Genomic DNA, 51733 nt, shown 5'->3' with positions numbered 1-51733 from the left:
CGCGCGGCGGATCACGCTGATCCTCGACAACGCCAGCTACAACCGCGCCAAGGTGGTCCGCAAGTGGCTCGCCAAGCCGGAGCGCCGATTGCGCGTGGTCTATCTGCCGCCCTACGCACCCAATCTCAATCTGATCGAAGGGCTGTGGTGGTTCTTCAAGAAGAAGACGCTCTGGAACAGGCACTACCCGAGCTTCGCCGAGTTCCGCGAGGCCATCCGCGGCTTCTTCGCCAGGCTCGGACAATGGCAGGCCGAACTCGCCTCCCTGCTGACCAGCCGCTTCCACCTGATAGAACCCAGAACAGCACAGGTTTCAGCGGTGTAGGGGTTTATCAAGGCGCCGGCGAAGCGGCCGCCTCCCCGAACTCCTCGACCACGGCCCGGGCGAGCTGCGCGGCGGCGCGGGAGGTCGGCCTCTCCTGCGGCAGGCCCAGATAGAGCGTCCGCAGGATGGTCGGATCCTCGATCGGGGCGGCGCAGAGCCGGCCCTCTGCCAGCTCCCGCCGCACCGCCTCTCGCGAGGCGAGCATCTGCGCCACGCCCTCCAGCGCCAGGGCCTTCTGGGGCGCCAGCGCCTCCGCCTCGAACCGCACCGAGAGGGGAAGGCCGCGCTCCGCCGCCAGGGCCTCGATCCTCCGGCGGAAGGGGTTGCGCGGGCCGGGCAGCACGAGCGGCGCGTCCGCGACGCGCGCGAAGGGCACGGGCCGGTCCAGCCGGTAGCCGGCGGCGGGGGCGGCGGCGAGCAGCATCCTCTCGGTGAACAGCGGCGAGAGCGCGAGCGCGGCCGAGGGCGCAGGATCGAACATCAGGGCGAGGTCGGCCTCGCCGCGCAGCAGCGCCTCGCGCAGATGGTCTGCGAAGCCGCCGATGAAGCGGATGGTCACCGCCGGGTGCCGGCGGATGAAGCCGCGCGCCAGGGCCGCGCTCAGCCGCTCCAGCAGCACCCAGGGCACGCCGATGGCCACCTGGCCCGAAATCTCGCCGCGCTGCGAGAGCATGTCGGTGCGCAGCTGCGCGAGGCCCGAGACCAGCGGCAGCAGCCGGTCGCGGAAGGCCCGGCCCTCGGCCGTGAGCGCGAGGCCGCGGCCGTGCCGGCGGAACAGAGCGACGCCGAACTCCTGCTCCAGCAGGCGGACTTGGCGGCTGAGCGCCGTCTCCGCGACCCTGAGACGCGCCGAGGCGGCGCGCAGGCTCCCCTGCTCGGCCACCTCGAGGAAGGTGGAAATCTGGCGAAGGTCCATCGGCGCACCCCGCTCGCCGGATCGGGCGAGGACATCGCAGGGCGAGGTTGCGCACAGCGCGCAACCTGACTGCTCCCGTTTATCATGGATGCGGGATCGGGCCGCGCCTAGCCTCGCGATGACAGCGAGAGCAGGGACCGCGCCATGACACTCTCCCGAAGGCTCCTTCTCGCGGCGGCCGCGACGGGGGCCGCTGCCGCCGCCCAGGCGCAGACGGCCTTCCCCTCGCGCCCCGTCACCATCATCGTGCCCTTCGCCGCGGGCGGCATCACCGACATCCTGGCGCGGCTGATGGCCGAACGCCTCTCGCCGCGGCTGGGCGTGCCGGTGGTGGTCGAGAACCGCAGCGGCGCGGGCGGGCTGATCGCCGCCCAGGCTGTGGCGCGCGCGCCGGCGGATGGCCACACGCTGCTGATGCACAGCAGCGGCATCCTCTTCGCCGCGGCCAATGCGCCGGAGCAGAACTTCGACCCGAACGCGAGCCTCGCGCCCGTGGCCTTCGTGGCCGGGCTGCCGAGCGTGCTGGTGGTGCACCCTTCCGTGCCCGCGCGCAACGTGGCGGAGCTGCTGCGCCACATCCGCGAGAATCCCGGCCGCCTCAACTGCGGCGTGCTGGGCGAGGGCACATCCGACCACCTCTCCTGCCAGGCGGTGGCGCGCGCCGCGGGCGGGACCATGGAGTATCCGGTCTATCGCGGGCTGCCGCCGCTGAACCTGGACCTGCTGGCGGGCGCGATCCAGCTCAACATCGGCTCCGTCCCGGTGCAGATGCCGCTGGCCCGCGAGGGCAAGCTGCGCGCGCTGGCGGTGGCCACCGGCGAGCGGCTGGCGGATCTCCCCGAACTGCCGACGTTGCGGGAGTCCGGCGTGGACTGGGATTTCCTCGCCATCAACGCGCTCTTCGCGCCGGCCGCCACGCCGCCCGCCATTCTCGCCCGGCTGAACGCCGAGGCCGCGGCGATTCTGGCCGACCCCGCGGTGCGCGCGCGCATCACGGCGACAGGGGCGATCCTCGGCCCGCCCGACGCCGCCTCGCTGGGCGCGACCTTCGCGCGCGACTGGCAGCGCGCCCTCGCCGCGCGCCAGCGCTGAGGGGAGGCGGCGCAGATGACCTACTCCATCGTGGCCCGCTGCCCCGAGACCGGCGAATGCGGCGTCGCCGTCGCCACCTATTCGCCCAATGTGGGCGCGACGGCGCCCGGCGCGCTCTCCGGGCGCGGCGCGCTGGCCTACCAGTGCGTGAGCTCGCCGATCCATCGCGCCATGGCCATGGGCCTGCTGGCCGAGGGCGCCTCCGCCGCCGGGGTCATCGCCACGCTGGCCGCGCGGGATCCCTTCTGGCCCTCGCGGCAGGTGATCGTGGTGGACATGTTCGGCGGCGTGGCCGGCCACACCGGAGAGACGGCGCCGCCCCATGCCGGGCACCGTCTGGGCGAGGGCTTCGCCGTCGCCGGCAATGTGCTGACCGAGACCTGCCTGGAGGATGCCTGGCAGGGCTTCCAGGCGACGGCCGGCAGCGGCCTGCCGCTTTCGGAGCGGCTGATGCGCGCGCTGGAGGCGGGCGCGCGCTCGGGCGGTCAGCCGGAGGGGCTCACCTCCGCGGCCCTGCTGGTGCATGGCGCGGCGCCCTTCCCGCTGCTCGACCTGCGCGTGGATCTGCACGACCAGCCGGTGATCGAACTGCGCCGCGTGCTGGAGTTCATGCGCCCGCTGCAGGCCTTCTACGTGCAGCGCAAGACCGACCCCACCGGCCTGCCGCGCTGGTGGCAGAAGCGCATGGAGGCGGTGCCGGGCTGGCGGCCCAACCATCTGCAGCGCGTGATCCCCCAGCAGTGAGCACACCGCCCATGAGCGACGCCGAGACCGCGCTGCTGCGCGCCTTCGCCGAGGCCTGGAACCGCCACGACCTCGAGGGGCTGCTGGCGCTCTGCACCGAGGATTGCGTGTTCGAGACCGCCGCCGGCCCTCTCGCCTGCGGCGCGCGCCACGTCGGCAAGCAGGCGCTGCGCGAGGCCTTCCCCGCCGCCTGGCGGCGCTGGCCCGACGCCCGCTGGGAGGAGGCGACGCATGTGGTGGCCCCCGGCGGCCGCGCCTTCAGCGAATGGACCTTCCGCGGCACGGACGCCCAAGGGGTCGTCACGGAGCTGCGCGGCGTGGACCTGTTCGAGATCCGCGACGGGCTGATCGCGCGCAAGGACACCTACCGCAAGCAGCGGGTGGCCTGAGATGGCCGCGCCGGTCACGGGCTTCGGCCTGAAGCGCCGCCGGGCGCCCGAGGGCGCGCCGGACATGGTGCTGCTCGGCGGCAAGGTGGTGACGCTCGATGGCGCGGACAGCATCGCCGAGGCCGTCGCGGTGCGCGAGGGGATCATCCAGCAGGTCGGCGCCACCGAGCAGATCAAGGCGCTGGCGGGGCCCGCGACGGCGATCCTCGACCTGCGCGGGCGCACCGTGGTTCCCGGGCTGATCGACAGCCACTGCCACCTCGGCTCCTCGGCGCGCAGCGCCGCGCGCTACGTGGATGCGCGCGTGCCGCCGAACCGCTCCATCCGCGACGTGCTGCGCAACATCGCCGAGCGCGCGCGCATCACCCCCCCGGGCGAGTGGATCATCGCCCATGGCTGCCAGTTCGGCGCGCGGAAATTCGTCGAGCAGCGCTACCCGACGCGCGAGGAGCTGGATGCCGTCACCCGCGATCATCCGGTGCTGGTGCTGGATGCGCGGCATGTCTATCGCCTGAACAGCCTGGGCTGCGAGCGGCTGGGCATGAGGCGCGGCGTGCCCTGGGACGAGGCGAACGGCCACGCCGAGTTCGACGAGGAGACGGGCGAGCCGCTCGGCGTCCTGCACGAGGGCATGACGGTGTTCCCCGACCGCGTCGTGCCCTACGCGGACGTGAAGCATTACATGCGCGAGGTGATCGGCCCGCTCTGGGTGGGCCGGGGCTTCACCTCGGCCTGTTCCTACGCCACCCCCAACGAGCTGCGCGCCTGCGCCGAGCTGGCGCGCGAGGGCGCGCTGCCGCTGCGCATCACCTCGCACATCCACATCGGCGCCACGCGCACCGCGGGCATCGAGGCGGCGGTGGCGTTGGGCGTGATCAGCGGCTTCGGCGACGAATGGATGCGCATCGGCGGCGCCAAGGTGTTCCTGGACGGCGTGCTGATGTCGCTCAGCTCGGCCATGCGCGAGCCCTATTTCGAGAAGGGCGACGGCACGGATCGAGGCCTGCTGCTGGCGACGCCCGAACGGGCCAGGGAGCTGGCGCGGCTGATGCACGACCACGGCATCCAGATCTCCTTCCACGCCACGGGCGACCGGGCGCAGGAGATCGCGCTGGACGCCATCGAGCACGCGCTGACCCTGAACCCGCGCGAGAACCACCGCCACCGCATCGAGCATTTCGGCTGCGACGCCGGCGCGCCCGATCTGCGCGCGCGCGCCAAGGCCCTCGGCGTCGTGCCGAACATGACGGCGGGCTGGCTCTACACCTACGGCGATTACGTCGCGCCGCACCTCGGCCCCGCGCGCGCGCGGGAGTTCATGGCGCTGCGCTCCATCCACGACGCCGGGCTCAGGCCCTGCAACTCCTCCGACCAGACGGGCACGGACTGGCTGACGCTCGACCCCTTCTTCAGCATGTGGTGCTGCGTGACGCGGCAGACCTTCGAGGGGCGGCAGTTCCACCCCGAGGAGGCGATCACGGTGAAGGAGGCGCTGCGGATGTGGACCGTCAACGCCGCCTGGGCCAATTTCGAGGAGGAGATCAAAGGCAGCATCGAGCCGGGCAAGCTCGCGGACTTCACCGTCTGCTCGGCCGACATCCTCACCATCCCCGAACACGCGCTGCGCGAGGTGAAGGCGGAGATGACCATCATCGGCGGCAGGGTCGCGCATGGGGGCTGATACGGGCGGCATGACATGCCGCGCGTGCGGTGTCCGGCATGACAAGCGCGGCGCTCACCCCGCCCGCATCACCCCGCGACCGCGCGCAGCAGCAGAAGCAGCGAGGCCGCGCCCAGCACCCCGAAGGTCAGGCCCATGCCGGCCTGGCGCAGCCGCATGTCCTCCGGGATGCGGGCGATGCCCACCCCGTGCAGCAGCCGCCCGGCCAGCAGCGCCGCGCCGAGCGCGTGCAGCAGCCACGACCCGGTCCCGGAGGCTTCCAGCAGGGCGAGCAGCAGCAGCGCCAGCGGCGCATACTCGACGAAATTGCCCTGGGCGCGGCTGGCGCGCAGCAGCGCCTCGGCCTCGCCATGGCCGAGGGCAACCTGGGCGCGCCCCCGCTCGCGGATCACCCTGAGCGAGAGCCAGAGCAGCACAAGGCCGGCCAGCGCGGCGTAGAGGCTGGCGACGGGGAACGGGGTCATCCTGCACCTCCGCAGAACTCCTGCACCAGCGCCAGGAACTCGTTCGGCTTCTCGGCATGCACCCAGTGGCCCGCCTCCTCGATGACGGCGAAGCGGGCGGCGGGGAACAGTCGCCGGAAGAGGGGGCGGTGCTCCCCGCGGATGTAGTCGCTGCGCCCGCCCGCGATCACCAGCGTTGCGCCGTCGTAACGGCCATCCTCGCGGAAATCCTCGATCTCGGGCATGGCGGCGTGGATTTCGGCGAGCCCGAGCCGCCAGCGCGGCGGGCTCGCCTCCAGGTCGAGGGATTGCAGCAGGAAGGCGCGGATGGTCGCGTCGGGCACGGAGGCGGCGAGCGCCGCATCGGCCTCGCGCCGCGTCAGCCCCTCCTTCAGCGGCAGCGCGCGCATGGCGGCGACATGGCCGCGCAGCGCGGGCGGGTAGCGCACGGGCGCGATGTCGGCCACCACCAGCCCGGCGAGGAAGCCCGGGTGGTGCAGCGCCAGCGCCATCGCCACCTTGCCGCCCAGCGAATGGCCCACCACCACGGCGCGGGAGACGCCCCGCGCGTGCAGCGTCTCCGCCACGTCGCGGGCCGTGGCGGCATGCGCCATGCCCTCGGCATGAGGGCTTTCGCCGTGGTTGCGCAGGTCCATCGCCAGCACGCGGTGCCGCGCGGCCAGGCGCTTCTGCAGCGCGCCCCAGTTGCGCGCCGCGCCGAACAGCCCGTGGAGCAGCACCAGCGGCGGGCCCTCGCCCATCTCGACGGTGTTGAGGATCATCTCACCTCCGTGTCGCCAGCAGCACGCTGAGCACGATGAGCGCGCCGCCCGTCAGGATATCCCAGCCCAGCGGCTCGCCGAACCAGAGCGTCGCCAGCGCCACGCCGAACAGCGGCACGAGCAGCACGCCGAGCGAGGCGAGGACGGCGTTGAGGTGGCGCGTGCCCTCGCTGATCGCCCAGGTGCCGATGGGCGCGGCGACCAGGCCGATGAACAGCGCGAAGGGCCAGGCGCCGGGGCCGAGCCCGCCCGCGGGCTCCAGCATCCAGGCCACGAGAGCGAGCAGCGCCGCGCCGATGGCGAAGGCGAAGGGCAGCAGCTCCATCAGCGGCGCGGCGGGCGGGCGCCTGCGCAGCACGATGATGGCGATGCTCCAGCCCAGCGAGGCGCAGAGCAGCCACAGATGCCCGCGCAGCACGCCCGGCGCCGTCCAGTCGATCGCCCAGGGGCCCATCATCACCGCCACGCCGAGCAGCCCGATGGCGGCCGCCAGCCACTTCAAGGGCGCGACGCGCTCGGCCAGCAGCCAGACAGAGAGCGGCACCAGCCAGAAGATCGTGACATTGCCGAGAATGGCCGTGCGGCCCGCCGGGATCAGCGCGATGGCAGCATGGGTGAAGGCGAAGAAGCCGCCGATCTGCAGCAGGCCGAGGGCGAGCACGGCCGGCCAGTCGCCCCGCGCGGGGAAGCGCAGCCGGCCGAGCAGCCCGAGCACAAGCGTCGCCGACACCACCGCCAGCGCGGCGCGCCAGAAGCCGAACCACATCGCCGTGCCGTCGGCCAGCGCATGCTTGGTCAGCGGCCAGACGCCGCCGAACAGCACCACCGCCACGAGAAGCAGCCGGAGCGCGCGCCCCTGCGTCACGCGGGGGGCGGCCTCATACCAGCGGCCGCTGGTATGTGTTTGTTTTGGCGCGCAGCCGCCACACCAACCCTGCGCGCGATACGGGCGGCATGCGATGCCGCCCGTATCACTCGGCCACCTTCAGCATGATCTTGCCGACATGCTGGCTGCTTTCCATCAGCGCATGGGCGCGCGCGGCCTCGGTCAGCGGGAAGACGGCGTGGATGTGCGGCAGGCAGCGCCCGGCTTCCAGCAGGGGCCAGACCTTCTCGCGCAGCGCCGCCGCGATCTCGCCCTTCTGCGCGGTGCTGCGCGGGCGCATGGTGGAGCCGGTGACGGTGAGGCGCTTCACCATGATGGGCCGCAGATCCACCTTCTCGGCCGTCTCGCCGCCGAGGAAGGCGATCAGCACCAGCCGCCCGTCCATCCGCAGGCAGCGCAGGTTGCGCGCGAAATAGGGCGCGCCGACCATGCACAGCACCACGTCGAGCAGCCTGCCCTCGGTCAGCCGCTTCACCTCCTCGACGAAATCCTGGGTGCGGTAGTTGATCGCGTGGTCGGCGCCGAAGCGCAGCGCCTCGGCGCATTTCGCCTCGCTGCCGACGGTGGTGAACACCCGCGCGCCGAAGGCCTTGGCGAGCTGGATGGCGGTGACGCCGATGCCCGATGTGCCGCCATGGATCAGCACCGATTCGCCGGGCGCGAGCCGCCCGCCCGCGGCGTGCGCGGTGCCGAAGAGGTTGGCCCAGACGGTAAAATAGGTCTCCGGAATGGCGGCCGCCTGCAGCGCGTCGAAGCCGCGCGGCCAGGGCAGGGTCTGCGCCTCGGGGGCCACGCAGTATTCGGCATAGGCGCCGCCATTGGTCAGCGCGCAGACCTTGTCGCCGGGGCGGTAGCGCGTCACGGCGGGGCCGGCGGCCACCACTTCGCCCGCGCATTCGAGGCCGATGATGGGCGAGGCGCCGGGCGGCGGCGGGTAGCTGCCCGCGCGCTGCGCGACGTCGGGCCGGTTCACCCCCACGGCCATGACGCGGATCAGCACCTCGTCGGGCGCGGGGGTCGGCACGGGGCCGGTGGCGGGGACCAGCACCTCGGGGCCGCCGCCCGCGCCATGGGCGATGTAGGTCATGCTGCTGGGCATGGGGTGCTCCGTCACGTCGTGCCGGACACTTCCCGCATGGGGCCGGGGCGTCAAGCCGCGTGCGGCGATTGCGGCGCGGCGCGCGGCGCGGGAGAGTATGGGCGATGCGCCGTCGCCTCGCCTTCGCCGCGCTGCCCCTTCTCGCCGCGCCGCGCGCGCTTCGCGCGCAGGCCGCGCAGGAGTGGCGCGTGGGCGCGGTGCTTCCCCTCTCCGGCGCGCAGGCCCCGCTCGGCGACGAGGCGCTGCGCGGCCTGGAGATGGCGGTGGAGGAGCGCAACGCGGCCGGCGGCCGCCCCGTTCGCCTGCTGCGGGCGGACGCCACCGAGCCGGGCGCCGCGCTGGCCGAGGCCCGCCGGCTGATCCAGCAGGAGCGCTGCACCGTGCTGTTCGGCAGCGTCTCCGCTCCGGTCGGGCTGGCGGCGATGCAGGCGGCGGAGGCGCTGGAGACGCCCTATGTCGAGCTCGCCTCCCCCGCCGAGGTTCTGGGCGAGCGGGGCGGTCGCTTCTTCGTGCGCAGCGCCCCGCGCGCGAGCGCGTTCGGCGCGCAGGCGCGGCGGGCGATGACTGGGCTGCTGCCCGGCCTGCTCTCGCTGCCGCTCGACGCCATGCGCGTGGCCTTGCTGCACGAGACGGGGGTGACCTCCGAGAGTCTCGCGGGGGCCGTGGAGGGGGCACTGCGCGAGGCGGGCGCGGTGATCGCCGAGCGTCTCTCCCACCCGCCGCGCAGCCCCGAATGGCCGGCGCTGGCGCAGCGCCTGCGCGCGGCCGGCGTCTCCGTCGTGATCCATGCGGCGGGGGAGGCGGATGCGGCGGCGCTGCTGCGTGCGCTGGCCGATGCGGCCTGGCGGCCGCGCGCGGTGATCGGCCTCGGGGCGGGCTGGGGGCTCGCGGAATTCGGGCGCGCCCTGGGCGCCGCGGCGGAGGCGGTCTTCGCGCTCGACGTGCCGCCCATCGAGAGTTCGCCGGCCTGGGCGCAGGGCGCGCGGCGTTTCGCCGAGGCCTATCAGCGCCGCTGGGGCGGCCCGCCGCGCTCGGCGCTCTCGCTTGCGGTCTTCGCGGGCGCGCGGGTCGTGCTGGGGTTGCCGGCGCTGGAGCGGGCCGCGGTGCGGCCGGCCCTCGTCGCGCTCGACCAGCCGGCGGGCGCGCTGCCCAATGGCTGGGGCTGGCGGCTGGATGAGCGGGGGCAGAACCTCCGCGCCGCACCGGTGCTGCTGCAATGGCAGGCGGGACGGCCGGTGGCGGTGTTTCCGCCCGAGGCGGCAGCGGCGGCGCCGGTGTGACGCGGCTGCGCAGGGGCTGGCGCGACGCCGCAAGGGGCGCTAAGCAGCCGCGCCGCTGTCCCGTTCGTCTAGAGGCCTAGGACACCAGCCTTTCACGTTGGCAGCACGGGTTCGAATCCCGTACGGGACGCCACCTCTATGCGCCGCGAATCGTCTCCCCGCCTGCCAGCCGCGCCGTGAGGCGCAGGTTTTCTGCGGTTCTCGCGCATAGGCTGGCGCCGAGCGGTCCTCGAACGCCTCCCGAAACCCTCTCTCGCAGGCCGGATTTCTCTGAACCTGGCGACTTCCCCGATTATGCCGCCAGCCCGAACGCTCGCCTCTTCAAGGGCTTGACAGGCAGCACCCGACCGCGAGTTGGTGAACCCGACGCCCCACCAAAGGTTCCCCGACGCCGAATCTATCGCGGATCGGCACCAGCCCCCGGCTCCTCCCCCTTCCGCAGCCCCTCCCAAAGCGCTCCCGGACCGAGCAGCACTGCCAGCAGCCCGGCCTGAACCGCCTCCGAGTTCAGCGCCTGACGGCTCATGCTGCCGTGTGCCTCCATCGTCGCGATGATCGCGTTCAGCAGCTCCTCCCGCAGGTTCGGCGAGTTGCCGAACTGCTCGCGCGTGTTCGCCGCCGCCTGGGCGCGCAGGGTGGCGCTTTCCATCATCTTGGACCGGATGCTCTCGGCGAAGGCGACCCGGTCGCCGTCCGTCAACTCACCCTCGAAGAGATCGTTCAGCGCCCGGATGATTTCCCCGAGCCGCTGCTTCTGCCGGTCCTGCACCTGGCCGGAGCCGACATCGGTCGGCGGCTTCAGCCCCTCGGCGGGCTCGCCGCCGGCAAGGTTCAGCCGCTGCTGGCCGAGGTCGCGCATCCGGTGGTGCGTCAGCCGCAGCGCCGAGAGGTCCACCCCATCCCGCTCCCGCCCGTAGTCCAGCAGCGGCAGCAGCAGCTTGCCGAACAGGTAGAGCTTCTCGAACTCGGTGTTCCCGTAGTCGAACATCTGCCCGAGGAACTCGTACAGCCGGACATAGCTGCCGAGGTCGCGCTTGAAGAGCAGCAGCACATCCATCTCGGCCTTTGCCGCCTCGCGCGCCTTCGTCCCGTCCGCCCCGGCCCGCCAGGCCTGCTGCGCCTGCCGGAAGCGCGTCAGCAGCCGGTTGCTCACCGGACCGATGGCGGCGTCCAGATCCCCCTGCGTCGCCTTCGGGTTCACCGCCACCTTGGCCACGCGCTCGACCTCGAAGCGGTCGTAGAGGCCCATCGCGTCCAGCTTGCTGCGCAGATCCAGCACCACATTGGGGTCGCTGACATCGGCGAGCTCGGCGGTGGTGTGATACTGCTTGAAGGCCGCCAGGATCTCCTCGGGCTCGTTCACGAAGTCCACCACATAGGTGGCGTCCTTCCCCGGATAGGCGCGGTTGAGGCGCGAGAGCGTCTGCACCGCCTGGATGCCGGAAAGGCGCTTGTCCACATACATGGCGCAGAGCAGCGGTTGATCGAAGCCGGTCTGGAACTTGTTCGCCACCAGCAGCAGGCTGAACTCGGGCGTGGCGAAGGCCTCGCGGATGTCGCGCCCGCGCAGGGCGGGGTTCATGGTCGCCTCGGTGAAGGGCTCGGGGCCCGTCTCCGGGTCGCTGACTTCGCCGGAGAAGGCGACCAGCACGCCGAGCGGGTAGCGGCGCTGCCGGATGTAGGCCTCCATCGCCGTCTTCCAGCGCACCGCCTCCTTGCGGCTCGCCGTCACCACCATCGCCTTCGCCCGGCCGCCGAGCAGATGCGCCACGTTCTGCCGGAAATGCTCGACCACGATCCGCACGCGCGCGGCGATGTTGTGCGGATGCAGCCGCACCCAGCCGAGGATGCCCTTCTTCGCCTCGCTGGCATCCACCTCCCGCTCGTCCAGCTCGCGCCCCTCATGCGTCAGGCGGAAGGCCATGCGCCAGGAGGTGTAGTTGCGCAGCACGTCGAGGATGAAGCCCTCCTCGATCGCCTGGCGCATGGAATAGATGTGGAAGGGCGCGGGCAGGTTGTCCTTGCCCGCGGGGCGCGAGGGGTCGGGCCGGCGGCCGAACAGCTCCAGCGTCTTCGCCTTCGGCGTGGCGGTGAAGGCGACGTAGCTGATGCCCACCTCCTGCGCCGCACGGGCCTTCATCTCGGCCGCGAGCAGGTCCTCCATATCGACCTCGCCGCCATCCTCGAGGGCTGCGATCTCCTCGGCCGTCAGCGTCGCCTTCAGCTTCGCCGCGGCCTGGCCGGCCTGGGAGGAATGCGCCTCGTCGGCGATCACCGCGAAGCGCTTGCCCTGGGTCGCCGCAAGCCGCCGCACCTCCTGCAGCGCGAAGGGGAAGGTCTGGATGGTGCAGACGACGATCTTCTTGCCCGCCGCCAGCGCCTCGGCCAGTTCGCGGCTCTTGCTCGCCCCCTCCCCGGTGATGGTGGCGACCACCCCCTGCGTGCGCTCGAAGCCCTCCACCGCCTCGCGCAACTGCCGATCCAGCACCGTGCGGTCGGAGACCACCAGCACCGTGTCGAACAGCTTGCGGTTCGCCGCATCGTGCAGGTCGGCCAGGAAATGCGCCGTCCAGGCGATGGAGTTGGTCTTGCCCGACCCTGCCGAGTGCTGGATCAGGTAGCGCCCGCCGGGACCCTCCCGCAGCACCGCCGCCAGCAGCTTCCGCGTGGCGTCGAGCTGGTGGAAGCGCGGGAAGATCCAGCCCTGGAGGCGCTTCTTCTCGTCCTTCACCGGCACCAGGTAGCGGCCGAGGATGTCGAGCCAGGAATGGCGCTCCCACACCTCCTCCCACAGATAGGCGGTGGGGGCGCCGCGCGGGTTGGGCGGATTGCCGCCGCCCCCGTCATGGCCGCGGTTGAAGGGCAGGAAGCGGCTGTCCGGCCCTTCGAGGCGTGTGCACATCCGCACCTCGCTGTTGGAGACGGCGAAATGCACCAGCGCTCCGCCGGGGAAGGCGAGGATCGGCTCCGGCGTGTTCCGCCCCGGCAGCCTCGGCAGGCGGTCGTGCCGGTACTGGTCCACCGCATCCTCGACCCGTTGCGTGTAGTCCGACTTGAGCTCGGCGGTGGCGACGGGGATGCCGTTGAGGAACAGCACCAGGTCGAGGCTGTTCTCGTGATGCGGCGAGTTGCGGAGCTGGCGCACCACGCGCAGGCGGTTGGCGGCATAGCGGGCGGCGAGCGCCTCGTTCATCGCCAGCGCCGGGCGGAACTGGGCAAGCTGAATGGGCCGGCGCAGCCCCACCATGTCGAGGCCGTGGCGCAGCACATCGAGCGTGCCCTGCCGGTCGAGCGCGGCGCGCAGCCGGTCGGCGAGCGCCGTCGCCGCCGCCGGGCCGTGCGCCTTGGTGAGCGCCTCCCAGGCCTCGGGCTGGGTCTGCTGCACCCAGGCGAGAAGGTCTTCGGGGAAGAGGCCGCGGGCGCGGTCGTGGCGGGCGGCGGCGCCGGGGTCATACAGCCAGCCATGGGCGGCGAGATGGGTGCAGATCGCCTCTTCCAGCCGGGCTTCGCGGTAGAGGTCGGTCATGGCGCGCGGCGGGGTGGGCGGGGCGGGCTCATGCGGCCTTCGCCTCCTCGGCCGGCACAAGGCCGCGCACGTCGATCCGGCCGGTGACGGCGGCGGAGATCAGCGCGGCGCGGCGTTCCTTGAGGAGGGCGATGGCGCGCTCGGCTTCGGTGGTGAGGGTGTCGAGTTTCGTCGTCTCCGCCGAGACAGCTTCCAGGATCGCTGATCGCTCCGGCTGCGGAGGAATGCACAGCGGAAGCTCTACAAGATTCGAAGATGATATAGAAGCCAGATTCGTGCTTTGCTTGGACCGGGACATGAAGAAAAACCGACCACAGTCCGCACTGGTGATCAGTGCCAACCATTCGGGCTCAATGCTGTGTGGCCGAACCGAGAAGACATGGTTCTGATGGATACAAGGCGAGATCGCGCCATGCCAGACGTGCCCCCGTCCGAGCTTATCGAAGTCGCCACCTTCGTTCATCAGAACGTCGCCCGGCTGCAGTCCATAGCGATCCAACTCATCGCGCGCAATCTGGATGGTGGCCACGTCTTCAAGGTCGAGATATCCATCCTGCACATTGGCAACGCGGAGATATGGGACCTCAATCACGTCGGTTCCGGATAGGTCGCGACCTTTGGCGACGCCGGTCTGCACACGAGCCAAGAACTTCAACCGCTTCACCTCCCAATGCGCCGGCACCTGCCCCAGCCACGCCACGCCGGAGTCCTTCATCGGCGCGGTGGGGTCGAGGCCCTTGGTGACGGCGTGGGAGATGACGGCCTGGCGCTTCTCCTTCAGCAGCGCGATCAGCCGCTCCTGCTCCGCCACCAGCGCATCGATCTTGCCGCATTCGCGGTCGAGGAAGGCGGCAATGGCGCGCTGTTCGGCGGGGGGTGGGAGGGGGAGCAGCACATCACCGATGGCCGCGCTGGAAAGACCGAAGCGTGTGATCCCCTGTGCCCGCACGGAGCATTGCGCCTGCGTTCCCGGCGCTTTGAAGGCCCAGAACAGGAACGCGCCGCCAACCCCGCCGGGCAACGGACGCAGCAGAGCAAGATGATAGCCGCACACCACGCCCGCCGCGCTGGGTTCGACGAGTGCCGCTGCCGCGATATCGTTCGGCGTCTCGCTGTCTTTGGTGATCAGCACGTCCCCGGGGCGCAGCGAGAAGCGTTCGATCTCGGCGGGCGTTGCCGTCGCCTCCAGGAAGGCGAGCGCCTCGGTAATCCGGTCGTTCTTGTAGACATCGACGTAGTTGCAGAGTCGCACCGGCAACTCGCCTTCGAGGCTATGCTTGTCCACGCCACTCGGGCGGATTTCGGCAAGGAAGCGAAGCCGCCGCACGGCCCAATGCCCCGGCACCTCGGCCAGCCACGGCACGCCGCTGTCGCGATAGGCCGGATAGGCAGGAAAGCTCATGCCGTCGGTGCCGAGAGCCAGCCCTGCCCGCGCAGACGGTCCAGGGCCAAGCGTATCTGCCGCTCCGAGAAGCCGTGCTTGCGCCGCCCCCAGCCATGCACCCCGGCGACCACCGCCGCTTCGTCCCAGCCCTCCACCTTCGCCACCCAATGCACCGTCGCCAGCAGCTCCAGGCCGAAAGGCGTCTCGAACCCCTCGACCAGCGCAGCCACACGCGCGAAGCGCTCGCGCGTCCCGTCCGCGGCGGCCAGGGCAGCCTCGGCATCCTCCACCGCGCCGGGCAGGATCGCGATCTCCTTCTCCGGCGAGTCCCCGCCGTCACGGTAGCCGGACAGGTAATGCCCCTCGACGGCGCGCAGCACGGGGCCGAGATTCTCGGCGAAGGGGCCGGCCGGCGCCTTGGCGAAGCGCAGGCGCAGCGGCTCGCCCGCCTCCTGCAGGAAGTACACGAGCTTGTGCACCTCGAGCAGGGTGACGAAGGGCTCGCCGACCCCAGCGAGATAGCGGCGCATCAGCCCGATCAGCGCCGCCCGCCCGGGCGTCATGTGCGACGCCGCTGCCGCCATCATCCCGCGGCCCGCTGCGGGCGCGCCGGCAGGGGCGAACACGGTCACCGACACCTCGGGCAGCGCTGCCAGTGCCGCCTCGATGCGAGGCCGCACCTGCCCCCAATCGAGCCCGCCGAGCCCACAGCCGAGCGGGGGGATGGCGACTGACCGGATGTTGCGGGCGCGGATCTCCTCGACCAGCGCGACGAGCCCCGCCTCGATGTCCTCGATCCGGCTTCTGCCACGCCAATGCCGCTTGGTGGGAAAGTTGATGATCCAGCGCGGCGCATCGAGGGCCTGGCGTTCGAAGACGAACATTTGCCCTGGCCGCACTTCGCCGCGCGCGCAGGCGGCTTCGTAGGCGCGGAAATTGTCGGGGAAGGCATTGCGGAACTGCAGCGCGACCCCACGGCCCATGACGCCGACACAATTGACGGTGTTCACCAGAGCTTCGGCGGGCTCGGCGAGGATATCGCCCGTCTTGAGGGTGATCATGCCTTCTGCTCCTCGCTCCCGGCCCTAATAGTACCAGTCCGGCTCGAGGGCGACAGGCGGGGTGTGCCCTGCCCCCGCCAAGCAGTCCACCACCTTCTGTCGTGTGGTCGTGTTCTGGACGCCGATCCGCGCCACGAGCCGCCAGGGGAAGCGGCGGTGGAACAGGAACTCGGCCTGCTTGGCCTCTTTCACCTCCGGCGAGCGGAAGTCGCGTGCCATGATCGCCGTCCAGTCGAGCTCCTGCAGCGCCGGGAGCTCTGCCCGGAAGGTGGCATACGCCGCCCCGGCGTTGGACAGGCTGAAGGCCCAGGGGATCCCGGCACCGTCCGCGTGGGCGACCACCTCGTGAAGGTCGGCTTCCAGTGTCACGATCGGCCTCTGCCCGCCGCGGTAGGCAAGCTCAGGGTGGTTCGCGCGCCAGATGACATAGAGCATCACGGAGCGCGGGCAGAAGTAGAAAGGGACGTAGTCGCCGACGCAGGTTCCTGGGCGGCATTCCACCGGGAGTTCCCGGCGGCGCGCCTTGATCCTGCTCATGCCGATGGTGGTGCCGCAGCCTTGCCGGCCCTGCATCTGCGCATCGCTGAACAGGAAGCCGTCGGCGAGCACAGAGGGCAGACGGTCGACATGCAGGATGTGATAGATCTTGGGATGAACGGGACACGTCCCGCTCATGCCGCAAGCCCGTCCAGCATCGCCTTGATGCGCGCCGTCACCTCCCGCAGCTCGGCATCGATCGCCTCCAGCGGCCGGGGGGCTTCGAACACGTAGAAGAAGCGGTTGAAGGGGATCTCGTAGCCGATCTTCGTCTTCTCCTCGTCCACCCAGGCATCGGGGGCATGCGGCAGCACCTCGCGCGCCAGGTAGTCGGCGGTGTCCTGATCGAGGGGGACGTTCTCGGTGTCGCGCAGCGCCGGGTCGGGCAGCGGCTTGCCCCTCTGTTTGCCCTTGGTGCCGAGCACGATGCGTCCCGCCTCGTCGCGCAAGGGGCGCTCAACCGTGATCTGCCGGTAGCCGAACACCTCGTTGCGGATCAGGCGCGAGAGCGGGGCGACCTTGACGCGCCCGCCTTCCGGCGCGGCCGGCGGCGCCTCGCCCGCGCGCAGAATGACGCGGGTCGTTTTGCCGGTGGCATCGGTGATGGTGGCGAGATCGGCCTCCGCCGCCTCGCCGAACAGGCGGGTGACGGCGGCGATGTCTTCCTCGACCATCTCCTTGCGCTTGGAACCGAGGCTCTTGCGCATCTTCTGCCACAGCGACGAGGCGTCGATGAGCTGCACCAGGCCGCGCCGATGTGCTGGCTTGCGGTTGGTCAGGATCCAGACATAGGTGGCGATGCCGGTGTTGAAGAACATGTCAGTGGGCAGCGCGATGATCGTCTCCACCAGGTCGTTCTCCAGCACATGGCGGCGGATCTCGCTCTCGCCCGAGCCGGCGCCGCCGGTGAACAGCGGCGAGCCGTTGAGCACGATGCCGATCCGGCTGCCGCCCTCCTGCGCCGGGCGCATCTTCGAGAGCAGATGCAGCAGGAACAAGAGCGAGCCGTCCGAGATGCGAGGCAGACCGGGGCCGAAGCGCCCCGCGTGGCCCAGCTGCTCGTGCTCGCGCCGGACCTCCTTCTCGACCTTCTTCCACTCCACGCCGAAGGGCGGGTTGGAGAGCATGTAGTCGAACTTCTGCGTCGGGTGTCCGTCGTCCGAGAGCGTGTTGCCGGGGACGATGTTGCGCACGTCCTGGCCCTTGATGAGCATGTCCGCCTTGCAGATGGCGTAGCTCTCGTCGTTCAGCTCCTGGCCGAACATGGTCAGCCGCGCGGCAGGGTTGTGCGCCAGCAGATGCTCGCCTGCGACGGAGAGCATGCCGCCGGTGCCGGCGGTGGGGTCATAGATGGTGCGCACCGCCGGGTTGCCGGGGGTGAGGATGTCGTTGTCTTCGATGAACAGCAGGTTGACCATCAGCTTGATGACGTCGCGCGGCGTGAAGTGCTCACCGGCGGTCTCGTTGGAGATCTCGGCGAACTTACGGATCAGCTCCTCGAAGGCGAGGCCCATGTCGTGGTTGCTGACGGCGGCGGGGCTGAGGTCGAAGCCGACGAAACGCTCCGTGACCTGGTAGAGCAGGCCCGCCTTCTGCAGCCGGTCGGTCTGCTCGGCGAAGCGGAAGCGCTCGAAGATGTCGCGCACGGGGGCAGAGAAGCCCTGGATGTAGGCGGCGAGGTTCGGGCCGATATGGTCCGGATCGCCCATCAGGCGGGCGAGATCGAGGGAGGAGGTATTGGCGAAGGGCACGCCGGTGAGGCGCGTGAGGAAGGGTTCCGGGTTGAGGCCCCGCTTCTCGCATTCCGCCTTCTTCGCCAGCACCTCGGCCTTGGTGGGCGCCAGCACGCAGTCGAGGCGGCGTAGCACGGTGAATGGCAGGATGACCCGGCCGTATTCGGAGGGCTTGTAGTCGCCGCGCAGCAGATCGGCGACGGACCAGATCAGGGACGAGAGGCCAGCATAGCTCATGCGGTAGGCTCTATGGAGGCTCCGGACAGACCGAGACGGGCGCGGGAGCGGTTCGACGGTCCATTACTGTGCCCGGGCATTGCCGCCCTGTCATCCGCGCCCCAGGGGCCCGCGGCCGACCTGCGCCGCGGTGCCGGCGCCGACCAGCGTAGCCCACTGGGCCTCCCAGGCGTCCGGGAGGCCGCGACGGAAGGATGCGACGGAGAGGGCGACCGGCTCGCGACCGTCGAGGACGGCTTCCACGATGTCGGGCGCGAGCAGGGTGAGGCCGAGGGCACGGGCGACGGACGTGCGCTCCATCTGTTCCGCGGCGGCGAGTTCGCGAATCGACCCATACCGCCCCTCCTCCAGCATGCGCCGCCACCGGAACGCCCGCGCCAGCGCCTTCACCAGCGCCGGGTCGCCGCGCGTTTCGGCTGCCCCCGGCACGTCGTCGCCAGTGCGGATCGGCGCCCCGTCCGGCCCGATGATCCGCTTCCGCCCGCCGCGGCGCCGGATGGTCATCGGCACCACCACCGTCACGCTGGTCATGCCGCCATGCGCTCCCGCGGCTGCTTCGCCGCCCACTCGCGGGCGAGCCCGGCGAGCCCTTCCAGGTTCAGCCGGATCTCCGCCCCGCCCTCGGTGACGGTCACGCGCTCGACCAGCAGCCGCACGATCCGCTCCTGCTCGCCGGGGAACAGCTCGTCCCAGAGCGGATCGAGCCGCCCGAGCGCCTCGCGCACCTCCGCCTCGGTGAGGTCCGGCGCCTCCGCCCGCGCCGCCCGCCAGGTGCCGACGACGACCTCCGGCTGGCGCAGCAGGGCGCGGACCTGCGCCATCACCAGCCCCTCGATCTCCCCGGCCGGCAGGCGGCGGTGCGGCGCGTCGTTCGCCCCGCCCTGCAGCACCGCCTGGCTGACGTAGTAGCGGTAGAGCCGGCCCTTCTTCCGGGTGTGGGTCGGCGACATCGCCCGCCCGTCCGGCCCGAACAGCAGGCCGCGCAGCAGCGCCGGCGCCTGGGCGCGGTTCTTCGCCGCGCGGGCGCGCGGGCTCTCGGCCAGGATGGCGTGCACCCGGTCCCAGAGGTCCCGGGGGATGATGGCGGCGTGCTCGCCGGGGTAGGATTTCCCCTTGTGCACCGCCTCGCCGAGATAGGTCCGGTTCACCAGCAGCTTGTAGACCGCCCCCTTGTCGAAGGGCCGTCCGGTCCTGGTGACGAGGCCCTCCGCCCGGAGGGCCGGCAGCAGCCGGGTGGCGGAGCCCAGCTCGGCGAACCTCTCGAACACGCGGCGGACCGTCGCCGCCCCCGCCTCGTCCACCACCAGCTTGCGGTTCTCGACCCGGTAGCCGAGCGGCACGGGGCCGCCCATCCACATGCCCCGCGCGCGGGAGGCGGCGATCTTGTCGCGCACCCGCTCGCCGATCACCTCGCGCTCGAACTGCGCGAAGCTGAGCAGGATGTTCAGCGTGAGGCGCCCCATGCTGGTCGTGGTGTTGAAGGACTGCGTCACCGAGACGAAGGTGACCTCGTGCGCGTCGAAGGTCTGCACCAGCCTGGCGAAGTCCATCAGCGAGCGGGACAGGCGGTCGATCTTGTAGACCACCACCACATCGACCAGCCCGGCCTCGATGTCGGCCAGCAGGCGCTTCAGCGCGGGGCGATCGAGGGTACCGCCCGAGACGCCGCCATCGTCGTAGCGGTCATGCACCAGCACCCAGCCCTCGGAGCGCTGCGAGGCGATGAAGGCCTCGCAGGCTTCGCGCTGCGCGTCGAGGGAGTTGAACGCCTGCTCCAGCCCCTCCTCGGTGGACTTCCGGGTGTAGACGGCGCAGCGGAGCTTCCGGACCTTCGCCGGCAGGGCGGCGTCGCGGCGGGTCATGTGCCGGGCTTCCGCAGGCCGAAGAACACCCAGCCGTTCCAGCGCGTGCCGGTGATGGCGCGGGCGATGGCGGAGAGCGACCGGTAGGGGCGGCCCTGCCACTCGTAGCCGTCGCGGGTGACGGTGACGACATGCTCGACGCCCTGGTACTCGCGGATCAGCCGCGTGCCGGCGATCGGGCGCTGCTCGTGGCGGATGCGGCGGAGGGTGATGTTCCTACCGTCGAACTGCTCGCCGAGCGCCTCGAGGCGCTCCAGCGTCTCGCGCCTGAGGCCGCCATAGGCCAGCTCCTGGATGCGGTAGGCGAGCCGGCTTTCCAGGAAGCGCCGGTTGTAGGGCGGCGGCTCGGTGCCGAACAGGCGGCGCCACTCGGCCTTCAGCTCGCCGATCGGCAGGCCGGGCAGCGCGGCGAGGCGCGCCGGCACGTCCGGCTTCGGGATGGCGGGGATGGTGGGCGGCGTGGCGGGCGCCGCCAGCTTCGGCTTCTTCGCGCGGATCATGCGGTCTCCCTCGTCCTGGGGTTCGCATGACGGCGCTGGGTAGGGACGAAGTGTAGGCGAGTGTCTCCCGCCGCCGCGTCTTCGCGCGCGGCTTCCTCGGCAGCGCGGCTCCTCAGCCGCAACAGGCCGCGGGCGAGGAGGTCGCAGACCTCGCGGAGATGGGGTGGGAGCGACTGGTTGAGATGGAGCCGCATGGCCAGGAGGGCGTAACGCAGCCAAGCGTCCCTTTGGTAGCCAAATCAAACGCTTAGCGCATTCCGCCGTGCAAAAAAGCATCTCCGCGAAACCGCGCGAATGCCGCCTTACAAGGGAGGGTGTGCGGAGCGACTTCTCGCCATGCTACCCGGCGCCCCCCTTCTCTACTCCCGATTGCGAAACAGTCATCCGTTCGCCATGCTTGCAATGCGGCCCGGTGCCGCGATCCGGCGTTCATGGAGCTGGCTTGGGTGCTTCCGGGAGCCTCCGGGCGTAGGGTAAGACGTTGGCCAGCTGGTCGGCTGGACGCTGCGCGGTGAATCATGGGCCACCAGCGTCTTGGGACTCTTCCGGCCCATCGCAAGCTTCCGGAAATCGTCCGGTTTCTTCTCGATGGCGGGCTGCCCACCGCCGACTTGGTGGACGCGGTGACAGATGTTGGTCAGGACGCGCTGACGCGCGCGGCCAAGGATCCCGTCTTCATCGAAGCGCTCTGGCTGCTTGCGCGGCTGCCCCAAGCGGCCGGTGCCGAGTCAGCCGCCGAAGAACTCGCAGAACTTGGCTTCAAGGCGCCTCTGCCGAAATCCATCCCGGAGGTCCTTGTCGCATTCGACCACGCCCTGGAACGCGTGCACCGGCGTTTCCCGAGCACCGGGACGGACCTGGGGGAACACGCTCACCAGGCCGCGCTGAGTGCGCTCGCCGAAACGCTACAACCGCGGCAGCCCGACCTCTGGCAGCCCATCATCGACAAGTCGCGCGACCACCTGGCCTCGCTGCGAAAGACCGTCGTGTTCGCCGAGTTGGCGCAGCGCTTCTACGCGAGGCTGGTCGAGCGCGTGATCCACTACTATCTCGACCGGGACCTCCATCGCATGATCGGCCCGGAGCGCGTGACGAAATCCCTCCATGACCTTGACGCCTTCAACGCCGCGATCCGCCGGCATTGCGACGAGGCGTCGTTCATCATGCGCGGCTTCGCGCGGGATTGGCTGGGGAAGAACCGATATCGCGATGGCAAAATCCTGACGCGGGACGACCTTAAGAATTTCGCCAGCTACGCGTCTGAAAAGTTGCGCCGCGAGCTCGGCAAGCGGAAGGGCATGCCGTGAAGAGAACCCGGATAGAGTGCGGCGTCGCTATGCCGTCACAGGACGATGCTGTGGTTTTAAACGTGCACGGCGAGGGCAAGAACGTCAATCTGCGCATCGACTACATCACGCGCGCGATGGTCGCGAACGTGCCCGACCTGTTGATCGATCTGCTTGAAATCGCCGCCTATGTCTATTGTGCGGACCAGCGAGTTGGCCGAGGAAGGACCACCCTGGCCAACTTCGCCGAGAGCTGGCGGCGCAACCTCCATTTCGCGATCCCGGTGCGTAAGCTGGCCATCTGGCAGCAGCAGGAGGTGCAGCGCCTGCTCGCCGAGACGCTCGGCTTCCTCTCCGACGACAGCTACTCCTTCGAGTTCCGTCAGGCGAGGGACCCCTTCTATCCCCGCGACCTCTACTTCGACAATTTCGTCGACGCGTCGGCCGACCATGACGTGATTGCGATGTTCTCGGGCGGCCTCGACTCGTTCGCAGGCGCGCTGCAGGACCTCGTCATGCGCAAGCGCTCGGTCTGCCTGGTCGGGCATTCCTCGTCGTCCAAGGTGAGGAACGTGCAAGAGACGCTTGTCGAGAGGCTGAAGGAGCGCGGCCTCGAGCGTCGAATCGCCTACATTCCTGTCTGGGTGACAAACGAGAACAGCCAGGCCGTCGACTTTTCGCAGCGGAGCCGGTCGTTCCTGTTCGCGTGCCTCGGCCTGGTCATCGCGCGCATGTCCGGCAAGGACAGCCTCACCTTCTATGAGAATGGCGTCGTCAGCATCAATCCGCCCATGGCAGGCGATGTCGTTGGCGGTCGGGCCACGCGCACCACGCATCCTCGGGTTTTTCGCGGCCTCGAGGAGCTGTTCTCCCTACTCCTGGATCGCTCCTTCTCGATCGAGAATCCATTGCAGTGGCTGACGAAAAGCGAGGTTGCCAGGCTCGTGCAGGATGCGGGCATGGTCGATCTCCTGCCACTGACGAACAGCTGCACCAGACCGTATCGCCGGACCAGGGAGCACCCGCATTGCGGCGAGTGCTCGCAGTGCATCGACCGACGCTTCGCCATCCTCGCTGCCGGCCTCGGCGCCCACGAGCCTGCGTCGAACTACAAGGTCGATCTGCTGACGGCGGATCGCAGCACGAGCGACGATCGCCGGATGGCGGTGAGCTACGTGTCCTTCTTCCGAAAGATCGCCGGCACCACCAGGGAGCGGTTCCCGGCCGAATTCCCGGAAGTCGTCGCCGCGCTCGGCCACTTCCCGGGGCTTTCGCCGACCGAGGCGGGCGATCGCCTGTACGACCTCTTCCAGCGTCAGGCCGCAGCGGTCAATGCGGTCATCGAGAAGGGCATCCGGGATCATGCCGCCGATCTCGCGAGGAACGCGCTGCCGGCAGGATCGCTCATATCCCTCTGCCTCGCGCGCAGCAGCATCGAGCCGCCGCCCCAGGACAACTACGACAAGCAGGTCAAGGATTTCGTCGATCGGCTCTCTGCTCCTGTGTTCGAGTTCGCGATCGACGAGACGAGGCGTAAGGTCGTGTTCCGGGACGGCACCACACTGACTGAGGCGAACTTCCGAGTCGTGGAAGAGCTTCTGGCGGATTTCCGGAGCGCGAAGAAGGACGGGCGCGAGGTGCCGTTCATGCCGCCCCACGTGCTCGCGGGCCGACTCAAGATCAGCGAGCCGTCCCTGCGCACCCAGATCCGGCGGCTCAGAGAGGCCATTGAACCGCTTGCCGTCGCGCTTGGCCTGCCCCTCGACCAGAACAGCTTCATCGAAAACCGCCAGCGATCCGGCTATCGGCTGAACCCCGCGCTGCGTGAGCTTTCGCTCGCCGACATCGGGACTTTGACCATTCCTGGAGGCCCCACGGTAGCGCCCGATGTCACAACCACATCGCCCTGACGTCACACTTGGCGGGCCTTGATCTCGGTTTTCCGCCGGTTTCCGCCGCCGTGATGTCACAAGAAAAATCGGCGCTGTCTATATAAGTTTCCCCCTAAGTCCCTGAAATTCTTCGCATTCAAGGAGCGGTGGCGCGTGTCGGCGCCGCCTCCGCGAAGGACGATGGAGTGGACCATGGGGACGAAGCATCTCACCCAGTCCGAGTTGGCGCGCCGCTGGTGTCTCAGCCCGCGCACGCTGGAGCGCTGGCGCTGGCTCGGCCAGGGGCCGCGCTTCCTGAAGATCGGCGGCCGCGTCGCCTATCGCCTCGAGGACATCGAGGCGTACGAGGCGGCGCAGCTGCGCACCTCCAGCGCCGCCGTCTCCGACGCCCGCAACGCCGCCTGACCGCGCCCGGCTTTCCTGCCGGGTCTTCCTGGGAATGCAACACCGCCGCGAGGCGGGAACACCGGGACGGTCAGCTCCGCTGCGTCGGGGCCCGGCAGCACCTGCATCGACGGACCAGGAGCGCGACGACGAAGGAGTCGAGCTCCCATGTTCAAGACCACGACGCCGCTGCAGCGGCTCCGCGAGTCCTCATACGCGCTGGCCGACCTGCCGGACAGCGTCCGCACCGGCGAGCTCGGCGAATACGGCCAGCCGCTCAGCAAGGCGGTCACCGACGCGACGGTGGACGACGTCGCCTTCGCCATCCAGGCGCTCGGCGACGAGGCGGACGCGATCTACCGCCGCGTTACCGCGCTGAAGCAGCTGCACGACCGCGCGCGCCGCGCCGGTGCCCGCGGCGCGGATCTCGCCGTGGAGGCCGCCGTCCGCTTCGAGGAGCGCCGCAAGTGAGCGCGCCCTTCGACAGCCGGCCGCCGGGCGGCTTCCGCATCATCACCGCCGACGAGCGGATGGCCGAGCAGCGCGGCATCAAGGGCGTGCTGACCGGCATCTCCGGCATCGGCAAGACCTCGCAGCTGTGGACGCTGGACGCGGGCCGCACGCTGTTCGTCAACCTCGAGGCCGGCGAGCTCGCCGTGCAGGGCTGGCCCGGCGACGAGGTGCGCGTGCGCAGCTGGGAGATGGCGCGCGACCTCGCCTGCTGGATCGGCGGGCCCAACCCCGCGATGCGCGACGACCAGCCCTACGGCGCGGCGCACTACGCCCGCGTCTGCGAGGCCTTCGGCAGCCCCGCGCAGCTCGCGAAGTACCGGACGGTCTTCGTGGACTCGATCACCGTCGCCTCGCGGCTCTGCCTGCAGTGGTGCAAGGGCCAGCCGCAGGCGGTCTCCGACCGCAGCGGCAAGCCCGACCTGCGCGGCGCCTACGGCCTGCTCGGCCAGGAGATGATCGGCTGGCTGACGCACCTGCAGCACACGCCGGACAAGAACGTCTGGCTGGTCGGCATCCTCGACAAGAGGCTCGACGACTTCAACCGGCCGTTCTTCGCGCTGCAGATCGAGGGCACCAAGACGGGGCTCGAGTTGCCCGGCGTGGTCGACGAGCTGATCACCATGGCGGAGCTGCGCACCGAGGACGGCCGGCCGTACCGCGCCTTCGTCTGCACCACGCTGAACCCCTACGGCTTCCCGGCGAAGGACCGCAGCGGCCGCCTCGCCACGATCGAGGAGCCGCATCTCGCCCGGCTGATGGAGAAGATCCGCCGTCCGCTCGCATCGCCGCCCGCGGCGCAGTTGCAGGTCGGACTGCCCGCGGCGGCGCCCGCGACCCCCACCACCAGCACGACGGCGCAGGAGGGCTGAGCCATGTCCGGCAGCTTCACGCACGACTTCAACGGCGCCGAGGCGCAGCAGGACGCCTTCGAGCCCATTCCCGCCGGCACGCTGGCGAAGGTCCGCCTCACCATCCGGCCCGGCGGCGTCGGCCCGGAGGGCTGGGTGACGCAGAGCCGCACCAGCGAGGCGCAGTACCTCAACACCGAGGCGGTGATCGTGGAGGGGCCGCATGCGCGGCGGCGCGTCTTCACGCGCATCGGCCTGCGCGGCAAGGGTGGCCAGGGCGACGACACCTACGCCAATCGCGGCCGCGCCCTGATCCGCGGGATCCTGGAGAGCGCGCGCGGCATCGCCGCGAAGGACACCTCCGACCGAGCCCGCGCCGCGCGCACCATCCGCGGCTACGGCGACCTGAACGGGATGGAGTTCCTCGCCCGCATCGGCGTCGAGAAGGACCGCGACGACCCGCGCGGCCCGGGCCGCAACGTCATCGCCGCCGCGATCGGGCCCGAGCATGCCGACTACGCCCGTCTGATGGGGGCGGCGCCGGCGCAGCCCATGCCGCCCGGCCCGGCGGCCCCGGCGACCGGCGCCGCGGCGCCGCCCTGGGCGTCCGCCCAGCCGGCCCAGCCGCCCGCCGCCGCGGGCAACGCGCCCTTCTGGGCGCGCTGAGCGGGAGGGCCGCCATGATCCCGCGCGACTACCAGCGGGCGGCGGTGGACGCCGCCCGCGCCAAGACCGCGACGGAGGGCAATACGCTGGTCGCGCTTCCCGTGGGCGCCGGCAAGACCGTGGTTGCCGGCTTCTACATCGGCGAGGAGGCGGCGGCCGAGCCCGGCGCCCGCATCCTGGTGCTGCAGCACACGGACGAGCTGATCGAGCAGAACCGCGCGACCATCGGTCGGGTCGCCGGCCTCTCCGCCTCGGTCGTGAAGGCCGAGCGGGACGACTGGTCCGGCCAGGTGGTGTTCGGCAGCGTGCAGACGCTGGCCCGCTCCGCGCGGCGCACCCGCATGGGGCAGGTGTCGCACCTCGTCATCGACGAGTGCCACCGCGCGGCCGCCGACAGCTACCAGGCCATCATCGCCGACGCCCGCGCCGCCAACCCGAAGCTGAAGCTGCTCGGCCTGTCGGCCACCCCGGAGCGCGGCGACGGCCGCAGCCTTCGCAAGACCTTCTCGAACATCGCCTTCCACCTGCCGATCTCGGCCCTGATCGCCCAGGGCATCCTGGTGCCGCCGCGCACCTTCACCATCGACATCGGCGTCTCCGACGACCTGGATCAGGTCGGCGCGACGGCCGGCGACTACGACATGGACGCCGCGGCCAGGGTGCTGAACCGGGCGGTGGTGAACGAGGCGGTGGTCGAGCACTGGCGCGAGCGCGCCTCGGATCGCCGCACCATCGCCTTCTGCGCCACCGTCGCCCACGCCGAGGCGGTCGCCGCCGCCTTCCGCGCCGCCGGGATCACCGCCGCGACGGTGACCGGCGAGATGCCGGCGAAGGAGCGTGCGGCGCTACTCGCCCGCTTCGACCGCGGCGAGGTGCAGGTGATCACCAACTGCATGGTGCTGACCGAGGGCTTCGACAGCCAGCCGGTCGGCTGCATCGTCGTGCTCCGCCCGATGCTCCACCGCGGCACCTTCGTCCAGGCGATCGGGCGGGGGCTGCGCAAGGTGGATCCCGAGCGCTTCCCGGGCGTGGTGAAGACCGACTGCGTCGTCCTCGACTTCGCCGGCGCGGCGCAGCGCCACGGCTCGATCGAGCATGACGGCATGCTTGCCGAGGAGGAGGACGCCGAGCCGGGCCAGGCGCCCTACAAGACCTGCCCGGACTGCGCGGCCGAGGTGCCGCTCGGCACCATCGCCTGCCCCTTCTGCGGCCATGTCTGGGAGCGAAAGCTTCGCGAGACGCGCCCGCTGCAGCGCTTCGGGCTGACCGAGATCGACCTCCTGGACCGCTCGCCCTTCCGATGGTGGGACATGCATGGCGACGGCCACGCGATGATCGCCTGCGGCTTCGACGCCTGGGCCGGGGTGTTCTTCGACGGGGAGCACTGGCACGCCGTCGGCAAGCTGCGCCAGGGGCGGCTGCGTCATCTCGGGGTCGGCGAGCGCGCGCAGGTCCTGGCCGGGGCCGACGACTTCCTGCGCCAGGCCGAGACCGGGGCCGCCGCCACCAAGAGCCGGATGTGGCTAAACCACCCCGCCAGCCCGCGCCAGCGCGAGCTGCTGGTCAAGGCCGGCGACGCCGATCCGGCGCTGGACTTCGGCCTGTCGAAATACGCGGCGAACTGCCGGCTGAACTTCCTCTGGCACCGGCAGCAGATCCTGGCCGCGGTGTTCCCCAGCGGCCTGGGTCGGGTTCCCATCGCGGCAAGCCGCGATGGGGTCCCGGGGAGGGCGGCATGACGCCGGCGACCGATTATGCCCCTGGCACCCGCACCTCGCTCGCTCTGCGCCGTGTGCCGGCGGCCGGAGCGCGGCTTCGGCTGGTTCGACCCGACCTCGGCGAAGCCGCCGCTTCCGGGTTCCCATCGCGGCAAGCCGCGATGGGGCCCGTCCTCGGTCTCCTTCTGCTCCATCACCTGCCAGGGCTGGTGGGTGCGCTTGGTGCGGCGGTCCACCGCCATGGTTGACCTCACCGAACACGAGCGCGCTGCCCTCCGCGCCGCCATGCGGGCGATGGCCGAGGTGATGGCCGAGATCGGCTGGACCACGGCCCTCAACGCGCTGTCGGAGCAGCAGGTGTTGACGCTCGCGGAGGTGGCCGTCGGCGCCTTCCAGGACGCCATGCGCGCCTCCGCCTCCAGCGGAACGCCGGAGGTGCCGTTCTGATGGCCGACGGTAGCCTCGACTTCAATCACCGCCCGAAGCCGCCCACCGCGGCCGAGGCGATCAACGCCCTGATCGACGCGGCGCTGGTGGCGGAGAACGGCACGCGGGCGCGCCGCGAGTATCTCGGCGGCTCGCGGCTGGGCGATCCCTGCGCGCGGCGCCTGCAGTACGAGTTCCTCGACGTCCCGCGCGACCCGGACACCGGCTTCTCGGGCCAGACGCTCCGCGTCTTCGCGGTGGGGCATGTCTTCGAGGATCTGGCGATCGGCTGGCTCCGGCGCGCCGGCTTCGACCTGCGCACCCGCAGCCGCAGCGGCGAGCAGTTCGGCTTCTCGGTCGCGGCCGGCCGCGTGCAGGGCCACATCGACGGCGTGGTCGTGGCAGCGCCAGCCTCCGCCCAGAGCGTCGTCGCCGTCCCGGCGCTGTGGGAATGCAAGTCGGCCAACGCCCGCAACTGGAAGGAGATCGTCCGGCGCGGCGTCGCCGCGGCCAAGCCGATCTACGCGGCGCAGGTCGCGCTCTACCAGGCGTACATGGGCCTGACCGAGGCGCCGGCCCTGTTCACCGCGGTGAACAAGGACACCGCCGAGCTGCACCACGAGCTGGTGCCCTTCGACGGCGCGCTGGCCCAGGCCACCAGCGACAAGGCGGTGCGCGTCCTGCAGGCCTGCGACGCCGGCGAGTGGCTGCCGCGCATCGCCGCCGAGCCCGATCACCCCGAATGTGCGCGCTGCCCCTGGCGCACGCGGTGCTGGTCATGAGCGCCGCCGAGGTGAACCCGCCGATGCCGGTCGCCCCCGATCCCGCCATGGTCGCGGCCTATGCCGACATGGTCTTCGGCTGGTGCGAGGGCTGGGTCGCGGTCCGCGCGCTGGCCGAGAAGGGCGGGCCCGACCGCGCGCCGCACACGCCCTTCCTGCCGGCCGATGCCGATCTGCCGGCGAAGCTCGCCGTGCAGGCGCGCTGGGCCGCCGAGGCGGGCATGGCGCTCTACGTCATCCCCGGCACGGTCGTCGCACCCGGCCAGGCCAGCGCCGAGCACATCGTGCAGATGCAGGTGGTGCTGGTCGATCTCGACGGCGGCGACATCGCCGCGAAGCGGGCGCATCTGGTCCGGCACCTCGGCCCGCCCAGCCTCGAGGTCGCCTCCGGCGGCGTCACGCCGGAGGGCCAGGCGAAGCTCCACCTCTACTGGCGGCTCACCGAGCCGGCCACCGGCGAGGACCTGGCCACGGTGTGCCGGCTGCGGCACGCGATCGCGGTGAAGGTCGGCGGCGATCCGGCCTTCCGCTCGGCGCACCAGCCGATCCGCGTCGCCGGGTCTGTCCATGCCAAGGGCGGGCAGCCGAGGCTGGTCGCCATCCTCTCCTCGGGCGGCGCGGACCGCGACCTCACGGAGTTCGCCGAGGCGGTGCTCGCCATGCCGCCCCTGGCGGGGGTGGGCAGCGAGGTGGCGCCGGACCCGGCGGAGGACCCGCTCGACTTCAACGGCGCCGGCCGCGGCGAGGTGACCGAGCTCTTCGCCCAGGTGGTGCGCGAGGGCGGCGCCGATGGCCTCACCCGCTTCGAGGCGCTCTCCCGCATCATCGGCTACTGGATCCGCCGCTGCCAGGACGGCTTCGTCACCGCGGCCCAGGCTTGGCAGGAGATCCAGGACTACAACGCCGCACGGATCAGCCCGCCCTGGCCCGAGGACCGGCTGCGCCAGGAGGCGGAGCGGCTGTGGCGCCGCGCCGAGGCCAGTCACCCCGGCACAGGTGCAGGCGAGCCCGACCAGGCCGTAGCCGAGGGCGATGGGCCGGGCGACGATGGCCCGCTGCCGGTCGGCTTCACCGAGGACGCCCTCGCCGCCGCGTTCAGCGCGCAGCATGGCGAGGACTGGCGGCATGTCGCGGTCTGGGGCGCCTGGCTCACCTGGACCGGAACGCGCTGGGAGCGCGAGGGCACGCTGCGCGCCTTCGACCTCGCCCGCCACGTCTGCCGCGCCGCGGCCAACCGCGCCAACAACGCCAGGGTCCGCACGAAGCTCTCCCAGGCCGCAACCGTCGCCGCCGTCGAGCGCCTGGCGCGCGCCGATCGGCGCCACGCCACCACCGCCGAGGTCTGGGACCGCGATCCCTGGCTGCTGAACACCCCGGCCGGCGTCGTGGATCTGCGCAGCGGCGCGCTCGCCCCGCACGACCGCGCCCTCTGCATGACCAAGATCACCACCGCCGCGCCCCGGGGCGACTGCCCGGCTTGGCTCGCCTTCCTCGCCCAGGTCACGGGCGGCGACGCCGAGCTGCAGGCCTACCTCCGCCGGGTGGTCGGCTACGCGCTCACCGGCGTGACCACCGAGCACGCGCTGTTCTTCCTCTACGGCACCGGCGCCAACGGCAAGTCGGTGTTCCTCAACACGCTCACCGCCCTCCTCGGCGACTACGCCACCGTCGCGCCCATGGACATGTTCATGGCGACCAGCGGCGAACGCCATCCGACCGACATGGCCGGGCTGCGCGGCGCCCGCATCGTCACCTCGATCGAGACCGAGCAGGGCAGCCGCTGGGCCGAGAGCAAGCTCAAGGCGCTTACGGGGGGCGACCGCATCACCGCGCGCTTCATGCGGCAGGACTTTTTCGAGTTCACCCCGCAGTTCAAGCTGCTGGTCGCGGGCAACCACAAGCCAGCGATCCGCAATGTCGACGAGGCGATGCGGCGGCGGCTGCACATGGTGCCGTTCACGGTCACCATCCCGCCCGCCCGGCGCGACAAGCGGCTGCCCGAGCGGCTGCTCGCGGAGCGCGACGGCATCCTCGCCTGGGCGATCGAGGGCTGCCTCGAATGGCAGCGGATCGGGCTCCGCCCGCCCGCCACCGTGCTCGCCGCCACCGACGAGTACTTCGAGGCCGAGGACGCGCTGGGGCGGTGGATCGAGGAGTGCTGCGAGCGCGGCAGCCAGCACAGCGAGGCGACTGCGGCCCTCTACGCGTCGTGGAAGGCCTGGGCCGAAGCCAGCGGCGAATTCGTCGGCTCGATCAAGCGCTTCTCGCAGACGCTGAGCGCGCGCGGGTTTTCGCCCCACCGCACCAGCGCGCAGCGCTGCTTCATCGGCCTGCGCCTGCGCGCGAACACAACCCATTCCGAAATCGAGATGGAGTTCTGAGCGATGACCGATTGTGACGGATTGACGCGTCACTCCCCTATTGATGCCCTCGCGTGCGCGCGCGCGCGTGAGCAGTCAATGGAAAAACCCGCCGCAATCGTCACCATGCGTCACGGAAGCCTGCTCGCCCTCGACCTCGGCAGCTCTCTCGGCTGGGCGCTGCGGCTGCCGGATGGCAGCATCGCCTCCGGCACCGCCGCCTTTCGGCCCGGCCGCTTCGAGGGCGGCGGCATGGGCTGGCTGCGCTTCCGCCGCTGGCTGGACAGCATGGGCTCGAGCGCCGGCCCGCTCGGCAGCGTCGTCTTCGAGGAGGTGCGGCGGCACGCCGGCACCACCGCCGCCCATGTCTATGGCGGCTTCCTCGCGCACCTGACCGCCTGGTGCGAAGGCGCCGGCGTCCCCTACCAGGGCGTCCCGGTCGGCACGATCAAGCGCTTCGCGACCGGCAAGGGCAATGCACCGAAGGAGGCGGTGATCGCCGCCATGCGGGCGCGCGGCTTCGCGCCGGCGGACGACAATGAGGCGGATGCCCTCGCCCTGCTGCTGTGGGCGATCGACGCCCGGGGCGGTGTGCAGTGAGGCTGCCCGGCGCGCCGGCGCTGCCGCGATGCCCCCTCGGCCGCGAGCCGAGCCCCGCCAACCCGGCCGACCTCGAGGCCATGCGCCGGCGCGTCTGGCGCGAGCAGGGCGTCGTCGCGCTCTGCCCCGATAACATCACCGATCCCTGGCTTCGCCAGGCACTTACCAACGAAGCGACGCGGCGCTGGGGGCCGCGGAACGGAGGCATGACCCATGGCCGCTAAGCGCAAGAAGAAGATCCGTGTCCAGCAGGAGAACCTCGCCATGCCGAGTCGGTGGCGCCTGCAGCATGGCGGGTTCAGCGAGCCGATCCGCGAGGCAGACCCGGAGACCGGCGTCCCCGTCGTGCATCGACGCGCGGTCGACACCCTTGGCCTGATGCTCGCCAACGGCACCATCACCCAGGAGATGCACGATGCGGGCGGCTGCTTCCGGGTGCTGTTCCGGCGCGCCGCGCTGGACGGCATGGTGCGCGCCTCCCTGCTGCGCCTGCCAGGCCGGACCGCCGACGCGCTGTCCGAGCGCGCCATGGACGCGCGACGGCGCGTGGCCGAGGCGCTCGACGCGCTGGGCGGTCACGACAGCGCCGCCGGCTCCTGCGCCTGGCACGTGCTCGGCCTCGAGATGTCGGTGCGCGAGTGGGCGACGCGCCAGGGCTGGGGAGGGCGGCCGGTCTCGCCGCCGCAGGCGCAGGGCATGCTGGTCGCAACGCTCGGTGTGCTGGCGGGGCACTTCGGCCTCGTGCCGCGGACGAGGGCGGCGTGACGGCCGCACGCCGTGACCCGGCTTCGGAGCGAAAACAAAGGAACGCCTGCGCGGAAATGTCGCGTTGCGCCCTGGAATCCGTCTGTCCTATCCTGCGGCCAACTTGAAGATGCGCGAGCGCGAAGCGGCCGACCAGCCACAGCGTCGCTCGATCGAGACAGTGGCTCGCGAGCCGCAGGGTCCTTCCTGGGCCTGGCGTATGCGGGACGCGGAAGCGCGCGAGGTTCCTAGCGTCAGTCCCGTTCTCCAGGTTGCCAGCGTCGCCAGGTTGCCAGCCGCGGCGCCCTCCGTTCCACCCTCACGCAGGTCCCGATGCCCCAGGCCCCATGGGCTGCGAGCGCCGTCGAGGCGCGCGCGGTCGCCTCGCTGCTGCCCTATGCCGGCAACGCGCGCACGCATTCGCCCGAGCAGGTGGCGCAGATCGCGGCCAGCATCCTCGAGTTCGGCTTCGTCGCGCCGGTGCTGGTGGACGAGCGCGGCGAGGTCATCGCCGGCCACGGCCGGCTGCTGGCCGCGCAGTCCCTCGGCCTCGCCACGGTCCCGACGATCGTCCGCGCCGGCCTCACCGAGGCGCAGAAGGCCGCCTATCGCCTGGCCGACAACCGCATCGCGCTGAACGCGGGATGGGACGAGGCGCTGCTCGCCGCCGAGGTGGCGAAGCTGCAGGAGACGGGCGGCATCGACCTGGCGCTCACCGGCTTCGACGGCGCGGAGATCGAGCGGCTGCTCGCCGGGCTGGAGGCGGTGGCAACCGAGCCTGGCGACGGGCCGGTTGCCAGCCCGGCGGTTGCCAGTGGCAACCCCGCCGCCGACGCGCCAGGGGAGGACTCGGCGGCCGAGGACCCGGCCGACGCCGAGCCTGTGGCGCCCCGTGCGGCGGTCACCCGCCTGGGCGATCTGTGGATGCTCGGCGAGCACCGGCTCCTCTGCGGCGACAGCACCGATGCGGCCTCGGTCGCCCGCGTGATGGGCACCGACCGCGCGGCGCTGCTGTTCACCTCCCCGCCCTACGGGAACCAGCGGGCCTACACGACGGGCGGCGTGTCCGACTGGGACGCGCTGATGCTGGGGGTGTTCCAGCATCTCCCCGCAGCGCTGCGCCCCGACGGCCAGGTGCTGGTGAACCTCGGCCTGATCCACCGCGACGGCGAATGGCAGCCCTACTGGCAGGGCTGGCTCGACGGGATGCGCGGCCAGGGCTGGCGGCGCTTCGCCCTCTACGCCTGGGACCAGGGGCCGGGCCTGCCGGGGGACTGGAACGGCCGGCTCGCGCCGGCCTTCGAGCTGGTGTTCCACTTCAACCGCGAGGCGCGGCCGCCCAACAAGATCGTCCCCTGCAAATGGGCCGGCACGCCGAACAAGGGCAGCGGGCTGCGCGCCGCCGACGGCGCGGTGAAGGCCTACACCCACATCGGCCTGCCGGTGCAGGAGATGCGCATCCCCGACAGCGTGCTGCGCATCACCCGCCACAAGGCCAGGGGCATCGAGACCGAGCACCCGGCGGTGTTCCCGGTCGCGCTGCCGGAGTTCCTGATGCGCGCCTACACCGACGAGGGCGAGGCGGTGTTCGAGCCCTTCTCGGGCAGCGGCACGACGATCCTCGCCGGCCAGCGGACCGGGCGGCGGGTGCGGGCGATCGAGCTCGCGCCGGCCTATGTCGACCTGGCGGTCGCCCGCTGGCGCATGCTGCATCCCGACCTGCCGGTGACGCTCGCGGACGACGGCCGCGCCTACGACGCCGTCGCCGCGGCGCGCGCGGGGGCGCTCGCCGATGCCGCCTGACCTTCGCGTCGAGATGCTGCCGGTCGCGGCGCTGGTGCCCTATGCCGCGAACGCCCGGCAGCATCCCCCCGAGCAGGTGGCGCAGCTCGCAGCCTCGATCGGCGAGTTCGGCTTCACCGTGCCGGTGCTGGTGGACGAGGCCGGCGTGCTGATCGCGGGCCACGGCCGCATCCTGGCCGCCAGGGCGCTCGGCCTCGAGGCGGTCCCGGCGATCCGCCTGTCGCATCTGACCGAGGCCCAGGCGCGGGCCTACCGGCTGGCGGACAACCAGCTGGCGCTGACCTCGACCTGGGACGAGGCGCTGCTCGCCGCCGAGCTGCGCGCGCTGCGCACGGAGGAGTTCGACCTCGGGCTGCTCGGCTTCGATGGCGCCGCGCTGGACCGGCTGCTCGCCGAGGCGACGGCGGAGGCGCCGGCGGTGGGCGGTGGCGATCCCGACGCGCCGGCGCCGGAGCCGCCGGCGGTCCCGGTCACCCGCCCCGGTGACCTCTGGCTGATGGGGCCGCACCGGCTGCTCTGCGGCGACGCCACCAGCGCCGTGGACGTCGCCCGCCTGCTGGATGGTGCGCGGACGCACCTCATGGTCACGGATCCCCCGTACGGGGTGAACTACGACCCCGAGTGGCGCAACGAGGCCGGCGTCTCGGCGACGATGCGCACCGGCAGGGTGGCCAACGACGACCGCGCCGACTGGCGGGAGGCCTGGGCGCTGTTCCCCGGCGACGTCGCCTACGTCTGGCACGCCGGCGTGCACGCCCGCACCGTGATCGAGAGCCTCGAGGCGACCGGCTTCGCGGTGCGCAGCCAGATCGTCTGGGCCAAGCCGCGCTTCGTGCTGGGGCGGGGGGACTACCACTGGCAGCACGAGCCCTGCCTCTACGCGGTGCGCAAGGGCGCGACGGGGCACTGGCAGGGGGCGCGGGACCAGGCGACGCTGTGGCCGATCGCGACCGCCGGCGACGAGGACGCCGCCACCGTGCACGGCACGCAGAAGCCCGTGGAATGCATGCGCCGGCCGATGCTGAACAACAGCGCGCCAGGCGAGTCCGTGTACGAGCCGTTCTGCGGCAGCGGCAGCACCATCATCGCCGCGGAGACCGCCGGACGCGCCTGCCTCGCGATGGAGATCGACCCCCGCTACGTTGATGTGGCGGTGCGGCGCTGGCAGGACTTCACTGGCAGCTCCGCGGTGCTGGCCGGGGAGGAGCGGGCGTTCAGCGATGTCGCCGCCGCCCGCTGGGCGCGAGCGGCGGCGTGATCGATCGCGAGAATGCTTACTCGGCGATGCGATAGATCGAGTAGGACCCCTTCGCGCCTTCCTTGTTCGGACCGACCTGGCGGATGCGCTCGGCGGCGATCACGGTGATGCCCTGGCGGCGCTTGAGGCCCGCGAAGAACCCCCGCACCGTGTGCGGCTGCCAGCCCGTCGCCTCGCAGATCTGCGCCACCGTCGCCCCCTCGGGGCGGCGGAGCATCGCCAGCACCGTCTCCCGCTTGGTGCCCTCGCGCGGCCCGCGCGGCGCGCCGTCGGTCCGCTCCGTGGCCCGACCGCGCGTCGCACGGGCCGGCTTGCCGGCCAGCGCCGCGCGCAGCGCCTCCATCGGGCCGTCGAGGGCGCCGATCATGTCGCCCTCGCGGTTGGCGTCGTCGTCCCAGGCGGCGAGCACGCGCTGCGCGGCGGCGCGGAGCGTCGCCCGCGGCGCCGGGCGCGGGGCGGCGAGGGCCTGGTCGAGCAGGGCGAGTTCCTCGGTCCGGGCGGGGTCGAGGGCGGCTTCGGGCGCGGTGGCCTGCGTGTCCCCCGGCGCGGCGTCCGTCCCGCCCAGGGGCGCCCTGTCGCCCACCGTGGCCGGCTCTGCCGGCTCGTCGTCGCCGTCGACGAGGCGGGGATCCGCCCCGTTGCGCTCGTCGCGCGGGCGGGCGTCCGCCGGCTCCGCGCCATCGCCCTCCGGCGCGACGCCGATGGCACGCAGGCCTGCGTCGGTGATCTTGAGCAGCATCTCGTCGCCATCCACCGTCCACTTCGCCCGCGCGTCGTGGGCGGGGCGGTGCACCGCGATGACCAGGTCGTGCTTCAGCAGGGCCTTCGCCACCGTCTGCCGCGCCGCGGCCGGGAGGCGCTCGGGCGGGACTGCCAGCCCGTCGTCGCGCTGGCTCGCCTGGCTGAGGATGGTGCGCTGGGTGTCGGTCAGCCTCATCGTCGGGGTCTCTGGTTCCGGGAGCCGACCCTCTCGGCCCCCTACTGCCGGGAGCCCCGCCGGGCTCGGCCCGGTCGGGGCGGTGCGGGAGGCGCGCCGCGTCAGCGGGCGTATTCGCCTCGGCGGAAGTGCTGGTCCGCGATGTCCTTCAGCTTCGCGGTGGCGTCCGCGAGCCAGGCGGTCTCGCCCCAGAGCACCGCCTCGGGGTCCGCCCCGAAGTGGTCCACACTGGCCTGCTGCAGTTCGGCCAGCAGGGCGTCGAACTCGGCCTTCTTGGCGAGGAAGGCTTCGAGGCTCCGCTGCTGGTTGGCTTCACGCTTCGTCATCGTGGTCTCCGTCATCCGCATTGCGTGACGGACCATTCGCGCTGTGGCGGGGGCGGAGCCAAGCGCCATCGGCGCTCCGTCGATTGCTCTTTTCGGGGGGTTCCGATCACATCATGATCGCCACCGCGCAGCCGGGCCGCGTGGCCTCGCAGCGCGAGGTGGCGCGCCGCCTCGGCGTGTCCCACACGGCGCTGCAGAAGGCGCAGCGCGCCGGCCGTATCGCGCCCGAGGCGGACGGCGCCTGGGACGTCGAGAAGGTTCGCGCGCGGCTGGCCGACAGCAGCGATCCCGTCCGGAAGACGGCGACGCTGGCGCCGGCTCCACCGGCACCACCGCGGCCCGCGGCGCCACCGCCTGTCGCAGCGATGCCGCCGGCCGCCGATCCGCTGCCGCGCGCCGCCGGCAGCACGTTCCACGATGCGCGCACCGCGAACGAGGTGCTCAAGGCGCAGGAGCGGCGGCTCAGGCTCGACGAGCGCAAGGGCAGGCTGGTCGACAAGGCGCGCGCGCTGCTGCTGGTGCACCGCCTCGCCAAGGAGGAGCGCGACGCCATCCTCGCCTGGCCGGCCCGCGTCGCCGCCGAGATGGCGGCCGAGCTCGGCGTCGATGCCCACCGGCTGCAGACCATGATGGACGCCCGGCTGCGCGCGCATCTCGCCGCGCGGCACGATGTCCGGGTGCAGGTGGCGTGATGGCGGGCGAGCATCTCTTGGAGGAACTCGGCCGCTTCGAGGGCGACGCCGAGATCCTGCAGGCCTGGCGCGACGGCATGGCGCCCGAGCCGGCGCTGCTCGTCTCGGAGTGGGCCGACCGCCACCGCGTGCTCGGGAGCCGCGGGTCGGCCGAGCCCGGGCCATGGCGCACGGCGCGCACGCCCTATCTGCGCGAGATCATGGACGCGCTGTCGCCGGCGCATCCGGCGCGGCGGGTGGTGTTCATGAAGGGGGCCCAGGTCGGCGGGCCGCTCGCGCTGGATACGGCCATCCCCACGGCCGAGGGCTGGGCCACGATGGGCGCGCTCGTGGTCGGCGACACCCTGTTCGACGAAGCCGGACGCCCGTGCCGGGTCACCGGCGTGTCGCCGATCATGATCGGCCGCGACTGCTACGGCGTCACCTTCGACGACGGCACGCGCATCGTCTGCGATGGTGACCATCGCTGGCCCGTCTGGGACTTCACGGACGCCGAACGTCCCGTCCGGCGCACCCTCCACACGCGCGACATGGTCGGGCGGACGCAGCTCGGCGGGGGCAAGCGGCGGCGCTACGCGGTCGATTGCTGTCAGCCCGTCGAGCTGCCGGACCAGGACCTGCTGATCCAGCCCTACGTCCTCGGCGTGTGGCTCGGCGACGGTTCGGCGACGATGAACCACATCAGCGTCCACGAGGAGGACGCGGAGGTCGCCGACCATCTGCGCGCCTGCGGGGTCGATGCCATCTTCCGGCGGCCGGCGTGGCGCAAGGGGCGCTGCGGCAACATCGTCATCGATCCGACCTTCCGGCTCGTGGACGACGGCGTCACGCCCGCCCGCATCCAGCACCGCTCGCGCTTCACGATGCGGCTGCGCATGCTCGACGTGCTGGAGAACAAGCATATCCCGGCGGCTTACCTGCGGGCCAGCCGCGCGCAGCGGCTCGAGCTGATCCGCGGCCTGATGGACTCGGACGGCACCATCTCGCCGGACGGCAAGCGCTGCGAGTTCAGCAACACCGACCCCGGCCTGATCGAGGGCATGGTCGAGCTGCTGCGCAGCCTCGGCTACAAGCCGACGATCTACCGGGTAGCCTCGAGGCAGAAGGTCATCAACGGCACCGATCGCGCGTGCCTCGGCTATTCGCGCGTATCCTGGACCGCCTACCGCGAGGAGCCGATGTTTCGGTTGTCTCGCAAGGTCGCGCGGATGCGTTCGGTGGAGCGCGGCCGGCCGCTCAAGAGCCGACGGCGCCGCATCGTCAGCATCGAGCCGGTCGAGAGTGTGCCCGTCCGGTGCATCGAGGTGGACTCGCCCAGCCACCTCTACCTCTGCGGAGAAGGTTGGGTCCCGACGCACAACACCGAGTGCGGCAACAACTGGATCGGCTACGTCATCCACCACGCGCCCGGGCCGATGCTGGCGGTGCAGCCCACCACGGAGCTGGCGAAGCGCTTCTCCGACCAGCGCATCGACCCGCTGGTCGAGGAGACGCCGGCGATCCGCGAGCGCGTCGCGCCGGCCCGCTCGCGCGACAGCGGCAATCGCCAGCTCTCGAAGGAGTTCCCCGGCGGCCAGCTGGTGATGACCGGCGCCAACAGCGCGGTCGGCCTGCGCTCGATGTCGGCGCGCTTCCTGTTCCTCGACGAGATCGACGCCTATCCTGGCGACGTCGAGGGCGAAGGCGATCCGATCGCGCTCGCCGAGGCCCGCGCCCGCACCTTCGGCTGGCGGCGCAAGGTGCTGCTGGTCTCGACGCCGACCATCGCCGGCCTGTCGCGCATCGAGCGCGAGTACCTCGCCACCGACCAGCGGCGCTACGTCGTGCCCTGTCCCCACTGCGGGGCGATGCAGTGGCTGCGCTTCGAGCGGCTGGTGTGGGACGCGGGCGAGCCCGAGACGGCGCGCTACCTCTGCGAGGCCTGCGACGGCGCGATCGGGGAGCAGCACAAGGCGGCGATGCTGGCCGCGGGGGAATGGCGGGCCAGTGCCACGGCGACGGACCCGCACGCGATCGGCTTTCACATCTCGGCGCTCTACTCGCCGCCCGGCTGGATGCCCTGGTCGGAGATCGCGCGGCTCTGGCTTGCGGCGCAGGGCGACGACCGGGCCATCAAGACCTTCCGCAACACCGTGCTCGGCGAGACTTGGCAGGAGGCGGGCGAGGCGCCGGACTGGCAGCGGCTCTACGACCGGCGGGAGTATTGGCCGGCCGGCACCGTGCCGATGGGCGGGCTGCTGCTCACCGCCGGCGTGGACGTGCAGCGCAACCGGCTCGAGGCCTCGGTCTGGGCCTGGGGGCAGGACCGGCAGTCCTGGCTGGTCGAGCACCGCGTCCTGGCCGGCAACCCGTTCGAGGCAGCGGTGTGGGAGGATCTTCGCCTGCTGCTCGGCGAGACCTGGCGACATGCCTCCGGCCACCGCCTGCCCATCGCCATGGCGGCGATCGACAGCGGCGACGGCATGACCACGGCGGAGGTCTACGCCTTCGTGCGCCGCGCCGGCGCGGGCCGCGCCATCGCGGTCAAGGGCCAGGACGGGCTGCGCGCGGCGGTCGGCCAGCCGGCGGCGACGGAGGTGCGGCGGCAGGGGCGCAAGCTCGGCGGGCTCAAGGTCTGGCCGGTGGGATCCTCCTTCCTCAAGGCCGAGACCTATGGCTGGCTCAAGCTCGACCGGCCGACCGAGGAGAGCGGCGAGCCCTTCCCGCCCGGCTACGTCCACCTGCCGATGCATGCTGCCGGCGAGGAGTTCTGTCGCCAGCTCACGGCGGAGCAGCTGGTGGCGCGCGCCGGGAAAAACGGCTTCCGCCGGCTGGAGTGGGTCAAGACGCGCGAGCGCAACGAGGCGCTCGACTGCCGCGTCTATGCCCGCGCCGCGGCGGCGGCGCTCGGCATGGACGGCTGGGGCGAGGGGCGCTGGGCACGGATGGCCGATGCGCTGTCGCTGCCGGCGGCGGAGCCGCCCTCGGCAGACGAGGCGGCGCCGGTCACGACCAATAGGCCAGCCACGCCACCTGACCTTCGTCCCCGCGCCTGGCTCGCCCCGCGCGGCGGCTGGCTGCGCTGACCATGGAGACCCTCATGACCGCCCTCGTCCCGGTCCGCACCACGATCGCCGCCGGCCAGGCGCTGAGCGCGCCGGTCGCCAGCGTCGGCTATGGCGTCTGCCTGCTGCTGCTGCCCGCCGCCTGGACCGACGCCCCGCTCACCGTCCAGGGCTCGCTCGACGAGGGCGAGCCCACGGCCTGGGCTGACCTCCATGACCATCTCGGCAACGAGGTCGTGCTGACCGTCGCCGCCGGCCGGGCCCTCACCCTGCCACCCACCCTGCTGCTCGGTTGGCGCTGGCTGCGGCTGCGCTCCGGCCTCGCCGCCGCGCCGGTGAGCCGGGCCGCCGCCCGCACCATCACCCTCGGCATCCGGCCGCTGGCATGACCGCGCTGTTCCAGCATTACCTGCCGCCCGCGCCGGCGATGCTGCCCTACGTCCCGGGGCGGTTCTACGCCTCGCAGCATGCGCGCGCCGTCGGGGCGTCTCTCGCGATGGTGGCGAACCGGCTCTACTGCGTGCCCTACCTCCTCGCCCGGCCGGGCCTGTTCTCGGCCATGGCGGTGAGCGTGACCACGGGTGCCGCGGGCTTCCTGCGCATGGCGCTGGCGGCCGACAACGGCGCCGGGCGACCGGGCGCCGTGATCGAGGAACCGCTCGTGGACGCCGACACCACGGTCGGATCGGCGATCTGCCCCTTCGCGCAACCGCGCTGGATTTCGGCCGGCATCTGGTGGCTGCTGCTGTGCTTCTCCGGCGCGCCTTCGGTGCGCGGCACCTCGAACCAGGTGTTCAGCGGGGGCAATACCCTGCTACTCGGCTCGACCTCGGCCGATGGCGGATCGGGCGGCGGCACCGGCAGCGAGAACGGGTTCTTCGCGCCGCTGACCTGGCAGGCCGGCGTGCCGATCATGCCGAACCCGCCCACCGGGTTGTCCTATCTGGTCAACGCGGCGACGCCGCTGCCGACGCTCCGGGCCGCGTGATGGACCCGGCCGTTCTCGCCTGGGCGCTGGCGCAACCGCCCGGCAGCCGCGCCGCCGCCCTCGCTGCCGCCTACACGGGCGGCACCACGCGCGTGAGCTTCGAGGGGCGCACCGTGGAATACCGGAGCCTGGACGAACTCGGGCGGGCGCTGGCCGTCCTGCGCAGCGCCGAGACCACGGCAGCGCGCAGGCCGGCGGCGACGCTCGCCTCCTTCTCGCGGGGCAATGGCACGTGATCGAGCGGATGATCCGAGCCTGGCGGGCCTTCCGCGGCTACGCCGCGGCGCAGGACCATCGCGCCTCCGTCTGGGCGCCCTCGGGCGGCAGCGCCAATGCCGAGGTCGGCCTGGCCGCGGCGACGGTGGCGCGCCGCGCGCGCGACGCCGTGCGCAACGACCCCTATGCCAGCCGCATCGTCGATCTGTGGACCGGCAATGCGGTCGGCGCCGGCATTACCACCCGCTGGCCGGACGATCCGCATCGCCGCGCCTGGCAGCGCTGGGCGGAGAGCACCGCCTGCGACGCCGAGGGGCGGCTCGACCTCTACGGGCTGCAGGCGCTGGTGATGCGGGCCGTGGTCGAGAGCGGCGAATGCTTCATCCGCTTCCTGATGGTGCCGCCATCGGCCGCCAACCCGATCGGCCTCCGGCTGCAGGTGCTGGAGAGCGACCACCTCGACACCGCGCGCAACGGCATGGTGGAGGGCGCCCCGACCATCCAGGGCATCGCCCTCGGCGAGGCCGGCGAGCCGGTCGGCTACTGGCTGTTCCCGACCCATCCGGGCGCGTGGATGCTCCCAGGCGTCCGGATGGCGAGCGAGCGCATCCCGGCCGCAGAGGTGCTGCACGTCTATCGCAAGCGCCGCCCCGGCCAGCTGCGCGACGTCTCCTGGCTCGCGCCGGTGCTGCTGCGGCTGCGCGACCTCGGCGACTACGAGGCGGCGCTGCTGATGAAGGCCAAGATCGAGGCCTGCCTCGCCGCAGTGGTCACCGAGGAGGGCGACGAGGCGCTGACCGGCACGGCGTCCGGCCTGCTCCGCGACGCCCAGGGCCGCGCGGTCGAGAGCTTCGAGCCGGGGATGATCCTCTACCGCCGCGGCATGGGCAGCGTGGAGGTGGTGAACCCCTCGGGCGGCGGCAGCCATGCCGCCTTCGCCCGCCGGGCGCTGGAGGCCGCCGCGGTCGGCGCGGGCCTGACCTACGATCAGGTGTCCGGCGACCTGACGCAGGCCAACTACTCCTCGCTGCGCGCCGGCAAGATCGAGTTCCGCCGCCTCTGCGAGCAGGTGCAGTACGGCATGCTCATCCCGATGCTGGTGCGGCCCGTCGCGGACCGCTTTCACCAACAGGGCGCGCTGCTCGGACTGTGGGACGCCGAGATGCCGGACGGCGTCAGCCATGTCCCGCCGGCGCATGAGATGATCGACCCGCTCAAGGACACCACCGCCCTCATCGCGCAGGTCAGGGCGGGCTTCGTGCCGCAGCCGGAGGCGGCAGGGGCCTTCGGCTACGACTTCCGCGCGGCGGTGGAGATGATCCGCGAGGCCAACGCGCTGCTGGATGACGCCGGCCTCGCGCTCGACACCGACCCGCGTCGGGTCGCCAAGTCCGGCGCCGCCCAGGACGCCGCGCAGATGGCCGCCATCGAGATCGCCGCGACGGGCGCGGCGGCTCCACTGCGCCAGCCGACTGCGAGCCAGGCGGAGCCGGGCTGAGCGTCGCCTGTCCACAGATCGTCCCAGGCTTCTCCCCAGGGATATCCACATGACCGAGACCACCGAACCGGGCGGGGGAGACCCTGCGTCGGACCAGGATGTTGCAGCCGATCGACCGGCCCCGGTCGCGCCCGGTCACACTCCGGGGCAGTCGATCGTCGCGCAGCGCGCCATCGCCGCGCCGGCCACCGTCGATCGCGCCGCGCGCACCGTCGAGGTGGTGTGGTCCACCGGCGCACGCGCCCGCAACTTCGTCCCCTCCCTCGGCCTGATCACCGAGGAACTCGAGATGTCGCCCAACGCGGTGCGGATGGCGACGCTCCGCTCCGGCTGCGCCCCGGTGCTCGACACCCATCGCCGCGGTGGAGCCAGGGATGTGCTGGGTCGCGTCACCGCCGCCCGCCTCGAACGCGGTCGTGGCTACGCCACGCTGCAGTTCAGCACGGCGGCTGACGTCGAGCCGATCTGGCAGCGCATCGCCGACGGCACGCTGCGCGCCGTCAGCGTCGGCTACCGCGTGCACCGCTACGAGCCGCGGGCCGACCCCGCCACCGGCGAGACCGTCCACCGCGCGGTGGATTGGGAGCCCTTCGAGATCTCCGTCGTCCCGGTCCCGGTGGACCGGGACGCCGCGGTGCGGGCGCAGGGGGAGCAGGGCCTCCCCGCGCCAGCGATCGAACCCGCCCTGCCTGACGAGGACACCACCATGCCCGAGACGACGCCGGCCGAGCCGGCTGCTGCCCCGTCGGCGCCGCCCTCCGCCGCGCCGTCCAACCCGCCCCAGGAGACGCCCGTGACCACCACGCCCGAGCCCACCCGCGCCGTACCGCCGCCGGACCTCGATGCAGTCCGCGCCAAGGCGAGCCGCGCCGAGCGCGAGCGCATCGCCGGCATCGACGCTGCCGTCGAGGCCGCCCGCGCCCTGCTGCCGGCGGAGCGCATCACGCCGATCCGTGCCGAGGCCATCGCCCAGGGCTGGACCGGCGACCAGGCCCGCCGCGCCCTGTTCGACGCCCTGGTGGCGCAGGGGCTGCGCCCGTCCATTCCGGCGCGCCCGGAGACCGGCCCGAGCCACGACGATCCGGCGCAGGTCCTCGACGCCATGGCCGAGGCGCTCGCTGTGCGCGCCATGCCCGGCTACCAGCCCCAGGGCTCCGGCCGCCACGCCGAGTTCCTGGGCTGGCGCCCCTCCGACATGCTGCGCGAACTGCTCGCCCGCCGCGGCGAGCGCAACCCGCCGCGCAACCCGACCCTGCTCGCCGAGCGCGCCTTCCACACCAGCTCCGACTTCCCGGCCCTGCTCTCCGCCGCCGCGAACAAGATGCTGCTCGCCGCCTACGTACCGGCGCAGCCGACCTACCGGCAGATCTTCCTCCGCCGCGACTTCCGCGACTTCAAGCCGCACCGCCACCTCCGCATCGGCGACTTCCCGACCCTGCTGCCGCTCGCCGAGAACGGCGAGATCCAGGTCGGCACCATGTCCGAGAGCCAGGAGATCGTGCTGCTGCAGACCTTCGCCCGGCGCCTCCGCGTCACGCGCCCGATGCTGGTCAACGACGACCTCGGCGCCTTCACCGACTTCGCCGCCGCCATCGGCCGCCGCGTCGCCGAGTTCGAGAACGCCACCGCCTACAACCTGCTGAACAGCGCCAATGGCGACGGCCCGACGCTCGCCACCGGCAACGCGCCGGTGTTCGCCACCGGTGCTGCGCGGGCCAACAAGGCCGGGACCGGCACGCCGCTCGACACCGCGACGATCGGTGCCGGCCGCGCCGCCATCATGAAGCAGCGCACCCTCGACGGCCTGCCCATCTCCACGGGCCAGACCATGCGGCTGCTGGTCGGGCCGAACCTCGAACTCGCGGCGCGGCAGGCGACGGTGCCGGTGGCGGCGACGCAGACCAGCAACGCGAACGTCTTCGCGGGCTTCGTGCAGCCGGTGGTCGAGCCGCTGATCCCGGGGAACCGCTGGTATCTCTTCTCCGACCCGCTCGCCGCACCGGTCTATGTCTACGGCTACCTCAACGGCACCGAGGGGCCGCAGGTCACCACCGGGCCCGTCCAGGGCGCGGACGGCATCGAGGTCAGCGTGATCTTCGACTTCGGCGTCGGCGCCATCGACTGGCGCGGCGCCTGGTTCAACCCGGGCACCTGATCACCATGACCGGAGGATGGGCACGCCATAGCGCTTGGCGTGCCTGTCGTCGGTGACGAAGGTCGCCCCCTCGGCCGCGGCCTGCGCCAGGAGCAGGTGATCGAACGGGTTGCGATGATGGTCGGAGACCGGCAGCGTCAGCAGCCGTTCGACATGCCCCGGCGTCAGGTCCAGCAGATCGAACCCGGCGCGCACGCTCTCCCGGATCAGCGCAGGCACGTCCACCTCCAGCTTGCCGATCCGCACCTTGATCGCCGCCTCCCACAGGGAGACGACGCTGACGAGCACTGTGTTGCCGGGATCGGCGATCGCCGCGCGGGCCTTCCGCCCGAGCTGCTCATCGCCGGCCGCGAACCACAGCAGCACATGCGTATCGAGCAGCAGCCTCACGCGGCCCGCCCACGCCGAGGCGGCGGGAAGGGATCGGCCTCCATCGCGGCCAGAATGTCGGCCGGGGTCTCCCGGAAATCGGGCGCCAGGCGGATCCGGCCCCTCATGAAGCCGAACGGCCGAGGCGCGGCAGCCGGGCGCTCGACCGGCACGAGCCGGGCCACCGGCTCGCCATTCGACGTCACCACCACTGTCTGCCCGCGCTGTACGCGTCGCAGGTGCTCGGACAGCCGGCCGCGGAAGTCACGCACGCTCACCCTGGCTTCGTCAGGCATTCGACCCTCCGTGATCACGCGAAGTGTACACGCCAGGGTCGGTTCGCCGCAACGGCGGCCTTCGTTCCACTTCCCGATTCTCGCCTCAGAGGAGACCCCTCCATGCGCAACTGCATCCGTCCCGACGCCCGCTCCATCCCGATGGTGGTGCCCTACGCCGGTGGCATCCTCGCCGGTCAGGGCATGCTGGTCGGCGCCTTCTTCGGGGTGGCGGCCTCCGACGCCGCGCAGAATGAAACCGTCGAATGCGAGACCCGCGGCGAGTTCGAGCTGCCGAAGGACCCCGCCCAGGCCATCTCCGCCGGGGCGCGGGTGTTCTGGGACAACACCAACCGCCGCCTCACCACCACCGCGACCGGCAATTACCAGGTCGGCATCGCCACCGTCACCGCGGCCTCGGCTGACACGACGGTACGGGTGATGCTCGCCCGGGTGCCGGCTGCGGGGGCGTGATGGCCGTGCTGCTGCCGCGCGATCGCGCGCGCCTCGAGCGCGTGCACCGGGACCTGGTGCGCGTCGTCGAGCGCGCCCGCCAGGCGGTGCCGTTCATCGTCACCGAGGGGCTGCGGTCCCGCGAGCGCCAGGCCCGGCTGGTCGCGATCGGCGCCTCGCGCAGCATGGACAGCCGGCACCTGACCGGCCACGCCGTCGACCTGGCCTACTGGCTGGACGACGGCGACGGCGCGGTCGAGCAGGGCGAGATCCGCTGGGACTGATGGGGTGGACGGCCCCCATTGTTCGGCATCGCGTGCCAGGGTGTGGGCGTCTGGAGAGACCCCACGGAACAGGAGCCGTCCGTCATGGAGATTAGCACTGTCGGCCTCGATCTCGCGAAGCGAGTGTTTCAGGTCCATGCAGCCGATGCAGCAGGGAACGTGGTGCTGCGCCAGAAACTGCAGCGAGCCGAGGTGGAGACCTTCTTCGCCAGGCTGCCGCCGTGCCTGGTCGGGCTCGAGGCCTGCTCCACGGCGCACCATTGGGCGCGGACCATCCGCCGTCACGGGCACAACGTGCGCCTGATCCCGCCGGCTTATGTCAAGCCCTACGTCAGGCGCGGCAAGACAGATGCGGCCGACGCTGCGGCGATCTGCGAGGCCGTGAGCCGACCGCACATGCGCTTCGTGCCCGTGAAGTCGGAGCAGCAGCAGGCGGCGCTGCTCCACCATCGCACGCGCGACCTCCTGGTGCGGCAGCGGACGATGCTGATCGGCGCTCTTCGCGGGCATTTCGCCGAGTTCGGCGTTGTCGTGCCGTCCGGCCAGCATCGTGTGGCGCAGCTCGTCGCATTGCTCCAGGACGACGATGCGCTCGATATACCTCCGCTGGCACGTGAAGGCTTGCGCAATCTGGCCGGAGCCCTGCAGCAGCTCGAGGAACGCATCGAGGGCATCGAGAAGATCCTGATGCGCGAGCACAGGGCCAATCCGGTGAGCCGGCGGCTGGCGACCATCCCGGGCGTCGGCCCGATCACCGCCTCGGCGATCGCCGCAACGATACCCGATGCTGGCCTCTTCAGATCAGGGCGAGACCTGGCGGCGTGGATCGGGCTGGTGCCAAAGCCGCATTCCAGCGGCGGCAAGGAGAAGCTCGGGGCGGTCTCCAAGCAGGGCGATCGATACCTCCGCCGGCTGTTGACGGTCGGCGCCACCGCGGCGATGCGACACCTGAAGGGCAAGACGGATGGGCTGTCGGCCTGGACCAGGGCGCTGCTGGAGCGGCGACCGTTCCGCCTCGTCTCGCTGGCACTCGCGAACAAAATGGCCCGCATCGCCTGGGCCGTGATGACCCGTGGCGACACATATCGTGCCCCTGCGCCAGCAGCGACGGGAGCCACCGCAGCAGCTTGAGCCTGGCCACGTCGCGAGAGGCCACAGGCGCATCGGAATCGCGAGGGTGAGAAGGAGCTGATGGAGGATCGGTCGTGACCGAGGATGAGGACACCCCGATAGAGCGGCAGCGCTTCGAGCGCGCGGGATTGGTTGGGACCACATCCGCGGATCGCATCAGGGCCAGCGGCCATGCGCGCCGCACCAAACAGGCCGGACACATGGCTGCACCCGACCGATGCAATGTCAGACCCGAAATCACCCCTTGCGAGGTGGGGGCCGTCCACACATGGCCCCTGTATGAGCAGATCGGCGCGGCGATGAAGGCCGCGGCGAGGGAGCTCGGCGTGCCGATCGTCTGGGGCGGCGACTGGGCCGCCTTCCGGGACGGGCCGCATTTCGAACTCGACCGCACGGCCTACCCGTGACGGGCTCGGCGATCCTCTCGCTACTCGGCCGGCACGCGCTGCCGATCGGTCTCGCAGTGGCTTTCGCTGTCACGGCTGTGATTGCCTGGAACTTCCGTGTCCAGCGTGACGCCGCTCGCCTCGACGCGGCGATGGCCAGCCGGGCGGCGGAAGCCAACGCCGCCGCGCTCGCTGAGGCCACGGCGGAGCACGCGCGCCACATCGCCGCGCTGACCGGCGAGGCCGAGCGTGCCCGCGCCCAGGCCGCGCGCCTCGGCGCGAACCTGGAGGCCCTCCGCCGTGACCCGAGCCATGCCGCCGATGCTGCCCCTGTGCTGCGCGATGCTGTCGAGCGCCTGCGCGCCGGCCGCGCCGCCGGAGATCCGCCTGCTGCCGCTGCGCCTCCCTGACGCGCTGCTGGTCTGCGTCGCGGCGCCGGCGCTGCCCGGCACCGAGCGGCTGACCCAGGGGCAGGTGGCGGAGCTGCTGCTGGCCTATGACGCCGCCCATGCCGACTGCGCCGGGCGGCTGGCCGCGGTGCGGTGGCTGAACCGCGCCGGGGAGGGCGAGTGATGAACGCCTTCGCCGAGGCCATGGCCGCGCTGGTGGCGGACCCGAACCTCGGGGTCGAAGCCCTCTACCGGCAGGGTGGCACCGGCCCGGCGGTTGCGATCCGCGTCCTGCGCTCCTCGCCCGACCGCGTCGGCGAGGCCTTCGGGACCGAGATTGTCGCGGCGACCGACATCCTCTCGGTCGCCATCGCCACGCTGCCCGGTCTCGCTGCCGGCGACAGCTTCGCCCTCGGCCCCGACCTGCTCACCGTCACCCACGCCGAGCGCGACGCCACTGGCACCGCCTGGCGCGTGTTCTGCCAGCGATAGGAGCCCGCCCGCCATGCCGCAGAACGCCCTCAGCCTTCTGGAGATGCTGCGCGACCTGCTGCTCGGCGCCGCGGCCGGCCTCGCCGGGGGCTTCGTGCGCTGGAACCACCCCGAGCGCCGGCGCTTCGGCTGGTGCCTCGCCTGGGAACTGCCCTCCGCCGCGCTGCTCGGCAGCGCCGGCTATGCGCTCGGGGGCTTCCTGGAGTTCAACGAATACGGCCGGTTCCTGTTCGCCTTCGTGTTCGGCTATCTTGGCCAGGCGGCGCTGCACGATCTCGCCGTCGCCATCATCCGCCACCGCATCGGCCTGCCGCGGGGCCAGGACCGGCCGTGAGGCTCGCCGTCACCATCGTCGGCGACCTGCGGCAGGTGCTGGCGGCCGAAGTGCGCGAGGGCGAGCGTGCGGCCATGCAGGCCCTCCGCGCAGAGACCGAGCAGGTCAAGCAGGAGCTGCGCCGGCAGGTCACCAACACCTTCGGCGGCAACGCGCGGGGGATCGCCAATGCCTGGCGCTCCCAGGTGTTTCCGCGGACCGGCCAGTCGCTGCGGCCCGCCGGCCTCATCTGGACCAAGGTGCCGAACGTGATCGACGCCTTCGAGCGCGGCGCGCTGATCCGCGCCAAGGGCGGTCGCAAGTTCCTGGCCATCCCGACCGGCTTCAACGCGGCGCGGGGGCGCCGGGGCCGCGGTGAGAAGGGGATGCGGGTGACGCCGGCGCAGATGGTCGCCTCCGGGCAGGGCTTCCTCCGCCCCTTCCGGTCGGGCCGGGGCTTCGTCTGGTGCCTGCCGCTGCGCGCCGGGGAGCCGACCGGCCGGCGCCGCCGCACCCGGCTCATCGCAGGCGGCGTTGCGGAGATCGGCACCGGCCACCGCAAGGGCCGCGAGGCCTGGGCGCGCGGCATGCTCCAGCGCGGCATGGTGCCGATGTTCCTGCTGCTGCCGCAGGTGACGCTCGCCAGGCGGCTGGACGTGAAGGGTGCCGCCGAGCGCAGCCTGCGCCGGCTGCCCGGGCGCTTCGTGGCAGCCTGGGGTCGGACGCATGCGTCCGACGAGAGCGGGAGGGCGGCGCCGTGAGCGCGCGCGAGGCCGCCATCGCGGCGCTGCACGGCCGGCTGGCCACAGCCTTGGCCGGCAGGAATCCGGCGCCTCTGGTGCTGCGCGGCGACACCGTGCCGCAGCGCCAACCGGCCGGTGGGTTGATCGTCATTCGCGATGGCGAGACCGTGGAGGAGACGGCGATCCTCTCGCCGCTCGCCTGGGCCATCGAGCATCGCGCCGAGGTCGAGGTCACTGTCGGCGGCGCGACGCCGGCGGCCCGCAATGCCCTGCTCGACGCGCTGCTCGTGGCCATCGGCGCCGCCATTGCCGCAGACCGCACCCTGGGCGGCGCGGTGGACTGGGCGCAGCCCGGCGCGCCCGAGTTCGAGGATGTCGAGTTCGAGGGCGCCGCCGCGGCCCGCGCTGCCTCGGTCCCCGTCGCGCTGTTCTTCACCGTCGCCGGCTCGCCGCTGGCCTGACGCCTCTCCCTCCCGCTGATCCTGGAGACCCCCGATGCCCCGTGCCATCGGCGCCAATTGCCGCCTGCTCATGACCCCCGAGGCGACCTACGGCACCGCGCCCGCGGGCGACTGGCTGCGGATGCCGTTCCTCTCCTGCGACCTCGGCGCCGAGCAGCCGCTGCTCGATGCCGATGTCATCGGCGTCGGCAGCAGCCGCGATCCGGCCGCGCCCTTCCTCGACACCGTCACCGTGCAGGGCCAGGCCGTGGTGCCGGTGGACCTCAACAACATCGGCCACTGGCTGCGCCTGCTGCTCGGCCCGCCGACCACCACCGGCACCGACCCGAACTTCATCCACAGCTTCGGCTCGGGCGCGGCGGCGCTGCCCTCGAACAGCGTCGAGATCGGCTACCCGGACGTTCCGAACTACGACCTCTGCACCGGCGTCCGCGCCGACACGCTGGAGATCGACTTCTCGCCCTCTGGCCCCGCCACCGCCAGCTTCGGCCTGATCGGCCAGGGCTCGACGCGCGGCGGCACGAGCGCCGGCGGCACGCCGACCAGCGCCGCCTACACCGCCTTCCACAAGGCGCAGGGGGCGATCAGCCGGAACGGCTCCGCGCTCGCCCAGGTGACCGGCGCGCGGCTCACTTACGCGAACGGCATGGAGATGGTGCGCACCATCCGCGCCGACCGGAAGGTCGAGGGCGTGGACCCCGGCATCGCGCGCGCCACCGGCCAGATCACCGCGCGCTTCGCGGACACCACGCTGCTGACCCAGGCGCAGAACAACGCGCCGGCGGAGTTCGCCTTCGGCTACACGATCGACGCCAACTGCAGCC

General features: G+C 72.0%; 55 protein-coding genes and 1 tRNA gene. 38 read left to right on the top strand and 18 right to left on the bottom strand.

The genetic code is table 11. The features are described from left to right. On the top strand, positions 1-325 hold a 325-nt coding region (locus H596_RS21850), incomplete at its 5' end, for a transposase (protein ID WP_037301639.1). 7 nt (positions 326-332) lie between these two features. Here H596_RS21850 and H596_RS0114965 read toward each other — a convergent pair. Next, the gene (locus H596_RS0114965) at positions 333-1241 is read right to left on the bottom strand and encodes a LysR family transcriptional regulator (protein WP_027285568.1); all 909 of its coding nucleotides are present in this window, start codon (positions 1239-1241) and stop codon (positions 333-335) included. Positions 1242-1385: 144 nt separating this feature from the next. On the opposite strand from H596_RS0114965, the gene H596_RS21845 reads away from it, so the two are divergent. Genes H596_RS21845 through H596_RS0114945 form a run of 4 tightly spaced genes read left to right on the top strand, consistent with a single transcriptional unit; the run spans position 1386 to position 5147 of the window. After that, positions 1386-2333 carry a tripartite tricarboxylate transporter substrate binding protein gene (locus tag H596_RS21845; protein WP_051213148.1) on the top strand — a complete coding sequence of 316 codons (948 nt, stop codon included), beginning with the start codon at positions 1386-1388 and terminating at the stop codon, positions 2331-2333. A gap of 15 nt (positions 2334-2348) precedes the next feature. After that, on the top strand, positions 2349-3077 hold the full coding sequence (locus H596_RS21840) for a DUF1028 domain-containing protein (protein WP_051213145.1): 729 nt from the start codon (positions 2349-2351) through the stop codon (positions 3075-3077). A gap of 11 nt (positions 3078-3088) precedes the next feature. Beyond that, the gene (locus H596_RS0114950; protein WP_027285567.1) at positions 3089-3466 is read left to right on the top strand and encodes a nuclear transport factor 2 family protein; all 378 of its coding nucleotides are present in this window, start codon (positions 3089-3091) and stop codon (positions 3464-3466) included. A 1-nt stretch (position 3467) separates the two neighbouring features. Then, a complete protein-coding gene (locus tag H596_RS0114945; protein WP_027285566.1) occupies positions 3468-5147 on the top strand; it encodes an amidohydrolase in 1680 nt (559 codons plus the stop codon). A gap of 68 nt (positions 5148-5215) precedes the next feature. On the opposite strand, the gene H596_RS0114940 is transcribed toward H596_RS0114945, so the two are convergent. From H596_RS0114940 to H596_RS0114925, 4 genes are all read right to left on the bottom strand, one after another. After that, on the bottom strand, positions 5216-5611 hold the full coding sequence (locus tag H596_RS0114940) for an MAPEG family protein (RefSeq protein ID WP_027285565.1): 396 nt from the start codon (positions 5609-5611) through the stop codon (positions 5216-5218). Next, positions 5608-6372 carry an alpha/beta fold hydrolase gene (locus H596_RS0114935; RefSeq protein ID WP_027285564.1) on the bottom strand — a complete coding sequence of 255 codons (765 nt, stop codon included), beginning with the start codon at positions 6370-6372 and terminating at the stop codon, positions 5608-5610. Before H596_RS0114935 ends, H596_RS0114940 begins: the two co-directional genes overlap by 4 nt. Position 6373: 1 nt before the next feature. Next, positions 6374-7237 (bottom strand): DMT family transporter, encoded by an 864-nt coding sequence (locus H596_RS0114930; RefSeq protein WP_027285563.1) that lies wholly within the window; start codon positions 7235-7237, stop codon positions 6374-6376. A gap of 106 nt (positions 7238-7343) precedes the next feature. Further along, complete coding sequence (locus H596_RS0114925; protein ID WP_037301636.1) at positions 7344-8357, bottom strand: NAD(P)H-quinone oxidoreductase; 1014 nt, start codon at positions 8355-8357, stop codon at positions 7344-7346. 104 nt (positions 8358-8461) lie between these two features. On the opposite strand from H596_RS0114925, the gene H596_RS0114920 reads away from it, so the two are divergent. Next, positions 8462-9637 carry an ABC transporter substrate-binding protein gene (locus H596_RS0114920; RefSeq protein WP_027285561.1) on the top strand — a complete coding sequence of 392 codons (1176 nt, stop codon included), beginning with the start codon at positions 8462-8464 and terminating at the stop codon, positions 9635-9637. Positions 9638-9694: 57 nt separating this feature from the next. Further along, positions 9695-9770, top strand: a tRNA-Glu gene (locus H596_RS0114915). Positions 9771-10034: 264 nt separating this feature from the next. On the opposite strand, the gene H596_RS0114910 is transcribed toward H596_RS0114915, so the two are convergent. The 8 genes from H596_RS0114910 to H596_RS0114875 form a co-directional block, all read right to left on the bottom strand. Then, complete coding sequence (locus H596_RS0114910; RefSeq protein ID WP_027285560.1) at positions 10035-13163, bottom strand: type I restriction endonuclease subunit R; 3129 nt, start codon at positions 13161-13163, stop codon at positions 10035-10037. A 28-nt stretch (positions 13164-13191) separates the two neighbouring features. After that, positions 13192-14565 (bottom strand): restriction endonuclease subunit S, encoded by a 1374-nt coding sequence (locus tag H596_RS0114905; RefSeq protein ID WP_027285559.1) that lies wholly within the window; start codon positions 14563-14565, stop codon positions 13192-13194. Further along, positions 14562-15608: a type II toxin-antitoxin system antitoxin DNA ADP-ribosyl glycohydrolase DarG gene (gene darG / locus H596_RS0114900; protein WP_027285558.1), complete on the bottom strand. Its 1047-nt coding sequence runs from the start codon at positions 15606-15608 to the stop codon at positions 14562-14564. The genes H596_RS0114905 and darG overlap by 4 nt, the downstream gene beginning before the upstream one ends. 24 nt (positions 15609-15632) lie before the next feature. Next, the gene (gene darT / locus H596_RS0114895; protein WP_027285557.1) at positions 15633-16283 is read right to left on the bottom strand and encodes a type II toxin-antitoxin system toxin DNA ADP-ribosyl transferase DarT; all 651 of its coding nucleotides are present in this window, start codon (positions 16281-16283) and stop codon (positions 15633-15635) included. Beyond that, positions 16280-18115 (bottom strand): type I restriction-modification system subunit M, encoded by a 1836-nt coding sequence (locus tag H596_RS0114890; protein WP_027285556.1) that lies wholly within the window; start codon positions 18113-18115, stop codon positions 16280-16282. Before H596_RS0114890 ends, darT begins: the two co-directional genes overlap by 4 nt. 90 nt (positions 18116-18205) lie before the next feature. Then, positions 18206-18646 (bottom strand): hypothetical protein, encoded by a 441-nt coding sequence (locus H596_RS21835; RefSeq protein WP_211225287.1) that lies wholly within the window; start codon positions 18644-18646, stop codon positions 18206-18208. Then, positions 18643-19977, bottom strand: a complete 1335-nt coding sequence (locus tag H596_RS0114880) for a recombinase family protein (protein ID WP_027285555.1) — start codon at positions 19975-19977, stop codon at positions 18643-18645. The genes H596_RS21835 and H596_RS0114880 overlap by 4 nt, the downstream gene beginning before the upstream one ends. Beyond that, positions 19974-20477 (bottom strand): DUF2924 domain-containing protein, encoded by a 504-nt coding sequence (locus H596_RS0114875; RefSeq protein ID WP_156910140.1) that lies wholly within the window; start codon positions 20475-20477, stop codon positions 19974-19976. The genes H596_RS0114880 and H596_RS0114875 overlap by 4 nt, the downstream gene beginning before the upstream one ends. Positions 20478-20995: 518 nt before the next feature. On the opposite strand from H596_RS0114875, the gene H596_RS0114870 reads away from it, so the two are divergent. The 14 genes from H596_RS0114870 to H596_RS0114800 all read left to right on the top strand — a co-directional run bounded on the left by H596_RS0114870 (position 20996) and on the right by H596_RS0114800 (position 35757). Then, a complete protein-coding gene (locus tag H596_RS0114870; RefSeq protein ID WP_027285553.1) occupies positions 20996-21784 on the top strand; it encodes a hypothetical protein in 789 nt (262 codons plus the stop codon). 62 nt (positions 21785-21846) lie between these two features. Then, positions 21847-23673, top strand: a complete 1827-nt coding sequence (locus H596_RS23040; protein WP_169579878.1) for a 7-cyano-7-deazaguanine synthase — start codon at positions 21847-21849, stop codon at positions 23671-23673. A 174-nt stretch (positions 23674-23847) separates the two neighbouring features. Next, positions 23848-24060, top strand: a complete 213-nt coding sequence (locus H596_RS0114860) for a helix-turn-helix transcriptional regulator (RefSeq protein ID WP_027285552.1) — start codon at positions 23848-23850, stop codon at positions 24058-24060. A gap of 147 nt (positions 24061-24207) precedes the next feature. Continuing rightward, the gene (locus H596_RS0114855; RefSeq protein ID WP_037301633.1) at positions 24208-24510 is read left to right on the top strand and encodes a hypothetical protein; all 303 of its coding nucleotides are present in this window, start codon (positions 24208-24210) and stop codon (positions 24508-24510) included. Then, positions 24507-25421: an ATP-binding protein gene (locus H596_RS0114850; protein ID WP_245584026.1), complete on the top strand. Its 915-nt coding sequence runs from the start codon at positions 24507-24509 to the stop codon at positions 25419-25421. Before H596_RS0114855 ends, H596_RS0114850 begins: the two co-directional genes overlap by 4 nt. Positions 25422-25424: 3 nt before the next feature. Beyond that, the gene (locus H596_RS0114845) at positions 25425-26066 is read left to right on the top strand and encodes a hypothetical protein (RefSeq protein WP_027285549.1); all 642 of its coding nucleotides are present in this window, start codon (positions 25425-25427) and stop codon (positions 26064-26066) included. A gap of 14 nt (positions 26067-26080) precedes the next feature. After that, positions 26081-27805 (top strand): DEAD/DEAH box helicase, encoded by a 1725-nt coding sequence (locus tag H596_RS0114840; protein ID WP_027285548.1) that lies wholly within the window; start codon positions 26081-26083, stop codon positions 27803-27805. A 219-nt stretch (positions 27806-28024) separates the two neighbouring features. Beyond that, complete coding sequence (locus H596_RS24635) at positions 28025-28231, top strand: DUF6511 domain-containing protein (RefSeq protein ID WP_027285547.1); 207 nt, start codon at positions 28025-28027, stop codon at positions 28229-28231. Then, positions 28231-28992: an isoleucyl-tRNA synthetase gene (locus tag H596_RS0114830; RefSeq protein ID WP_037301630.1), complete on the top strand. Its 762-nt coding sequence runs from the start codon at positions 28231-28233 to the stop codon at positions 28990-28992. Before H596_RS24635 ends, H596_RS0114830 begins: the two co-directional genes overlap by 1 nt. Further along, a complete protein-coding gene (locus tag H596_RS23035) occupies positions 28953-31373 on the top strand; it encodes a phage/plasmid primase, P4 family (protein ID WP_051213139.1) in 2421 nt (806 codons plus the stop codon). The genes H596_RS0114830 and H596_RS23035 overlap by 40 nt, the downstream gene beginning before the upstream one ends. Before the next feature lie 105 nt (positions 31374-31478). Continuing rightward, positions 31479-31952, top strand: a complete 474-nt coding sequence (locus H596_RS0114820) for a hypothetical protein (protein ID WP_037301628.1) — start codon at positions 31479-31481, stop codon at positions 31950-31952. Positions 31953-32165: 213 nt separating this feature from the next. Beyond that, entirely contained in the window at positions 32166-32717 is a 552-nt protein-coding gene (locus tag H596_RS0114810) for a hypothetical protein (protein WP_027285543.1), read from the top strand. A gap of 312 nt (positions 32718-33029) precedes the next feature. Then, positions 33030-34499 (top strand): site-specific DNA-methyltransferase, encoded by a 1470-nt coding sequence (locus H596_RS0114805; RefSeq protein WP_027285542.1) that lies wholly within the window; start codon positions 33030-33032, stop codon positions 34497-34499. After that, on the top strand, positions 34489-35757 hold the full coding sequence (locus H596_RS0114800; protein ID WP_027285541.1) for a site-specific DNA-methyltransferase: 1269 nt from the start codon (positions 34489-34491) through the stop codon (positions 35755-35757). Before H596_RS0114805 ends, H596_RS0114800 begins: the two co-directional genes overlap by 11 nt. 16 nt (positions 35758-35773) lie before the next feature. Here H596_RS0114800 and H596_RS24400 read toward each other — a convergent pair whose 3' ends face one another. Then, a complete protein-coding gene (locus tag H596_RS24400; protein WP_051213133.1) occupies positions 35774-36694 on the bottom strand; it encodes a DUF3489 domain-containing protein in 921 nt (306 codons plus the stop codon). Positions 36695-36795: 101 nt separating this feature from the next. Beyond that, the gene (locus tag H596_RS0114790) at positions 36796-37020 is read right to left on the bottom strand and encodes a hypothetical protein (RefSeq protein ID WP_027285540.1); all 225 of its coding nucleotides are present in this window, start codon (positions 37018-37020) and stop codon (positions 36796-36798) included. A gap of 158 nt (positions 37021-37178) precedes the next feature. Here H596_RS0114790 and H596_RS24630 point away from each other — a divergent pair, with 158 nt between their 5' ends. From H596_RS24630 to H596_RS0114755, 7 genes are read left to right on the top strand one after another with little or no spacing between them, the layout of a single operon-like run. After that, on the top strand, positions 37179-37712 hold the full coding sequence (locus H596_RS24630; RefSeq protein ID WP_245584025.1) for an elements of external origin: 534 nt from the start codon (positions 37179-37181) through the stop codon (positions 37710-37712). After that, on the top strand, positions 37712-40777 hold the full coding sequence (locus H596_RS23470) for a terminase gpA endonuclease subunit (protein WP_084602832.1): 3066 nt from the start codon (positions 37712-37714) through the stop codon (positions 40775-40777). The genes H596_RS24630 and H596_RS23470 overlap by 1 nt, the downstream gene beginning before the upstream one ends. Before the next feature lie 14 nt (positions 40778-40791). After that, complete coding sequence (locus tag H596_RS0114775) at positions 40792-41145, top strand: hypothetical protein (RefSeq protein WP_027285538.1); 354 nt, start codon at positions 40792-40794, stop codon at positions 41143-41145. After that, the gene (locus H596_RS0114770; RefSeq protein WP_027285537.1) at positions 41142-41744 is read left to right on the top strand and encodes a hypothetical protein; all 603 of its coding nucleotides are present in this window, start codon (positions 41142-41144) and stop codon (positions 41742-41744) included. The genes H596_RS0114775 and H596_RS0114770 overlap by 4 nt, the downstream gene beginning before the upstream one ends. Beyond that, the gene (locus H596_RS0114765; protein ID WP_027285536.1) at positions 41744-41980 is read left to right on the top strand and encodes a phage head-tail joining protein; all 237 of its coding nucleotides are present in this window, start codon (positions 41744-41746) and stop codon (positions 41978-41980) included. Before H596_RS0114770 ends, H596_RS0114765 begins: the two co-directional genes overlap by 1 nt. Positions 41981-41988: 8 nt before the next feature. Next, on the top strand, positions 41989-43458 hold the full coding sequence (locus tag H596_RS0114760; RefSeq protein ID WP_245584024.1) for a phage portal protein: 1470 nt from the start codon (positions 41989-41991) through the stop codon (positions 43456-43458). A 49-nt stretch (positions 43459-43507) separates the two neighbouring features. Then, the gene (locus H596_RS0114755; RefSeq protein ID WP_027285534.1) at positions 43508-45613 is read left to right on the top strand and encodes a prohead protease/major capsid protein fusion protein; all 2106 of its coding nucleotides are present in this window, start codon (positions 43508-43510) and stop codon (positions 45611-45613) included. Here the strand turns inward: H596_RS0114755 and H596_RS0114750 are convergent, their stop codons facing one another. Continuing rightward, positions 45614-46003 carry a type II toxin-antitoxin system VapC family toxin gene (locus tag H596_RS0114750; RefSeq protein WP_027285533.1) on the bottom strand — a complete coding sequence of 130 codons (390 nt, stop codon included), beginning with the start codon at positions 46001-46003 and terminating at the stop codon, positions 45614-45616. After that, the gene (locus H596_RS21810; RefSeq protein WP_051213130.1) at positions 46000-46278 is read right to left on the bottom strand and encodes a type II toxin-antitoxin system Phd/YefM family antitoxin; all 279 of its coding nucleotides are present in this window, start codon (positions 46276-46278) and stop codon (positions 46000-46002) included. The genes H596_RS0114750 and H596_RS21810 overlap by 4 nt, the downstream gene beginning before the upstream one ends. Before the next feature lie 102 nt (positions 46279-46380). Between H596_RS21810 and H596_RS0114740 the strand changes: the two genes are divergently transcribed. The 4 genes from H596_RS0114740 (at position 46381) to H596_RS24390 (ending at position 48532) form a co-directional block, all read left to right on the top strand. Beyond that, positions 46381-46731, top strand: a complete 351-nt coding sequence (locus tag H596_RS0114740; protein ID WP_027285532.1) for a DUF2190 family protein — start codon at positions 46381-46383, stop codon at positions 46729-46731. Beyond that, the gene (locus H596_RS21805; RefSeq protein WP_037301644.1) at positions 46731-46994 is read left to right on the top strand and encodes a M15 family metallopeptidase domain-containing protein; all 264 of its coding nucleotides are present in this window, start codon (positions 46731-46733) and stop codon (positions 46992-46994) included. The genes H596_RS0114740 and H596_RS21805 overlap by 1 nt, the downstream gene beginning before the upstream one ends. A gap of 84 nt (positions 46995-47078) precedes the next feature. After that, positions 47079-48125, top strand: coding sequence for an IS110 family RNA-guided transposase (locus tag H596_RS0114730; protein WP_027285531.1), 1047 nt, complete (start codon positions 47079-47081; stop codon positions 48123-48125). 74 nt (positions 48126-48199) lie between these two features. Then, positions 48200-48532 carry a M15 family metallopeptidase gene (locus H596_RS24390; RefSeq protein ID WP_211225286.1) on the top strand — a complete coding sequence of 111 codons (333 nt, stop codon included), beginning with the start codon at positions 48200-48202 and terminating at the stop codon, positions 48530-48532. Positions 48533-48552: 20 nt separating this feature from the next. On the opposite strand, the gene H596_RS23885 is transcribed toward H596_RS24390, so the two are convergent. Beyond that, positions 48553-48825 carry a hypothetical protein gene (locus H596_RS23885; protein WP_027285529.1) on the bottom strand — a complete coding sequence of 91 codons (273 nt, stop codon included), beginning with the start codon at positions 48823-48825 and terminating at the stop codon, positions 48553-48555. Between H596_RS23885 and H596_RS23880 the strand changes: the two genes are divergently transcribed. The 6 genes from H596_RS23880 to H596_RS0114690 form a co-directional block, all read left to right on the top strand. Beyond that, on the top strand, positions 48824-49084 hold the full coding sequence (locus H596_RS23880; RefSeq protein ID WP_037301624.1) for a hypothetical protein: 261 nt from the start codon (positions 48824-48826) through the stop codon (positions 49082-49084). The genes H596_RS23885 and H596_RS23880 overlap by 2 nt on opposite strands. Further along, positions 49084-49392 (top strand): head-tail joining protein, encoded by a 309-nt coding sequence (locus tag H596_RS0114710; protein WP_027285528.1) that lies wholly within the window; start codon positions 49084-49086, stop codon positions 49390-49392. The genes H596_RS23880 and H596_RS0114710 overlap by 1 nt, the downstream gene beginning before the upstream one ends. Before the next feature lie 13 nt (positions 49393-49405). Next, positions 49406-49726, top strand: a complete 321-nt coding sequence (locus H596_RS0114705; RefSeq protein ID WP_027285527.1) for a phage holin family protein — start codon at positions 49406-49408, stop codon at positions 49724-49726. Next, a complete protein-coding gene (locus H596_RS21795; RefSeq protein ID WP_051213127.1) occupies positions 49723-50466 on the top strand; it encodes a DUF6441 family protein in 744 nt (247 codons plus the stop codon). Before H596_RS0114705 ends, H596_RS21795 begins: the two co-directional genes overlap by 4 nt. Further along, complete coding sequence (locus H596_RS0114695; protein ID WP_027285526.1) at positions 50463-50909, top strand: hypothetical protein; 447 nt, start codon at positions 50463-50465, stop codon at positions 50907-50909. The genes H596_RS21795 and H596_RS0114695 overlap by 4 nt, the downstream gene beginning before the upstream one ends. A gap of 34 nt (positions 50910-50943) precedes the next feature. Next, a partial coding sequence (locus H596_RS0114690) for a phage tail tube protein (protein WP_027285525.1) occupies positions 50944-51733 on the top strand: 790 nt, incomplete at its 3' end.

The organism is Rubritepida flocculans DSM 14296 (assembly GCF_000425365.1).
GTDB classification, from domain to species: domain Bacteria; phylum Pseudomonadota; class Alphaproteobacteria; order Acetobacterales; family Acetobacteraceae; genus Roseococcus; species Roseococcus flocculans.
The sequence above is the reverse complement of the archived record's forward strand: the minus strand, read 5'-3'. Positions and strand labels throughout refer to the sequence as shown.

Coding starts and splice junctions, on each gene's coding strand:
- H596_RS0114965 (WP_027285568.1), bottom strand. CDS start 1,241: ATGGACCTTCGCCAGATTTCCACCTTCCTCGAGGTGGCCGAGCAGGGG.
- H596_RS21845 (WP_051213148.1), top strand. CDS start 1,386: ATGACACTCTCCCGAAGGCTCCTTCTCGCGGCGGCCGCGACGGGGGCC.
- H596_RS21840 (WP_051213145.1), top strand. CDS start 2,349: ATGACCTACTCCATCGTGGCCCGCTGCCCCGAGACCGGCGAATGCGGC.
- H596_RS0114950 (WP_027285567.1), top strand. CDS start 3,089: ATGAGCGACGCCGAGACCGCGCTGCTGCGCGCCTTCGCCGAGGCCTGG.
- H596_RS0114945 (WP_027285566.1), top strand. CDS start 3,468: ATGGCCGCGCCGGTCACGGGCTTCGGCCTGAAGCGCCGCCGGGCGCCC.
- H596_RS0114940 (WP_027285565.1), bottom strand. CDS start 5,611: ATGACCCCGTTCCCCGTCGCCAGCCTCTACGCCGCGCTGGCCGGCCTT.
- H596_RS0114935 (WP_027285564.1), bottom strand. CDS start 6,372: ATGATCCTCAACACCGTCGAGATGGGCGAGGGCCCGCCGCTGGTGCTG.
- H596_RS0114925 (WP_037301636.1), bottom strand. CDS start 8,357: ATGCCCAGCAGCATGACCTACATCGCCCATGGCGCGGGCGGCGGCCCC.
- H596_RS0114920 (WP_027285561.1), top strand. CDS start 8,462: ATGCGCCGTCGCCTCGCCTTCGCCGCGCTGCCCCTTCTCGCCGCGCCG.
- H596_RS0114910 (WP_027285560.1), bottom strand. CDS start 13,163: ATGACCGACCTCTACCGCGAAGCCCGGCTGGAAGAGGCGATCTGCACC.
- H596_RS0114905 (WP_027285559.1), bottom strand. CDS start 14,565: ATGAGCTTTCCTGCCTATCCGGCCTATCGCGACAGCGGCGTGCCGTGG.
- darG (WP_027285558.1), bottom strand. CDS start 15,608: ATGATCACCCTCAAGACGGGCGATATCCTCGCCGAGCCCGCCGAAGCT.
- darT (WP_027285557.1), bottom strand. CDS start 16,283: ATGAGCGGGACGTGTCCCGTTCATCCCAAGATCTATCACATCCTGCAT.
- H596_RS0114890 (WP_027285556.1), bottom strand. CDS start 18,115: ATGAGCTATGCTGGCCTCTCGTCCCTGATCTGGTCCGTCGCCGATCTG.
- H596_RS21835 (WP_211225287.1), bottom strand. CDS start 18,646: ATGACCAGCGTGACGGTGGTGGTGCCGATGACCATCCGGCGCCGCGGC.
- H596_RS0114880 (WP_027285555.1), bottom strand. CDS start 19,977: ATGACCCGCCGCGACGCCGCCCTGCCGGCGAAGGTCCGGAAGCTCCGC.
- H596_RS0114875 (WP_156910140.1), bottom strand. CDS start 20,477: ATGATCCGCGCGAAGAAGCCGAAGCTGGCGGCGCCCGCCACGCCGCCC.
- H596_RS0114870 (WP_027285553.1), top strand. CDS start 20,996: ATGGGCCACCAGCGTCTTGGGACTCTTCCGGCCCATCGCAAGCTTCCG.
- H596_RS0114860 (WP_027285552.1), top strand. CDS start 23,848: ATGGGGACGAAGCATCTCACCCAGTCCGAGTTGGCGCGCCGCTGGTGT.
- H596_RS0114855 (WP_037301633.1), top strand. CDS start 24,208: ATGTTCAAGACCACGACGCCGCTGCAGCGGCTCCGCGAGTCCTCATAC.
- H596_RS0114845 (WP_027285549.1), top strand. CDS start 25,425: ATGTCCGGCAGCTTCACGCACGACTTCAACGGCGCCGAGGCGCAGCAG.
- H596_RS0114840 (WP_027285548.1), top strand. CDS start 26,081: ATGATCCCGCGCGACTACCAGCGGGCGGCGGTGGACGCCGCCCGCGCC.
- H596_RS24635 (WP_027285547.1), top strand. CDS start 28,025: ATGGTTGACCTCACCGAACACGAGCGCGCTGCCCTCCGCGCCGCCATG.
- H596_RS0114830 (WP_037301630.1), top strand. CDS start 28,231: ATGGCCGACGGTAGCCTCGACTTCAATCACCGCCCGAAGCCGCCCACC.
- H596_RS23035 (WP_051213139.1), top strand. CDS start 28,953: ATGTGCGCGCTGCCCCTGGCGCACGCGGTGCTGGTCATGAGCGCCGCC.
- H596_RS0114820 (WP_037301628.1), top strand. CDS start 31,479: ATGCGTCACGGAAGCCTGCTCGCCCTCGACCTCGGCAGCTCTCTCGGC.
- H596_RS0114810 (WP_027285543.1), top strand. CDS start 32,166: ATGGCCGCTAAGCGCAAGAAGAAGATCCGTGTCCAGCAGGAGAACCTC.
- H596_RS0114805 (WP_027285542.1), top strand. CDS start 33,030: ATGCCCCAGGCCCCATGGGCTGCGAGCGCCGTCGAGGCGCGCGCGGTC.
- H596_RS0114800 (WP_027285541.1), top strand. CDS start 34,489: ATGCCGCCTGACCTTCGCGTCGAGATGCTGCCGGTCGCGGCGCTGGTG.
- H596_RS24400 (WP_051213133.1), bottom strand. CDS start 36,694: ATGAGGCTGACCGACACCCAGCGCACCATCCTCAGCCAGGCGAGCCAG.
- H596_RS0114790 (WP_027285540.1), bottom strand. CDS start 37,020: ATGACGAAGCGTGAAGCCAACCAGCAGCGGAGCCTCGAAGCCTTCCTC.
- H596_RS23470 (WP_084602832.1), top strand. CDS start 37,712: ATGGCGGGCGAGCATCTCTTGGAGGAACTCGGCCGCTTCGAGGGCGAC.
- H596_RS0114775 (WP_027285538.1), top strand. CDS start 40,792: ATGACCGCCCTCGTCCCGGTCCGCACCACGATCGCCGCCGGCCAGGCG.
- H596_RS0114770 (WP_027285537.1), top strand. CDS start 41,142: ATGACCGCGCTGTTCCAGCATTACCTGCCGCCCGCGCCGGCGATGCTG.
- H596_RS0114765 (WP_027285536.1), top strand. CDS start 41,744: ATGGACCCGGCCGTTCTCGCCTGGGCGCTGGCGCAACCGCCCGGCAGC.
- H596_RS0114760 (WP_245584024.1), top strand. CDS start 41,989: ATGATCCGAGCCTGGCGGGCCTTCCGCGGCTACGCCGCGGCGCAGGAC.
- H596_RS0114755 (WP_027285534.1), top strand. CDS start 43,508: ATGACCGAGACCACCGAACCGGGCGGGGGAGACCCTGCGTCGGACCAG.
- H596_RS21810 (WP_051213130.1), bottom strand. CDS start 46,278: ATGCCTGACGAAGCCAGGGTGAGCGTGCGTGACTTCCGCGGCCGGCTG.
- H596_RS0114740 (WP_027285532.1), top strand. CDS start 46,381: ATGCGCAACTGCATCCGTCCCGACGCCCGCTCCATCCCGATGGTGGTG.
- H596_RS21805 (WP_037301644.1), top strand. CDS start 46,731: ATGGCCGTGCTGCTGCCGCGCGATCGCGCGCGCCTCGAGCGCGTGCAC.
- H596_RS0114730 (WP_027285531.1), top strand. CDS start 47,079: ATGGAGATTAGCACTGTCGGCCTCGATCTCGCGAAGCGAGTGTTTCAG.
- H596_RS23880 (WP_037301624.1), top strand. CDS start 48,824: ATGCCGCCGATGCTGCCCCTGTGCTGCGCGATGCTGTCGAGCGCCTGC.
- H596_RS23885 (WP_027285529.1), bottom strand. CDS start 48,825: ATGGCTCGGGTCACGGCGGAGGGCCTCCAGGTTCGCGCCGAGGCGCGC.
- H596_RS0114710 (WP_027285528.1), top strand. CDS start 49,084: ATGAACGCCTTCGCCGAGGCCATGGCCGCGCTGGTGGCGGACCCGAAC.
- H596_RS0114705 (WP_027285527.1), top strand. CDS start 49,406: ATGCCGCAGAACGCCCTCAGCCTTCTGGAGATGCTGCGCGACCTGCTG.